Genomic DNA, 57,671 nt, shown 5'->3' with positions numbered 1-57,671 from the left:
ATGTGCTCTATCCAGACAGCATCTATTATGGCAACAATACCTCTACCGCCAATCTCCTGGCGCTCTCCTTCGGCATCGCTCCTCAGGAGTTGCGCAGCGAACTCATCAAGCAGGTAGTGAAGGGCATCTGCATCGATGCCAAGGAACATGTCAACTGCGGTGTCATCGGTATCTCCTGGCTCCTTCGCGGTTTGAGCGACAACGGCTTCCCTGATGTGGCTTATCTCCTGGCTACCCAGCGCACCTATCCGTCCTGGGGCTATATGGCAGAGAACGGAGCTACTACCATTTGGGAACTCTGGAATGGTGACAAGGCTGATCCGAAGATGAATTCGGGCAATCATGTGATGCTTCTGGGTGACTTGCTTACCTGGTGCTATCAGTATCTGGGAGGTATCCAGCAGAAGGGTGTCAACGTGCAGCAGGTGGCTGAGGCTGATGCCAGTGTAGCTTACAAGCACATCGTGTTGAAGCCGGAATTCAGTATTCAGAACTGCGAATCGGTAAAGACTGATTATGAGACTCCATACGGAGTAGTGAAGAGTCAGTGGAAGAAGACCTTGCAGCATGTGGACTGGGACATCACCGTGCCTTGCAACACCACAGCCGATGTCTATCTTCCTGATGGCAGGATGGAGACGGTGGGTAGTGGCGATTATCATTATTCGGTAGAAATCCCTACCCGCGATGCTGCCATCCTGAAGGATGAATTTCTTTATGATTACAGCGGGTTCCCATCGGCTCATGCCTCTACCATCACCCAGTTGAAGAATGGTGATCTGGTGGCTGCCTACTTCGGCGGTACCTTCGAGCGCAATCCGGATGTCTGCATCTGGGTAAGTCGGAAACCGAAGGGTGCCAAGGCTTGGGAGAAACCTATCCTGGCTGCCGATGGTGTTTATCGCCTGGGTACTCCTGAGGCTAAGAAGGTGGGTCTTTCGGGCATCGATGAGAAGACAACTCCGGCTGATAAGGGCCCTATCAAGGACGGATTGCGCCGTTTCGGTGTGCCTGCCGGCTACAAATATGATTTCCGCTCTAAGTCAGCCAATATCAAGTTGCCTGCCAATCTGAAGCGCAAGTCTTGCTGGAACCCTGTGCTCTATACGATGCCGGATGGCGAGATATGGCTGTTCTATAAGGTGGGTTCTACCGTTGGCGACTGGACGGGCTGTCTTGTGAAGTCGAAGGATGGCGGTAAGACCTGGAGTGATCCGGAGGCTTTGCCAGACGGTTTCCTCGGTCCTATCAAGAACAAGCCGGAAATGGTGAACGGCAGACTCATCTGCGGTTCCAGTACCGAGAACAAGGGTTGGCGATTCCATGTGGAGATTCTCGACTTGAAGACCAAAAAATGGAAGTATGTGGGTCCGGTAGATGCCGAACTGAAGCCTCGTACCGATGATGTGGATTCGGCTACGGTGGATATGGAGCATCCTATCTACAAGGAGGGTGAGAAGGCGAGATATATCTACAGCATCCAGCCATCTATCCTGAAGTTGAAGGACGGAAGATTGCAGGTCTTAATGCGTACTCATAATGCCAAACTTGCCACCAGTTTCAGTAGCGATGGTGGTGATACCTGGACTCCGGTTACCCTGCTCGACATCGAGAACAACCAGAGCGGTACGGATGCAGTCACCCTGAAGGATGGCAGACACGTGCTCATCTACAACAATTTCGAGACCTTGCCGGGAACCAAGAAGGGACCTCGCACGCCTTTGAGTCTTGCCATCAGCGAAGATGGTACTCATTGGCGTCATCTCCTCACCCTGGAGGACAGTCCTATCAACCAGTATTCCTATCCAGGCATCATCGAGGGAAAGGATGGCAAGTTGCATTGCATCTACACCTGGCGCCGCCAGAGAGTGGCGTATAAGGAAGTGGATTTGAAAAAGATAAAATAAGAAAAAAGTAAATAAAAAGGATAGAATATGTACGATGAACGTATCATACTCTATCCTTTTATTGTTTTAAGGCCTCCAACGAATGTTCTTTCATTGGTTACAAAAAGAAGGAAACTGCGTCTTTATTTATAAAACAAAGACTAAGACAATGATAAAAGTACAAAAGATTTTTGTGATGGCAGCCCTCGTGCTGATTCCATCTGTATCCTTTGCTCAGAAAGTGAATATCCTGACCGAAAAGACGGCTTCTAATCGGGAACAGTATGCTGCTGAATACTTGCAGAAGAAGCTCAACAGTCTGGGCTTCCCTACTGTGGTGAACGGCAAGAAGGGCGAATATCGCATTTCGCTCTCGCAAGCCAAGGATACTGCCGGACTGAAGAAGGAAGGTTTCTCATGGACCCGCAAGGGAAAGAAGATCCGGTTGCAGGGAAATGATGGCTCGGGTGTCATCTACGGCTGTAACGAAATCGCTGAATACGTGGCTCAACATGGCTCTCTCAATGTGCCGCTGAAGCAGGAGGATGCGCCTGAAATGGTGCTCCGTGGTGCTTGTGTAGGTTTGCAGAAAACCGTTTATCTGCCGGGTCATCAGGTTTACGAATACCCTTACACCCCGGAGAACTTCCCTTGGTTCTATGATAAGGAACAGTGGATTCAGTATCTCGATATGCTCGTAGATAACAAGATGAATTCGCTCTATCTCTGGAACGGTCACCCTTTTGCTTCGCTCGTCAAACTGAAGGATTATCCTTTCGCCCTTGAGGTGGATGAGGCTACCTTCAAGAAAAACGAAGAGATGTTCTCGTTCCTGACCAGGGAGGCTGACCGCCGTGGCATCTTCGTCATTCAGATGTTCTACAATATCATCCTCTCCAAGCCTTTTGCCGATCATTATGGCTTGAAGACGCAGGACCGTCACCGTCCTATCACTCCGCTCATCAGCGATTATACCCGCAAGTCGGTAGCTGCCTTCATCGAGAAATATCCGAATGTAGGCTTGCTCGTCTGTCTCGGTGAGGCGATGAATACCTACGAGGATGATGTGGAATGGATGACCAAGACCATCATCCCGGGTGTCAAGGACGGCTTGAAGGCTTTGGGCAGAACCGACGAACCGCCAGTTCTGCTCCGTGCCCACGATACCGACTGCAAGATGGTGATGGAGGCAGCGCTGCCGCTCTACAAGAACCTCTATACGATGCATAAGTATAATGGTGAGTCGTTGACCACTTATCAGCCTCGCGGTCCTTGGACCAAGATTCATACCGATTTGGCAGCCCTGGGTTCTACCCATATCAGCAACGTACATATCCTTGCCAATCTCGAACCATTCCGCTGGTCATCTCCTTCTTTCGTTCAGAAGGCGGTAACGGCGATGCACGATGTTCATCACGCCAATGCCCTGCATCTCTATCCGCAGGCTAGTTACTGGGATTGGCCTTATACGGCAGATAAATTGCCTGGCGGACAGCGGGAGAAGCAGTTGGATCGCGACTGGATGTGGTATAAGACATGGGGAAGATATGCCTGGAACTGCCGTCGCGATGTAGCTGCCGAGGGTAATTACTGGGATAAGGTGCTTGCCGATTACTATGCTTCTGATGCCGCTGTTGCTGACAGCATTCGCAAGGCATACGATGAGAGTGGCGAGATTGCGCCTAAGCTTCTCCGCCGTTTTGGGATTACAGAGGGCAACCGCCAGACGCTGCTCCTGGGCATGTTCATGAGTCAGCTGGTGAATCCATATAAGTACACCATCTATCCTGGTTTCTACGAGAGTTGCGGTCCTGAGGGCGAGAAACTTATCGAATATGTAGAAAAGGAGTGGAAGCATCAGCCTCATGTGGGTGAGTTGCCGCTCGATATAGTAGCTCAGACCGAGGCTCATGGCGACAAGGCTGTGGCTGCCATCGATGCCGTAGCGAGTCGTGTAACCGGCAATAAGGATGAGTTCCGCCGTCTTCAGAACGATATGCATTGCTACCGTGCCTTTGCCTATGCTTTCGGCTGGAAGGTGAAGGCGGCTCAGCATGTGCTCAACTATAAGTGGGGCAAGGATATCAAGGAACTGGATGCTGCCGTTCCGCTGCTAGAAAAGAGTTTGGAATATTACCGTCAGCTGGTAGATTTCACCAAGGATACCTATCTCTATGCCAATTCGATGCAGACCGCCCAGCGCCGCATTCCTATCGGAGGTGATGGCGGCAACATGAAGCATTGGAGCGAACTCTTACCAAAATATGAGCAGGAGTTGGCGAATCTGAAGAAGAATATCGCCATGCTCAAGGCTCAGGCTGCGGGTACCTACAAGATGAAGGCAGAGGATATCAAGCCTTTGAAGGATGCAACCCAACAGAAGGGTGCTTTCCAGATGGAGAATATCAATGGCGAGGCTAATTTCAAGATGGTGAAGATAGCCAAGGGTGCCAAGCTCTTCAACGATTTGGATAGTGTAGTGACCGATTTTGCTCCTGAGTTGGCAGGTATGAATGCTTATGTGATGAACAGCAGCAAGCAGCGTGGCGAGTCTACCTCGCTCACCTTCACCACCAAGAAGCCTGTGCAGCTCTTGATAGGTTATTTCCGTGATGACCAGATGAAATATGCCAAGGCTCCTAAGTTGGAGACCGATGCCACTGCCAACGATTACGGTCAGGCAGAGCCTCAACTCACCAGTGCCATCCGCATCGACGGCATGCCACAGGTGAACATCCACAAGTATGAGTTTGCCGCCGGCAAGCATACCCTGCTTTTGCCAAAGGGTTTCCTGCTTGTGCTCGGTGCTACGGGCGATAAGATTACCGCTCGTGATGCCGGTCTCTCAGGTGCCGATAAGGCGATTGATTGGCTGTTCTACTAAATAGAATGATATAATTGGAAGGATAGAGTATAGCACAAATCATGTGTTATGCTCTATCCTTTTTTATTAGGTGAGTCCACTCGAAAAAGTGGGTTCTATTTAAATCAAACGATAACCTTGGGCAGTTATATTCTGTCCTTGGCGTTAATTAACTCTGGAGAATAGTTAGTGTTCATTAGTTGATCAAACAACTTTAGCACGCTATGCGATCATCTTGAAACACTGGGCAATAGAGCAAGAAACATGTGTATATAACGTATAGAAATCTCAATGAAGGTGATTACAATATTTGGATTCTTTTCGTCTTTATGATAATCTTATTTGTTTGTAGTATACTAACATCACGACACAGATGATTGGGAACAGACTATTTATGAAGTTAGATTAAAATATAAAAACAAACCTAAAAGAATCAATTATGAAGAAATTGAAAAATCCTGACGCTATCTCAGGAATTACCTCTAAGGTAATGTTGGTTTCGACTATCTTGTTGACTCCAACAACTATGATGGCAAGTAAAATTCAAGGAGGAATTCAAACACCTCTTTCTGTAGTGCAGCAGTCAAACTCCATCAATGGTACTATTGTTGATGAGCTTGGCGAGCCGATGATTGGTGTAACCATCAAAAAGAAAGGTAGTGGTGTCGGTGCCATTACTGACCTGGATGGCAAGTTTTCTGTAAATGTACCTGTTGGTACAGTCTTGGAAATCAGTTACACAGGTTATAAAACTCTTACTATTTCTGCCAAGCAAAATATGGGAATCAAGATGGAGCCTGATGCTATAGGTCTTGAGGAGTTGGTTGTTGTAGGTTACGGTACACAGAAAAAACGTGACTTGACAGGTTCTGTAGTATCCGTTAAGAATGAAGATGTTGTAGCGGCTCCTACTTCCAACGTAATGGAGGCTTTGCAAGGTAAAATCGCAGGTCTTGATATTACAAAATCCAGTGGTCAGGTTGGTGGCGGAGTAAATATTTTGCTTCGCGGTTCTCGTTCTATCTATGGCGATAACAGTCCTTTGTTTATTATCGACGGACTGCCTGGAAGCTATGATGACATAAGCCCTAACGATATAGAGAGCATCGATGTATTGAAGGATGCTTCATCTACCGCTATCTATGGTTCAGCAGGTGCCAATGGTGTCATCATTATAACAACCAAGCGTGGAGCGAAGAGTTCTAAGACAAGGGTTAATTTTGACGCTTACTATGGTTGGAGTGGTTCTCCTGAGTACAAGAGTGGCATGACTGGTGATGAATGGGTTAATTATTATACAGAGGCGTATAAATATAAAAATGGCGTAGCTCCAGCGAGCGTTTCAGACCTCTTCGGTGGTAACCAGGATTATGTAGATGCTTATAATGCAGGAAAATGGATAGACTGGGTAGATCAGGCTATGGATAATAAAGCTACTACTCAAAAATATTCACTTTCCATCCAGGGTGGAACTGACAAGACAAATGTTTACGCTTCATTGGTGTATAACCGTGACCAGGGATTACTGTCTAATGAGAAACTCAACAAATATTCTGTACGTTTGAACATCGATCAAAAGGTATTTGACTGGTTTAAGGCTGGTGTGTCGACCAATCTCAACTATAGCATCCGTAACCGCGGCGACAACAAGACATTCACAGGAGCATTGAGGGCTTTTCCTCTTGGTGATGTCTTTGATGAATTTGGTGAGTATAACTCTGAGTATATCAATAACCAATACTCTCCTATGGGCGATTATATCAAGAATCAGTATGACAATAATAACCGTTATACTTATATCAATGCAATTGGTTATGCAGAGATTACTCCTTTCAAGGGTTTGTCTTACCGTACTCAACTTAACGGTTCGTTAGGTCATGGCCGCCAAGGTACTTATTGGGGCAATTTGTGTCATGCCAACAGACCTACATATGCAGGTTCGCCACACGCACAGATACAGAACTCAGACAGTTATAGTTATACATGGGAGAATATTCTTTCATACAACTTCAGCATTGCCAATGACCATAACATTGGTGTTACAGGTGTTACTTCTTGGCAGAAGAATTCTAATGAATATACCAATGCAGATGGTAGTGGCCAGGATTTGGACATATGGAAGTATTGGCGTTTGTTGGCAGCTAATAGCCAACGTGTAGAGTCAGGACTGACAACCACCCAAAAAATGTCATACGCCTTGCGATTTAATTATTCCTATAAAGGTAAGTACCTCTTCACTTTCTCAAATCGCTGGGACGGTGTGTCATTCTTCTCTCCAGGCAAGAAATGGGATTCATTCCCTGCTGGAGCATTAGCTTGGCGCGTGTCAGACGAAAGTTTCATGAAAAGCTCAGAAAAGTGGCTTGACAACTTGAAACTCAGAGTGGGTGCAGGTATTACAGGTAATTCTGGTGGCGTAGGTGCTTATTCAACACAAACAAATGCCTATAAATACACTTCTGCCGGCATCACTATAAATGGCAACATAGTGCCGTTCACTCAATATACTGGTACCTATGGTAGTCCTTCTTTGGGATGGGAAAAATCTTATAATTGGAACTTCGGTATAGATATGGCTGTACTCAAAGGACGTCTTGATGGCAGTTTGGATTTCTTCACCACTAAAACACGTGGTTTGCTCTTCAAGCGTACTATGCCTATAACAAGTGGCAGCACAGGTTGGGGCTCTCCTTTGGCTAGCTGGGAAAATATTGCCAAGACTAGCAACAAGGGTGTGGAGTTCACCATCAACAGCCGTAATATCGTTACCAAGGACTTCAAATGGAATACCACATTGACAGGAACTTGGAGCAAGGAAAAGATCGAGAGCTTACCTAATGGTGACTTGATTTCAGAGAATCTTTTCGTGGGTAAACCTATTCATGCTATATACGATTACAAGTATGCTGGTATCTGGGGTACTGATGCTTCACAGGAAGAACTTGATAAGTATGGCGTGAAACCTGGATGGGTAAAGGTTGAGACGATTGAGAAATTTGACGAAAATGGCAATGGTGACGGAGGTGTGCATAAGTACAGCCAGGATGACCGTCAGGTATTGGGACATGAGAATCCTAACTGGATTATTGGTCTTAACAATACTTTCGTCTATAAGGACTTCGACTTGACTATCTATGCAATGGGACGCTTCGGTCAGACTATCTATAGCAAAATGCTCGGTTCATATACAGCAAAGTCTGGAATTGGTACAAATCAAATTTCAGGTATAGACTATTGGACAGAAGAAAACCAAGGTGCTTATTATCCACGCCCTGGTAGTGGTGATGACCAAACGATTGGCAATACAGCCATCAATGTATATGATGGTTCTTTCATCAAGATAAAGAACATCACATTGGGTTATACGCTTCCAAAGAGCATCTCTAAGCATGCACTTATGGAGAAGTGCCGTTTCTATTTTACTGCCTATAATCCTTGGATTTTTGCTATGGACAGTAAGTTGAAAGGTACAGATCCTGAAATGGGTGGCTCGGATACTTTCCCAACTTACAAGCAGTTTGTTTTTGGTATAAATATCACATTCTAAACAATTAAGAAAAATGAAAAAGATGAATTTTAAGAATATATTGTTCTCTGCAGCCCTCGCTGCTGGTGCGATGTCTTTAGCTTCGTGCTCTTTGGAAGAAGAAAACCCTGGTGGTTTTACCATGGAGAACATGGCAGCGAACTCGGTTGAGTCATACCAGTCTTTGCTTAATCAGTGCTATTTTGGTATGGAACGTTTCTTGTATGGTACGGATGGTTTCATGGAATTGACAGAAGGTGATACAGATCTCTGGACTTACCAAGGAAATCAGAATACTTCCTATACTCAGTATTTTTGGTTCTTCGCAGGTGCAGCACCTAACACCACCTATACAAATGGTATCTGGAATTCTCTCTATGATGGTATTGGCAGTTGCAATATGGCTATCAGTTTGGCAAATAAAGCCCCTTTTAAAACTGAGGCTGAAAGAAATGTCAAAGTTGCAGAAGCTAGATTCTTGCGTGCTATCTATTATTTCAATGCTGTAGAGCAGTTTGGTGGGGTTACCATGATTACAGAACCGGCTAGCTCTATGAATTTTGCTCCTACCCGTACAGAACCTCTAACGATTTATAAGGAAATTATCATTCCTGACTTGGAGTTTGCTGTGGAATGGCTGGATAAAGGCAATGACGCAACTACTACACAGCCTACCAAAAAAGCTGCACTTGGAATGTTGGCAAAAGTTTGTCTGCAGACCAAAGAGTATGCTACGGATGAGTATATACCTGAGGCGCTTGATGCAGCTAAAAAGCTGATAACTGACTGTGAGTCGGGTGGCTCTACATATGGTGCTTACATGTATCCTACGTATGAGGAGGTTTTTGCTGAGGAAAATAATAAAGAAAATAAGGAGGCTCTATGGAAGCATCGCTGGTATGCTGGCAGCGATGGACATGGTTCTAGTAATGGTAACTTCAAATTGAATCGTAACGATGAGAAGTTCCTCTGTAATATCAATAAGTTTGGTGCTCGTGAAGACAATCAGACTAGTCGTCTAACATGGGAAGGCAGTCAGGCAGGTATCTTCATGCCAACTCAGTATTTGCTCAATCTATATGTACAGCAGGATGGAACACTAGACCCACGTTTCCACAAGTCTTTCACTACTCAGTGGAACGCAAATCGGAATTATGAGTGGGACGAAAGTTCAAAGAACAACTTTGGTAAGGAAGATGCCATTGTTGGCAAGAAGCTCAATACAGGCGACTTGGCCATCAAAATCGTGATGCCTCAGGATGCAGATTATGCAGCGGAAGTAAGTAAGAAAGCTACAGCCAACTACTTAATAGTAGATTATAAGGATGTATATGATGATGCAAATAAGAATGTGATAACCGAGCGTGGAGCAGGTGAAAACATGTTCCGCTACTTCTATCCATCTCTTAACAAGCATAATAGCAGCAACTATTATGTTGCTAATGCCAGCAAAAAACGTAATGGAAATTTGAATGCTACATTCATCATACGCATGGCTGAGATTTACCTCATTGCAGCAGAGGCTGATATCTATCTAAATGGCGGGGCTAACGCTATGGGCTATATTAATAAGGTTCGCCAACGTGCAGGGGCTACCCCTCTCACTGGTTCAGCTTCTGTTCGTACAGTATTGGATGAACGTGGTCGTGAGTTATGTGGTGAATACTGCCGCTTCTATGATTTGAAGCGCACAGGTATGTTCAAGGACAATTCATATCTACAGGCTACACATCCAGACTTGGCTAGGTATTTCAAACCAGAGTATGCTCTTCGTCCAATTTCAACAACCTTTACAAATGGTATTAATAATGGCGCTGAATACCAGAACCCTGGTTATTAATTTTTTTAGATTTAACTAATATATACTCGAGTAGGAGGTGAATGCTAATAATAGGTGTTTATCTCCTACTTTTTATGGTTAATAATTCTAAAACACATAAACTTTATGTAATTAGTTACAAAAACTATCTCCAAACGTCTTTGTATTTGTAAGATTTAAAATTAATTTGTACTAAAATAAAAATATGAAGATCGAAAGAAAGAGACTGGTACTCTTATCTCTTCTTATCTTTGGCGGCATCACAGCTTTTGCACAGAAAATCAGCCAGAACGTGATGCAGAAGATATACGACGAGGTAAAGACACCTTATAAATATGGTATGGTGGTTGCACCTGAGGACAACTACCACCAGATAGACTGTCCGATGGTGTATCGCGAAGGAAACAAGTGGTATATGACCTATGTGGTATACAACGGCAAGGAGGGAACGGATGGCAGAGGGTATGAAACATGGCTCGCTACCAGCGACGACCTGCTGCAATGGAAAACCCTCGGCAGACTGCTCTGCTATGCCGACAAGGGATGGGATATGAACCAGCGTGCTGGATACCCGGCGCTGATAGACTGGACCTGGAACGGATCTTATGAGATGGCAAAATACAAAGGTCGCCACTGGATGAGCTATTTCGGTGGAGAAGGTACGGGCTATGAGGCCATCCGCAAGCCGCTCAATATGGGTATGGCTTCTACCAAAGGCGATATCACCCAGGCACATCCTTGGGAAACATCCTCTTCGCCTGTTCTCTCTATCAACGACAAGAGTGCACAGTGGTGGGAGAAACTCACCCATTACAAAAGCACCGTCTACTGGGATAAGAACAAGACGCTGGGCAAACCTTTCGTCATGTTCTATAATGCCGGTGGCATCAACCCTGCCAACCAGCTGAAGGCAGAACGCATCGGTATCGCCCTCTCCAGCAACATGACTTCCTGGCGCCGTCTGCCTCTCCGCACAGCCAAGCGAAAAACAGGTAATCCGGTGTTCTTTCATGAGGCTCCGGGCATCATTACGGGAGATGCACAGATCGTGAAGTTCCCGCATTATTATGTCATGTTCTATTTCTCTGCCTATAATCCGGAGAGAAAATATAATGCCTACAATACCTTTGCCGTAAGCCGGGACCTGGTGAACTGGCAGGACTGGGAGGGAGCCGACCTGGTTTATCCTTCCAAACCTTATGATGATATGTTCGCCCATAAGAGTTATGTGCTGAAGCATCAGGGTGTGGTTTACCATTTCTATTGTGCCGTGAACCATGCCGGACAGCGAGGCATCGCTGTGGCTACCAGCGTGCCGATGGGACGTTCGCAGGTTTCTTTCCCGACACCTGAAAAGAAGGGAAAACGACAGATTGTGAGTCTGAATCAGGACTGGCAGGTAACCTTCGGCAAGACTTCGGAAGATAGTATCACGAAGAAGATGGGAACCTTCCGGGTGAATGTGCCCAACAATCTGGACGATTATTATGGCTACCGTCAGCTGAAGCACGGCAACTTGCATGGTACCGCCACTTACGAGAAGCATTTCTCCGTTCATAAACAGACCGGAAAACGCTACTTCCTGCAGTTGGAAGGAGTGGGAACCTTTGCTGCGGTCAAGGTGAACCGCAAGAGCTATCCGAAGGAATTGGTAGGCAGAACCTGCTTTACGCTCGATATCTCGGATGCACTCCGTGATGGCGATAACACATTGAATATCAAGGTAGAACATCCTGCCATGCAGACCAATAACCCTTGGCCTTGCGGTGGCTGTTCGTCAGAGTGGGGATTCTCGGAGGGCAGTCAGCCTTTCGGCATCTTCCGTCCGGTATCGCTCATCGAAACCGATGAGGTGAGGGTGGAGCCTTTCGGAGTACACGTCTGGAACAACGAAGCATGCGACAGCGTCTTCGTGGATACCGAGGTGAAGAACTATTCCGACCATGAGCAGACCATCGAGGTTATCAGCAAATTGGCGCTGAGCAGCGGCAAGACCGCTTTCCGACAGACAGGAAAGATAACCCTGAAGGCAGGCGAGACCCAGGTGGTCCGTCATCAGGCAAAGGTCAGCGATGCCCATCTGTGGAGCATCACGGATCCTTATCTCTATACCCTTTCCAGCATCATCAAGCGAGAGGGCAAGACCATCGATGATGTGGCTACACCTTTCGGCATCCGCTCCATCTCCTGGCCGGTACTCCGACAGAAACAGGCTGCGCTCCGTGGCGATTCAGCCCAGATGGATAAGAAAGACGGCAGATTCTATCTCAACGGCAGTCCGGTTTTCATCAACGGAACCTGCGATTACGAGCATCTCTTCGGTCAGAGTCATGCCTTCTCTCACGAGCAGATTGCCTCCCGTGTCAAGATGATGCGTCAGGCTGGTTTCAATGCCTTCCGTGAGGCTCATCAGCCACATAATCTCTATTACCAGCAGTTGCTGGATGAGCAGGGCATGCTGTTCTGGAGTCAGTTCTCGGCACATGTCTGGTATGATACATCCGCCTTCCGCAAGAACTTCAAGCGTCTGCTGCGCCGCTGGATCAAGGAGCGCCGCAATTCGCCTAGCGTCATACTCTGGGGCATTCAGAACGAGTGTGTGATGCCGAAGGATTTCACCGAGGAGTGTGCTGCCATCATCCGCGAGATGGACCCTACCGCTCAGACCATGCGCGCCATCACCACCTGTAATGGAGGAGAGGGAAGCGACTGGAATGTGATTCAGAACTGGAGCGGAACCTACGGCGGAACAGCCGATAAATATGATCAGGAATTGAAGCAGCCTAACCAGTTGCTGAATGGTGAATATGGTGCCTGGCGCACGCTCGGTTTCCGCAGTTCCGATGCAGAGAATCTGCATGCCGGTGATGCGAAGGCTCTGTCAAAAGCCTATACCGAAGATGCCTTTGTATCTCTTCTCAGCAAGAAGGCGATGCTGGCAGAGAGTGCCAAGGACAGCGTCTGCGGTCATTTCCAGTGGCTCTTCGTATCGCATGAGAATCCGGGCAGAGTGCAGCCGGATGAGGCTTACCGCCGCATCGATAAGGTGGGACCGTTCAATTACAAGGGACTTCTCACGCCTTGGGAACAGCCTACCGAAGGCTTCTACTGGTATCGCAACCATTATGCTAAGGTGCAGCCTGATACGCTTACGCCTACAGCTGCCGACCGCAACCGAGATCTTCTGAAACCAGCCGATGGTTATACCTATCTGTATAGAGTGAACTGTGGTGGTGATGCCGTTACTGACAGCTATGGCAGCGAATGGGAGCAGGATGATAGCGTCTATTCTCATTCCTGGGCAGGGCGTTTCGGCATGAATCCGTTTACGGCAAGTCAGGGACGTATCACCTCCCGCATTCATGGTCTGAAATCATCGTCTGCTTCTTCTGGAGTCTCTCAGCATACTGCGGCTTATGATGCACAGCTCTTCCAGTATTTCCGTTGGGGCCGTCATGCGCTGAACTATCAGTTTGCTGTTCCGGATGGAGAATATCGCGTAGAACTCTATTTTGCCGAGCCTTGGCTGGGCAAGCATGAGGGCGCCGGCATCGATTGTGAAGGCGAGCGCATCTTTGATGTAGCCATCAACGATTCCGTGGTAGTAGATGACCTCGACCTTTGGGCTGAGGCTGGCTTTGCGGGAGCCTGCAAGAAGGTGGTAGATATCAAGGTAAAGGGCGGTCTGCTGACCATTTCTTTCCCGGAAGTTAAGGTGGGAGAGGCTATCATCTCTGCCATCGCCATTGCTGCCAAGGGAGAGATAGGAGATGCTGAGAAGTGGGATACCGCCTTCAAGGGCAGCAAGCCTGCGAGCGGAATGAGCAAGACTTACTGGGCTGACCTGGATAAGGATGTGGTAGAGAAATATCCGAAGGAACTGTTGCCTCAGGACAACGAAGTGTTCCCGGCTGTGCGCTATAAGAGCAAGTCCTCAACCTGGACCATCAATCCCGGTGTGGCCCGCGAATACATGTTGCGTTTCCGCTATAAGAACACCACCGGTGAGCAGCAGGTTGGCAGGTTGAAGATTGTGGACAGCAAGGGCATCGTCCTGCTGGATAGAGACATGACCTTCCCTGAAACGCCGAACAAGTTCAAGACCATCGGTACCACTACCGATTCTCAGATCAATGCCGGTACCTATCAGATAATCCTCTCCGGTCTTCCGAACGTTTCGTTTGATTATCTGGAAGTGCAATAAAAGGAAATCTGCGCCATTTGCGAAATCTGCGTGACTTAAGAATCTCACGCAGAAGACGCAGATGGCGCAGTTTTGTTTTTCCTTACGTAAAAGTTTTTTTGAGATAAAAGTCTCAAAGTCTCATTATTTGGTGGAGATATCTTTGTAAGGCGTTGATATGTAGCGATATGTGAAAATGAGACTTCCTAATATCTTTACAAAAAAGTATCATAGAAGTATCATAAAATAGGGAGAAGTATCATGAAATCGGCAATGGGTTATTGTAAAAGACTAGAAAGAAGCGTCAACTATTTCAGTTTTTAGTATCAGTAGTAGCGTCAACTATCTCAGTCTTATAAAATTGATAGTGTCTACTTTTCTAGTTTATAAAGTAAAAAAGTGTCTACTGTGTTTTGGCAGCAAAGTTTAAATTAATTATCCCTTAATGCCAATCTTACAGAGTTTTTTGCCAAGATTGGCAAAAACTGTTCACTCCCAATATACAAAACGGGTTGGCACGTAACTTGCTTCTACATAGAGTGAAAGCCGAAGCCGGAAGGGCAAGGGGAACGATAAGAACCCTAAGTAATGACATTTGAGGGTTTCTTGAAATCCTTGAGCCTCGAAAGCCGAAGCAATCATTATTAAGAAGGATAAATAAAAAAAATGAGAAATCCCGACAGAGCCGGAAGGCGAAGAGAGGATGAGAAAAATAGAATTTGGAGGTTTTACATTATGTTGTTAGCTCGTAGAAATAACAGTGTTTCAAATTGGTTGAACAGTTGGTTTAATGACAACTTCTTTGATACAAGCTTGATGCCACACATGAACGCAACAGCTCCTGCAGTCAACGTCAAGGAAAGTGCTACAGCTTATACAATGGAGGTTGCAGCTCCTGGTTTGAAGAAAGATATGGTCAAGATGAACATCGACAAGGATGGCTATCTGAATGTATCCATCGAGAACAAGGATGAGAAGAAGGAGGAGAAGAAGGAAGAGCATTACTTACGTCGTGAGTTCTCTTACAGCAGCTACTCTCAGAGCTACGCTTTGCCAGAGGATGCTGATCAGGAGAAGATTTCCGCTGAGGTCAGTGATGGTGTCTTGAAGATTGAGATTCCTAAGACTGCCAAGGAGGAGAAGAAAGATGATGTTAAGCACATTGAGGTTAAGTAATATTTTTTTAAGTGCTATCAGCTTTCAAGATGACATTGATTACATCGGGAAAATAATTAAAACTGAGGGGCTAGTCCTGATAATAGGGGCCGGCCCTTTTTTGAATTTATGAATTTAATATAGGAAAGGATCTAGGATGATAAGAATATTTATTTCACTTGTTTTCTGTCTGATGTCAGCCTTTGCCTGTGCGCAGTCAAGCCAGTCAGATGATATGTATCAATGGGGAAAAAACAAGGCCAACGAGCAGTTGGTCAATGATCTTAAGTCACGTCAGAAAGCCCTCTGGAAAGATCAGCGTGACTTGCAAAACCGGATAGATAGTGTGTATTGGGATGAAGCATTGGATGCAATTAAGGATACTACCTTTACCTTTGAAGCTGACAAGGTAGTTTTCCCGTATGGGCAGATTGCCTATGTTAATTCCAACACCAATTTCGTCTCCGTCAATAAGGATGATGCTGTTGTGCAGGTTGCCTTCAATGTTCCCTTCTCCGGACCTAATGGCATTGGTGGAGTTACGGTTCAGGGAAACATAAGTGGATACAAGATTCAAACGGACAAGAAAGGGACTACACAAGTAAGTATGAGTGTTATCGGTATTGGTATTTCTGCCCAAATCTGGATTACCATGTATAAGGGAAGCCATGAAGCCAGTGTGGAGATTCTGCCTAACTTCAACTCTCGTAGGCTCACCCTCAATGGAGTCATACTACCTCTTCACAAGAGTACTGTATTTCAAGGGCGAACATTATAACAAAGAAGCCTGTCTTTATATGCTTTTTGCCCAGACTTGCCCAAGCCTTTGGGTATTTGTGCCCAACTATGTAGGGCATGGTTGCCCAAGGCTTTGGGCATGGATGCCCCTCGTTTTGGTCACTCGTACCAACGTACGTGGTCATCCGTACCCATGTACGTGGGTATGAGTAACCACGTACGTGGGCATAATTGATGCATTTCGTTCGATATTTCGCTTGTTTTGTATGCAGTTTCGCTTGTTTTGTATGATGCTTGCCTGTTTTTTATGATACTTCTCCCTATTTTATGATACTTCGATGAGACTTCTCTTGCTTTTTTCTGAAAAGTATCATTTTTATAAATAGTTAGATATCAAATATATAAACTGATATTTACCTGGGAAAATGAGACTTTGAGACTTTTTTCGTGAAAAAACATTCTTACGTGTGCGCGTGCGAGCGACGGTAAATCTAAAAAGTACTCTTTTTCAGTTACAAAAAATGGGGTGAGGCGTCTTTATTGTATGGACAAAAACGATAAACTGGTAAACTGTTTAAAAAATAAATAATATGATGAACAAACGGAAAATCATGATTATGATGGCTGGGATGGTTTTGCCAATCCTTGCACCTCAGGCTTCAGCCGCTGCAGAGCACCACGACTGGGAAGACCAGCATGTGCTTTCCATCAACCGGGAACCGGCACGGGCTGCATTCATGCCTTATCAGGCAAAGAAGGGAGATAGCCAGATGTCGCTCAACGGCGAATGGAAGTTCAGATGGACGAAGACGCCGGAGGAAAGAATCGTGGATTTCTATCGTACTGACTATAGCTGCAAGGACTGGAAATCGCTCGCGGTACCAGCCAACTGGGAGGTGAACGGATATGGTACACCTATCTATATATCAGCAGGTTATCCCTTTAAAATCAATCCTCCTTATGTGAAGATTGAACCTAAGAAGGACTGGACCACCTACGAGGAACGCAATCCTACCGGACAATATAAACGTACCTTCCAGCTGAAGGCAAACTCGCTGCTGTTCCGGCAGGACCGTCAGACCTTCCTGCGCTTCGAGGGCGTGATGAGCGCCTTCTATGTATGGGTGAACGGTGAGAAGGTGGGTTATTCGCAGGGTTCGATGGAGCCAAGCGAATTTAATGTGACTCCTTATCTGAAGGCTGGCAAGAACGAGATAGCCGTGGAGGTTTACAAGTATAGCGACGGCAGTTATCTGGAAGATCAGGACTTCTGGCGCTTCGGCGGCATCCACCGTGATGTGTGGCTCTATTCCACACCGAATGTCCGCATCCGTGATTTCGCCGTTCGCACCCTGCCGCAGCTCTCTTCCGCTACATCTTCTCCTTGTGATTTCACCCTGCAGATCAATCCGCAACTGGCGGTGGCAGCAGGCGAGAAGGGAGAAGGCTATCGGGTGATGGCGTGGCTGGAGGATGCTGAAGGTAAGGGCGTGATGCTGAAACTGTCGGGAGCTGACAGACCGGAGACTTCTCTGCAGGCTTCTGCCGACGAGATTCTCGACCTGAATCATAAGGCAGCCCTGATGAACGAATGGTATCCACAGAGAGGTGGAAGAAAATTCGAACGTATGGAGGGAGTAGTGGAAAAACCGCATGCCTGGACTGCCGAGACACCTTATTTATATACCCTGAAACTGGCACTTCTCGACAAGCAGGGAAGTGTGGTGGAACAGGTACAGCAGCGCATCGGATTCAGGTGGGTTTCGGTAGAAAACGGACAGCTGATGGTGAATGGAAAACCTATCAAGCTGCGTGGCGTGAACCGGCATGAGCATGATCCGAAACTGGCACGAGTGATGACCGAGGAGATGATGCAGCGCGATATCAGACTGATGAAGCAGGCGAACGTGAATGCCGTCAGAACCAGTCATTATCCGAATGTTTCACGCTGGTATGAGCTGTGCGACAGCGCCGGCATCTATGTGATGGACGAGGCAGATTGCGAGACCCATGGACTCCGTGGTACGCTCACCTCTACTCCCGACTGGAATGCTGCCTTTCTGGACAGAGCCGTGAGAATGGCAGAGAGAGACAAGAACCACCCGAGCATCATCTTCTGGAGCTTGGGCAACGAGAGCGGTTTCGGTGCTAATCATGCTGCCATGGCAGGCTGGCTTCATACCTTCGACCCGACGAGACTGGTACATTATGAAGGTGCTCAGACGCCTTATCAGCCAGCGAAGGGCCTGAGCGAGAAGGACTTTGATGAGACTGACCCGGACTGTGTGGATGTCTTGAGCCGTTTCTATCCCCGTGTGAAGGCAGAGTATCTGAATCCGGGAGTTCCCGAAGGATCTGACAAGGAGAGAGCGGAGAATGCCCGATGGGAGCATCTGCTGGATATTGCGATGAGAAAGAACGATAATCGTCCTGTGCTTACTAGCGAATATGCCCATTGTATGGGTAATGCGCTGGGTAATTTCAAGGAATATTGGGAGGAGATATACAGTCATCCCCGCATGGCTGGCGGCTTTATCTGGGACTGGGTTGACCAGGGCATCTATGCTCCGGGAACCAACCACGTGCTCTATGGCGGTGATTTCGGTGACAAACCTAATCTCAAAGCCTTCTGTCTGAACGGCGTGGTCTTCTCCGACCGCTCGGTATCGGCTAAGTATCAGGAGGTAAAGCATACTTATGCACCGGTGTGGATAACTCAGAAAGGGGATGAAATCTGGGTAAAGAATCATCATTCCCATCTCTCGCTGGAGGGCTTCAGCTGCAAATATCAGGTGACGAAAAATGGGGCTGTCGGTCAGGAGGGTGTGCTGAAAATGCCTTCAGTACAGCCGGGTGATAGTGCAAAGTTATGCAGCTTGCATGATTTCAAAGCGTATAAAAATACGGATTCCCGATTGAATATCTCAGTTATTTCCCAGCAGGGAGTAGAGGTAGGAAGGGAACAGATAGCCCTCAGCGATGACTTGTATGAAGCTGGCAGGAAACTGGCTGCTGATGCCATGAAGCGATACAAGTCTTCCCGCCGTTTGGCAACTTTGTCAACTGCCGAGTTGCTGGCACGCAATATTTCCGTGATTCCTCAGTTCTTCCGTGCGCCAACCGACAACGACAAGAGTTTCGGCAACTGGATTGCGAAGGATTGGAAGAAGACTCATCTCGACAGCACGCTCTCTGCTATCCCGCTGAAGGATGGGGAGTATGTATATCATTATGGTGAGGATGGGGCATCAGATAAGGCTGGTTCTTCGGCATCGGCTAAGTCTGGTGGCAATATCCGTCTCCGTTTAGAGGTAGCTCCTCAGCAGGACGGCTTCGTCGATGTGAAGGCTACCTATAGTTTTGAGGGCAATCTGCCTGAGCTTCCTCGTCTGGGCCTGATGCTGAAGTTGCCAAGAGTGGCTTACGACCAGGTGAAATGGTATGGCAGGGGCCCTTGGGAGAATTATCCTGACCGCAAGCAGTCTTGTCCGATAGGTTGGTATGAGAGCAGCGTGGAGGATCAGTTTACCCACTATCCCCGTCCGCAGGACAACGGCAACCACGAGGACTGTTCGTACATCGAACTGACCAACAAGAATGGTAAGAATGCTCTGCAGGTTATCGCTGCAGGCAATACGCCATTGAGTTTCTCTGCCTTGCCATACAGCGTGGCAGATCTCTATGCCGCCCGTCACGATTTCGAACTGAAACAGTCAGCTAATCCAAACTTCCGCTACACCTGTCTCAGTCTCGACTGTGCTGTCCTTGGCTTGGGTAACAGCAGTTGCGGACCTGGTGTATTGAAGAAATATGCCATTGACAAAACTCGCAGTTATACCCTGCATTTCAAGATGAGAATACTATGAGGCATCAGGTATTTGGGGATGCCGTTTTGAGGTAAATTAATAACTTGTCGGAAAAGGTGCGTAAAAGCTCTTTTCCGACAAGTTTAGTTTTATCATCTGCGAAAGTTGGTGATTTTTGATATGTTTTCGCAGCTTATCTCGAATTATTTGTTTTGCATTATGCAATTTGCATAATTTAATTTGCATAATTCGAGAAATCTTATTATCTTTGCCGCCATAACCAATGATTTAATTAGGTAAAGAGTATGGAGAATCCTTTTATTATCACAGGCAAGATTAAGCCAGAGTACTTCTGCGACAGAGAGGTGGAGGCAGAGAGAATCATCCGAAAGGTAACTTCGGGTGAAAATATTGTGTTGATGGCTGCACGGCGTGTGGGCAAAAGTAAGCTTATTGACTTTTGTCTCGACTCGCCGATGGTCAAGAATGATTTTATCGCCATTTCCATCGACATACTCCGTACTTCGAGCATCCAGGAGTTTGCCTTCGAACTAGGTAAGGCTGTTTTCGAACAGGCGGCTCATCGCAGTCAGAAGATGCTCAAGATGGTGGTCAACACATTGAAATCTATCAATGGGTGTTTTGGCTATGATCCCATCTCGAACACGCCGACCTTTAACCTTTCGCTAGGCGATATCTCCGATCCGCTCTATACCCTGGATGAGATATTTGCCTGTTTGGAGCATGCCGATAAGAAATGTATCGTGGCGATAGACGAGTTCCAGCAGATTGGCTATTATCCAGAGAAGAACATGGAGGCAATATTACGCACTTATGTGCAGAAATGCAGCAATGCCAACTTCATTTTCTCTGGTAGCGAGCGCCATCTCATTACGAAGATGTTCTCCGAAAAGGCGCATCCATTCTACAATAGTGCCGACATGATGAACTTGGAGGTGATACCATACGATAAGTATTTGGAATTTGCGAAAAGTTTGTTTGCCAGGTTCGGGAAGGACGTGGAGGAAGAGGCTGTGCGGGATGTCTATGATACGTTCGGAGGAAATACGTATTATATGCAGAAGGTGTTTCATGAAGCTTTCAACCAGACGGATGTAAAGGGCAAGGCTGACAAGGCAATGGCGGAAGCCATCATCCACATGATGATATTGGACAACGACCGCAAGTTTAGTGAAATCCTGTCGCGTCTCACGCTCCCTCAGAAGGAATTGCTTTATGCAATAGCCAAGGATGGCATTGCCAAGCAGATTACTTCCACGGTTTTTGTAAAACGGCATAATCTACGTTCTGCCAGCAGCGTTCAGTCTGCCATCAAGAAATTGTTGGAGTATCATCTGGTATCTACTTCGTTGGGTACGTACTATATTGATGACCAACTGATGAAGTTGTGGCTGAATTAGCTCTATAATCTGCGAAAGTTGATGTTTTTTGATATATTTTCGCAGCTTATCGGAGTATTTCCGATTTGCTAAATAGTTACAAAATCTGTGTTTATGAGTCTTTATTGATGAATAACAAAATGAATATAAACAAACGTAGAATAAACAATATGTATCTAAAACAAACATTCTTAGCAATAGCTTTGGGGGCGATGGCGATGACTGCTACCGCACAGACGGGTGTTGACACACAGCGACAGTATCTTTCAGGACATGGATGCGATGACATGGTGAACTGGGATTTCTACTGCACAGGTGGTAGAAATGCCGGCAAGTGGACCAAGATTGGTGTGCCTTCCTGCTGGGAACTGCAGGGATTCGGTACCTATCAGTATGGCATGCGATTCTACGGAAAGGCTACTCCGGAAGGTATTGCTGACGAAAAAGGAAAATATAAATATGAGTTTACGCTGCCACAGGAGTGGGAGGGCAAACAGATAGAACTCGTCTTCGAAGCCGTAATGACCGATGCCAAGGTGACCATCAACGGCAGAAAGGCGGGAAATGGCTTGCATCAGGGCGGTTTCTATCGCTTTACTTACGATGTGAGCGACCGCATCTTCTTCGGGAAACATAAGAACAGACTCGAAGTGGAGGTGAGCAAGGAGAGCAGCAACAGTCAGGTGAACATGGCGGAGCGCCGTGCTGACTACTGGAACTTCGGCGGCATCTTCCGTCCTGTATTCATCGTGGCAAAACCTGCGCAGAACATCGACCGTGTGGCGATTGATGCCAAGGGCGATGGTCATTTTATGGCAGACTGCTACCTGAACCGTGCCGTCAAGGGGGCGAAGGTGAAGACCGAGATTCTGGATGAGAAAGGAAAGGTGGTGGCATCGAACGTAGCTGATGCCAGAAACAGCGATGAGGCGCATGTCGACTTCCGGACGAAGGCACCTAAGCAATGGACTGCCGAGACCCCACATCTCTATACAGCCGTCTTCACACTCCAGGATGCAGCAGGCAAGACGCTCCACAGAGAACGTCAGAAGTTCGGCTTCCGTACCATCGAATACCGTGCCAGCGATGGCGTTTATATCAACGGTCAGAAAGTCATCTTCAAAGGTGTGAACCGTCACAGTTTCCGTCCGGAGACCGGTAGAACGCTGAGCAAGGCAAAGAATATAGAGGATGTGAAACTCATCAAGAGCATGAACATGAATGCCGTGAGATTGAGTCATTATCCTGCCGATCCGGAGTTTCTGGAGGCTTGCGATTCGCTCGGTCTCTATGTGGAATGTGAGTTGAGCGGCTGGCATTGGGCGCATCCTACCATCGTGGGCAAGCAGCTGGTGAAGGAGATGATTACCCGTGATGAGAACCATCCTAGCATCATCTTCTGGAGCAACGGAAACGAGGGTGGTTTCAACTATGAACTGGAACCAGACTTTGCGCTCTGGGACAAGCAGAAGCGTGTGGTTCTCTATCCTTGGGCTAACCGCAACGGCTTTGAAACCAAGCACTACCGTTCTTATGGCGAGACCCAGGAGTATATGCGACAGAAGGAAATCTTCATGCCTACCGAGTTCCTGCATGGTCTGTATGACGGCGGACATGGAGCAGGACTGAAGGATTACTGGGACATGATGATGGCGAACCCTCGCTGTGCCGGCGGATTCCTCTGGGACTTGATGGATCAGGGTGTGGTGCGTACCGATAAGAACAATTATGTAGACTGTATGGGTAACTTCGGAGCCGATGGTATCGTAGGCCCTCATGCCGAGAAGGAAGGTTCTTTCTATACGATTAAAGAGGTATGGTGCCCGGTACAGTTGACTTGGAATGATGTGGAGAAAGGTGAACTCACCTTATCTAATCAGTATAACTTCGTAAATCTGAAGGATTGCCGCTTCTCCTATCGTCTGTTGCAGATGCCAGCGATGGGCAGCACTCAGGTCAAGGTATTGAAGCAGGGCAATATCTCTTCTCCGGATGTAGCTCCGGGCAAGGAAGCCCAGGTGAAGATACCGATGATGGCGAATGCTGATGTGGTAGAAATCAAGGCTGTGAACCATGAAGGTGAGGAAATCATGACATGGAGCAGGGAAGTGAAGAGTGAAGAACGAAGAGTGATGAATTCTAGTGCTTCAAGTACTTCAAGTGCTTCATCTGCTGCTTATGCTGAACAGACTGATGCTGTAGAAGTGAAGGCGGGTGGAAGAACTTATCGCTTTGCCAAGAAAGATGGCAGACTGATGGGCGTTGAGGTTGGCGGCAAGGCTATCTCGCTGAGCAACGGACCTCGATTCATGGCTGCCAGAAGAAGTGACCGCAGCCTGGACCAGTTCTATAATCATGATGATAAGGAGGCTGAGAAGAAAAAGACACTCTATACCGAATTTGTTGACCAGGGTTCTTTCGCTGGTTTCGAATGGAAGGAAGCGGAGGCAAAGCTGGTGGCTACATATCAGCATGGATCACTCGATGAGGTAGACTGGCAGTTCCTTTCTGACGGTTCGGTGGCTGTAACCTGCCATTACAATTTCGGTGGCGTGGTAGATATGATGGGTATGGCTTTCGACTATCCGGAAACCAAGGTCCGCAGCAAGGCTTGGGTGGGCAACGGTCCTTACCGGGTTTGGCAGAACCGCGAACAGGGTCCGCAATACGGCTACTGGCAGAACGATTATAATGACCCGATTCCTGCCGAAAGCTGGGATTATCCTGAGTTTAAAGGCTACTTTGCCAACGTGAAGTGGATGCAGCTCAAGACCGATGAAGGAAAGATTGGCTTCTCTGGTCTGACTGCCGATGAGCACATGGGTGTTTATACCCCTCGTGATGGTAGAGACGGACTGCTCTATACCTTGCCACAAACCGGTCTGGCAGTCTTCAAGGTGATACCTTCAGTAAGAAACAAGGTGAACACTACCGACCTCAACGGACCTTCAGCCCAGCCAAAATGGCTGAACGGCAAAGGCAAGGCAGAGTTTACTTTGAACTTTGAGCTTTGAACTGTTAACTTTAAACTGTTAACTTTTAACTGTTATGAACTGTTATGAATAAGAAAAAACGATATACGGTGATGGCATTGTCGGCGCTTCTGGTAGCGTCGACAATGGCTCATAATGACGAGGCTAAGCCCTGGACCTTCTGGTACTGGATGTATGGCGCCGTTTCCAAGGCTGGTATTCATGCCGATCTGGTCGGTATGAAGAATGTTGGCTTGGGCGGTACCTATCTGATGCCGATCCGTGGTGTCAGCGAACGTCCGGAGTATCAGGGCGAGGCGGCACAGTTGTCACCTAAGTTCTGGGAGATGGTGGATTACTCTTTCCAGCAAGCCGACTCCCTGGGTCTTGACATGGGCATCCATATCTGCGATGGTTTCGCCCTGGCAGGCAATCCGTCTATCCTTCCTGCCGAATCGATGCAGAAGGTGGTATGGACCGATACCATTGTGGGTGGCGGTAAGAAGATAGAAGGCATGCAGATGTGGCAACCCGAAAGTTATAAGGACGGGAAGTTGCAGCCTGCCGGAAGCGAGGGCGGATATTATCAGGATATCGCTGCCTTTGCCATCCGATGCAAGGAGAAACCCCAACTCTTCAAACCAGAGAAGATAGAATATACCGAGGCTGTTTCTACCGCCAAGGGCTATTATCTGGCAGCGAAACCTGCCTCTATCACCTATTCGTTTCATAAACCTGTTACGGTGCGCAGCATGCGGGTGGTGCCTAACGGCAACAACATCCAGTCGCAGCGCCTCCTGGTGCAGGCATCTGATGACGGCATCAACTTCAGAGACATCAAGCAACTGGTGCCACCCCGTCAGGGTTGGCAGAACACGATGTGTGATTATACCTTCAGTTTGCCGACTACCACCGCCCGCTATTTCCGATTCTCATGGACTCCGGAAGGTACAGAGCCGGGAGCAGAAGACCTGGATGCTGCCAAATGGAAACCGCTGCTGAAATTGGAGAATATCCTCTTGAGCAACCAGCCGATGATTAACCAGTATGAGGGAAAATCGGGTGCCGTATGGCGTATCGAAACCGATGCGGCAGCTAAGAGCGAGACCGTGGCGATGACAGATGTGCTGCCATTGAAACTGGAAAATGGAATGGTGATGGGTGTTATGGTGAACGGCAACCTGATGAATAAGTTGCCTAAGGGCACCTGGCGACTGTTGCGAATGGGACATACTTCAACAGGACAGACCAATGCGACAGCCGGAACCGGTAAGGGACTCGAAGTGGATAAGTTCTCACCGGCAGCCGTCAGGAAACTTTTCAATTCCTGGTATGCATTGTTCCTGAACCGTCCGCACAGCGATGTGGTGAAGTATCTGCACATCGACTCCTGGGAGTGTGGCAGTCAGAACTGGGGCTATCAGTTTGCCGAGGAATTCAAGGCACGCCGCGGTTACGACCTCATCCCATACCTCCCGATTATGGCAGGTGTTCCGATGGAGTCGGCTTCCAGATACGAACAGGTGCTGAAGGATATCCGTCTCACCATCAATGACCTGGTAAACGAGAAGTTCTTCAAGACCTTTACTGATTTGGCTCATGAGCAGGATATAGAAGTATCTCACGAGAGTATCGCACCAACCTTCCCTGCCGATGGTCTGCAGCATTATCAGTATGCCGACAATCCGATGGGAGAATACTGGCTCAATTCGCCTACTCACGATAAACCCAACGATATGCTCGATGCCGTGAGCGGTGCACATATTTATAATAAGAACATCGTTCAGGCAGAGGGATTCACCGAGGTTCGTGGTGTATGGAACGAGACACCAGCCATGCTCAAGCCGATGCTTGACCGCAATCTGGCACTCGGTATGAACAAACTCTTCTTCCATGTAACTGCCCATAATCCTTGGATGGACCGCAAGCCGGGAATGACACTTGATGGTATCGGTCTCTTCTTCCAGCGCGACAATACCTGGTATCCTGAGGCACGTGGTTTTGTGGATTATATCACCCTGTGTCAGAATTATCTGCAGCAGGGCAGACCGGTGGTAGACATCGCCGTGTTTACAGGCGAAGAGATTCCGAGCCGTTCGCTAACTCCGGATAAACTCGTTCCGATGCTTCCTGGCGTATTTGGTGCTGAACGGGTGGCAAGTGAACAGAAACGTATGGCTAATGTAGGCATTCCGATGGAGGAATCGCCAGTGGGAGTAACCCATTCGGCGAATATCCTCGATCTGAAAGACTGGTGCAATGCCCTGCATGGCTACAAATATGATTCGATGAACAAGGATGCCTTGCTGAAATGGAATTTCGAATACAGTCCGAAGGGCAAATTGCCTGGAAATCAGGATTACCGCATTCTTGTGGTTCCGCAGCCGGCAAATACCCTGTCTGCCGAGGTAAAGGCGAAGATAGAGGAGTTGCGCGAGGAAGGCATCATCATCATCGACAAGCCTTATCAGGCAAAGGACTTCTCTCAGTATGGCATCGAACCGGATGTCGTTCTGCCCGAAAATATGGATTATGCCCACCGCTGTGTGTTGGAGGCAACAGGCAGGAAGGACATCTATTTCCTGACCAATCAGGAGGATAAGGAGCGACTGATTACGGCAACCTTCCGTACCAGGACTTCCAAAATCCGCCAGGTTGTGAAATTGAGTCTGCCTACTTATGGTTCCGCTTTCGTTATCCTCTCGAACAAGGAAGACATGCAGGTTATCAGTCAGACAGGTCATAAACTGGTTGAAGAAGAAGGTGTAGGTTTTACAGAAAACTATCCTTCTGTGCTGGCTGTAGCCGACAAATGGAAGGTTCATTTCGATGATATCCGCAAAGATACCACCGTAACGCTTCCTTTCGACTGGTCGAAGTCGGCAGATGAGAAGATGAAGTACTACAGCGGTCACGTTACCTTTACCTCTTCTTTTGAATGGGGCGATTCCATTCCGGTTTCAGATGAAGAGAAAATGGAAGTTCCAGCCGAGAAAAAGAAGACGGCTTCTTCTACTGACGGATTCATCAAAATCCAGTTGGGCAAAATTGGTGATGTGGCACGTGTGCTGGTCAACGGCAAGCAATATGGTTATGCCTGGACAGCTCCTTACGAGGTGTATGTTCCGAAGCGCGACCTGAAGAACGGCAGCAACGAAATACAGATTGTTGTAGCCAATACCTGGCACAATGCGCTGCAGGGTGCTGGCGAAGGAAAGGCTCCGTTTAAGGGAATCTGGACCAATGCCAAATATCGCACTAAGAGCAAGGCGCTCCTGCCTGCCGGATTACTTTCCACGATTAAAATCGTGTATTAGTTAATAGTTGATAGTTTATAGTTAATAGTTAATAGTTGATAGCAAAACTGCTCATTTAACATTCAACACTCAACATTCAACATTCAACACTCAACATTCAACACTTAACATTGAATAAAATGAAGAAACTGTTATGTTCGGCTCTGCTGCTTGCCATGACTCTGGCAGCACAGGCAGAAGTGAAACTGCCAAAGATCTTTGGCGACAATATGGTATTGCAACAGCAGACAGAATGCAACCTCTGGGGTACTGCTGATGCCAACAAAATAGTGAAGGTTCGTGCTTCCTGGAATGGCAAGACCTATAAGGCGCAAGCCGATGCTCAGGGAAAATGGGCTTTGCAGATAGAGACTCCCCAGGCAGGCGGTCCTTATGAACTGAGTCTGAGCGATGGTAAGGAACTCAAACTCCGCGATGTGCTGATAGGTGAGGTATGGATCTGTGCCGGTCAGAGTAATATGGAGATGCCGATGAAGGGTTTCAAGGCGCAGCCGGTAGAAGGTGCACCGGAGGAATTGATGCAATGTCACGACCGTCAGTTGCGCCTCTTTACCATCAAGCGCAATGCCCGTTTGCAACCCGTAGATTCTATATCGGGTTCCTGGAAGGAAGCCAACTCGGCGAGCGTAAGGGAGTTTAGTGCCACCGCTTATTATTATGGAAAAATGCTGCGCAAGGCTTTGGAGGTTCCGGTAGGTCTGGTGGTTACTTCCTGGGGCGGTAGTGCCTGCGAGGCATGGATGAACAAGGAATGGGTGAAGAGCGATTGGCTCAAGGCTTTTCCCAAGCTTCATACGCCATGGAACGAGGCTGACGTGAATAAGTATCAGCAGCGCTGTCCTTCCGCACTCTATAATGGTATGCTTCATCCTATCATCGGTTATACCATGAAGGGCGTTATCTGGTATCAGGGAGAGGATAACTGCAACCGGTATGCTACTTATGCCGACCAGATGCATACCCTGGTAAACGGTTGGCGTAAGGAATGGAAGCAGGGGGACTTTCCTTTCTATTATTGTCAGATTGCACCCTACGATTACAGTCTGATAAAATGGAAGAACAACAGTGCCCTGCTCCGTGAACAGCAGTTGGAGGCAGAGAAGCGCATCAGCAACTGCCGTATGGCGGTATTGATGGATGCCGGTCTGGAATATGGCATTCATCCCCGTAAGAAACAGCAGGCTGGCGAGCGTCTGGCTCTGCTTTCTCTTGCCAATACTTACGGTCAGAAGGGATTGCCTGATTTCGCTGTCTACAAGAGTGTAGAATTCAAGGGTGATACCGCTGTAGTCAGCTTCGATCGCAGCAAGGAGTGGGTTTACTTCAACAATGGTCCTAAGAGCGATAACTTCGAGATTGCCGGCGAAGACCAGATATTCCACAAGGCACAGGCTTGGATTTCCCGTAACAAGGTTTATGTAAAGAGCGAGGAAGTGAAGAAACCTGTGGCTGTGCGCTATGCGTTCAAAAACTGGGTTGTAGGCGATCTCTTCCACGATGGTCTGCCTGTCAGCTCTTTCCGTACGGACGACTGGGAAGTAAAGTGATAGTTAATAGTTTATAGTTAATAGTTGATAGATGAGATATTACATATTGATGGCTATGATGCTTTTGCTAGGCGCAGGCTCGGCAAAGGCATCGGCTTACGATGATACATCGGTGGCGGGGTTATTCCCTGTCAGCAACCAGGGGCGCGAGGTGTGGAATTTCAATCCCAACTGGCGATTCCATCTGGGTGATGTGCAGGGCGCAGAACGTGCCGACTATGATGATGCAAGCTGGGAGGTAGTTTCTACCCCTCATAGTGTGAAACTGGAACCTGCTGAGGCTTCGGGTTGCCGCAACTATCAGGGTATAGCCTGGTATCGCAAAAACTTTATCGTGCCGGGCAATCGCTCTGAAATCTATTTCGAGGCGATAATGGGCAAACAGAAGATTTATGTGAACGGCAAACTGGCTAAGGAGCACTTCGGCGGTTACCTGCCTGTTATCGTCAACCTGAAAGAGCAGGGATTGAAGAAGGGCGATAAATGTGTGGTGGCTGTGATGGCTGACAACTCTAATGACAAGAGTTATCCTCCAGGCAAACCGCAGTATACACTCGATTTTGCTTATCATGGTGGTATCTATCGCGATGTGTGGCTCATCAATAAGAAGGATGTTTCCATCACCAACGTGATTGAAGCCGACCGCCGTGATGCCGGCATCTTTGTTCATTTCTCGGATATTTCTGAGAAGCAGGCTAAGGTATTTGTGGATGTCGACTTGCAGAATGTGGGCGGAAAGGCACGCAAGGTGAAGGTGGAGCAGAGTCTGCTGGATGCTTCGGGCAAGGTGCTCAAGACCATTTCGCAGAATGTGCTCCTGGCTGCTGGCGATGCACATCAAACCGTCAAGCAGATGTTCCTGGTGAAGAATCCGCATCTCTGGTCGCCGGAGACACCTTATTTATATAGTGTGGTTACCCGTATCAAGGACGGTAAGCAGGTATTGGACGGTGGAAAGACCAAGTTGGGTATTCGCAGTTTCGAGTTTCGTGGCAAGGAAGGCTTCTGGCTCAACGGCAAGAAATACCGCCAGTTTGTTGGTGCCAATCGTCATCAGGATTTTGCCTATGTGGGCAATGCACTTCCCAACAGCCAGCAATGGCGAGATGTGCTCCGTCTGAAGAATGCAGGTTTCAACATTATCCGTACTGCCCACTATCCTCAGGATCCGTCGTTTATGGATGCCTGCGATGAACTCGGTATCTTCATCATCGTGGCTACTCCGGGTTGGCAGTATTGGAACAAGGACCCTCAGTTTGCAGAGCGCGTGTTCCAGAATACCCGTGAAATCATCCGCCGCGACCGTAATCATCCTTCGGTATTGATGTGGGAGCCTATCCTGAATGAGACCCGCTATCCTAAGGATTTCGCCCTGAAGTCGCTGCGGCTGACCAAGGATGAGTATCCTTATCCATACCGTCCTGTGGCTGTTGCCGACTGGAATTCGGCAGGTGTCAAGGAGAATTATGATGTGGTTTACGGATGGCCGGATATGGATATGAGCGACATCAGCCAGTGTGTCTTTACCCGAGAGTTTGGTGAGTATGTGGATGACTGGTATGCGCACAACAACCTGAACCGTGCCAGTCGCAGCTGGGGTGAGAAACCGATGCTGACGCAGGCTTATTCTCTGGCAAAAACTACCGAGGAGATTCATACACCGGGACAGTTTATCGGCGGTTGCCAGTGGCATCCTTTCGACCATCAGCGTGGTTATCATCCAGATCCTTACTGGGGCGGTATCTACGATGCATTCCGTCAGAAGAAGACTGCTTATTATATGTTTGAGTCACAGCGCAGCGACCAGCCTTTCGTGCATATCGCTCACGAGATGACCCAGTTCAGCGATGCCGATGTTACGGTATTCTCTAATTGTGACAGCGTTCGTCTTACCACCTATCAGGGTGCTCATACCTATACTTTGCCTGTTCTTCATCCTACGGCAGCCGCCTTCAATGCCCCTGTGGTATTCAAGAATGCCTGGGATTTCTGGGAGGCTCGCGAATACAGTTATAAGAAGAAATTGCCTCAGATGGTAGTGATGGTAGCCGAAGGTTTTAAGGACGGCAAGGTGGTTTGTACCGACCAGCGTATGCCTTCCCGCCGCAGCACCAAGCTCCGTCTTTATGTTGATGAGATGGGCAAACCGCTGGTGGCTGATGGCAGCGACTTTGTGGTTGTGGTAGCCGAAGTGACCGATGATAACGGTCATGTTCGCCGTCTGGCTAAAGAGAATATCCGCTTTACCCTGGAGGGTGAGGGCGAAATCATCGGCGATGCCAGCATCAATGCCAATCCGAGAGCCGTAGAATGGGGTAGTGCTCCTATCCTGGTGCGCAGCACGATGAAGCCGGGCAAGATTAAGATTCATGCCGAGGTTCTGTTCCCGGGTACTCATGCTCCTACTCCTGCCGACCTGGAGATAGAAAGCGTACCTTATCAGGGAACCATGATGATGGGTACAAAGTCTGCCAAGTCTGCCACTTCATCATCTGTTCAGAATGCTTCTTCTGCCACTTCTTCTTCTCATGAGTTTACACCTGAGCAGAAGGCAAAGATGCTGAAAGAGGTAGAAGATCAGCAGGCTGATTTCGGTATCAATAATTAATAATGCGTAACCGGAGTGTTCTATGCAGAAGATTCCGTACGTAATCGTTATCGTCTTGAAATCTTCAAAAAACAGAAAGTTTATTGGGGATTTCAAGACTTTTTTTGTACTTTTGCATACGTGAAACGATATTTTACCATACTTCTCTGTTCGCTTTATGCCTTGTTGGGTATGGCACAGAACAATATGCAGGTAGCTCATTATTCTACGAAGGAAGGGTTACCTCATGACATCGTATACTGTTCTCTGAAGTCGGAAGACTGTTTCCTGTGGTTTGGAACCTGGTTTGGATTGTCGCGTTTTGACGGTTCCCGTTTCTATAATTATTCTGATGCTTATACTCCCTCTTCCGATCAGCCACCCCGTAAGGTAGAATGGTTGGCAGAAGATGGCTTGGGCAATCTGTGGATCAAAACGCTCGACTGGAAACTCAGCGTCTTCTTCAAGCAGACCGAACGTTTCGAGGATGTCTATGATGAACTGAAACCTTATGCCCGTAACCTGCAGGTCATCAAGATTCAGGCTGAGGGGACCGGCAAGGTGCTCTTGTTGACCAAGGACAAGACTCTGCTTCTAGCCGAAACCTTAAAGGATGGAAGCATCCGAATCAAGACGCTGGTAGATGCCCGAAAACATATCAATACGTTCAATTATCAGTTGCGCCAGGATGTGGTACAGCTGAAGGCTTCGCGTGCCAACTATGTAGGAAAGGATTATCAAATCTATTCCGTTCCTGTTACTGCGAAAACCAGGAAGTGGACGCTCGGTATGTGGCAGCAGTATTTTGCCCGTAAATCAAAGGAACATTATATTTATCATACCCAGAACGGATGTGTGTGGCAGATGGATGAGTCGCATACCGCCCTGGTGTGCCGTAATCCGAAGACCGGATGGGAGCGCCGTTATCCGGTTTCGGGCGTAGGTAAGGTGGTGGAGCCTAAGTTCATCGCCACCTCTCATCATGGTTACTTCTATCTTTCCGGTGCTGGCGAAATTATCTATATTGATCCGCAGACGATGGAAGGCGTTAACCTGGCTTTCCTTCCTAAGTTCCAAGACCATAAGCCAGATAGCCACTTCTTGCACATGAACCTGGACAAGGACGGACTGTTGTGGCTCACTTCTGCTGATAATGGTATTTACCGTGTCAGTTTCACCCCCAACCAGTTCCGTGTCATCCCTTTGCCGGATGGTGATAAGAGTGGAGTGAAAGCCATCTGCCAGTTGAAGAATGGTGATGTGCTGGTGGGTGCCCGTAGCAAGAATGTTTATCTGTTGGATATGCAGGGCAGGGTGAAGCAGGTGTTCGATTATGCCCATCATCAAATCGGCAGCATTTATCATGCCATGTATGATGACAGGCAGAATCTCTGGCTCTCTACCAAGGGAGACGGATTGGTAAAACTGACTCCCGATGCATCCAAAATAATTGGTTACCGTATCGACCATTACCGTCATGATGCCCGGGATCCTTATTCCATCAGCGGCAACAATGTCTATATGACCTATCAGGATTCCCGCCATCGCGTCTGGGTGGCTACGCTGGATGGAGGACTCAATCTGCTGCAGGAACAGGGCGGAAAGGTGCGCTTCTATAATAAATATCATGGTATGAAAAACTATCCGGGTTACGGGCTCTACATGGATGCCCGCAACCTGGTAGAGGACAGCCATCAGAGAATGTGGGTAGGAACGATGGACGGACTGATGTCTTTCAAGATAGATTTCAAATCGGTCGGCGACCTGCGTTTTGAGACTTATCGCAATACCGAAATCAATACCCGTGCCAATAGTGATATCTATGGTCTTTACAAGGATAGCAACAAGCAGGTTTGGATGTGTACCTTTGGTGGAGGTCTGAGCCGTCTGGACGGTTTTGATGAAGTGACGCATCTTCCTATCCTTACCTCTCTGGGAGCCAAGGAAGGTCTGCATAATGATGTGATTATTTCGATTTTAGAGGATAAGATGGGCCGCCTTTGGCTGGTAAATGCCGATGGCTTGTCATGCTATGAATATAAGTCTGGCCGCATCCGCCATTTTGACAATTCCGACGGTTTCCCTGATGTCCAGTTGGAGGAATCTTCAGCGGCTCTGATCCAGAATGGGGAGATATGGCTGGGGTGCAAGGAAGGAATCCTTGCTTATCAGCCGGAGCGTATCCATACCACCCGACTGCAATATCCTATATATATAATAGGTGGAGAGGTGAACAACCGCGATATCCGCAGTTTCAACCAGCCAGCCATCTTGGAGAAGTCGATGGTTTATACAGATCATCTCACTCTGCGTCATTCCCTGTCGATGTTCACCTTGGAGTTTGCTGCTCTGAATTTCTGCAATCCGGAGCGCATCAGTTACCGTTACCGGCTGAAGGGTTACGACCATGACTGGCATTATGCCGGCAAGAACCGTCTGGCTTCCTATACCAATGTGCCGTCGGGAACCTATCAGTTTATCGTAGAGGTGATGGATGCCACCAATCCTGATTCTCACAGCACGAGAGAACTGACCATCACCATACTTCCACCTTGGTGGGCTACGTGGTGGGCTTATCTCATCTACATCATTCTGATATCCGTAGTCAGCTACTATGCTTTCCGCTATGCGAAGTATCAGATTCGGCTGAAGAACAATATCTACATCCAGAACCAGCTGGCAGAGTATAAGCGCAAGTTTAATGCCGAACAGCAGGATAAGCAGTTTGTCGACAAGGTGCACCGGTTTATGGAAGCCAACCTGACCAATGCAGATTTCGAGATAGATATGCTGGCACAGGAATTGGGAATGAGCCGTTCTGCCTTCTTCAAGAAGACGAAGGCTGTGATGGGCTGTTCGCCAAGCGATATGGTGAAGGATTTCAAACTGAGTCATGCCGTAGAACTGCTGAAGCATTCCGACCAGAGTATCACCGATGTAGCCTACAGTTGCGGCTTCACCGATGTAGGCTATTTCGGCAAGTGTTTCCGCAAGAAATATGGCATGTCGCCAAGAGAATATGTAGCACAGCAGCAGGAGAGTGGAATAAAAAAATAAAGTTTTTTATAAAAAATCTCAAAAAAGGTGATTACAGCGTGAACCAATGTGCGTCTTTTAGGCAGTTGAAACAAACAAAATTAAATGTTAACTAATCGATTTTTACCTAAAAGGCAAATGAAACAAGTGTCTTATCATAGTAGGTTTGTATTGGTTCTGTTATTTACGTTTTTGAACACTTTACCAATATGCTCACAGGCGGCAACTCCTAGGTACAGGATAGCTGCTTGCGATTGGATGATGCTGAAACGTCAGAAGCTGGGCGAGTTTAAACTGGCTCACGAATTAGGAGCTGATGGCGTTGAGGTTGACATGGGCGGATTGGGTAAACGCGTGTTATTTGATAACCAGCTTAGAGAACCACAACAGGCAGAAAAATTCCAGGCTGCAGCCCGTCAGTATGGCGTAGCTGTTCCTTCTATGGCGATGAGTGGCTTCTTCGCCCAGAGTTTCCTGACTCGTGATAATTATCAAGACCTTTTGAAAGATTGTTTCCAGACGATGAAACTCTTTGGCAGCAAGGTGGCTTTCCTTCCACTCGGAGGTAGCGGAAAAGACTGGCAGCAGGAAGGCTGTGCAGCATACCAGCAGATGGTTTCCCGCCTTCGCACAGCCGGCGAGATGGCTAAGCAGGAGGGTATCACCATTGGTATCAGAACGGGAATGGGAGCTAAGTTTGATAAGAAACTGCTGAAGAAAGTAGGCAGCAGTCAGATTAAGGTCTACTACAATTTCCAGGATGCAGCCGATCATCATCGTGATATCTGCAAGGAACTCAGGAAGTTAGGCGCCCAGCGTATCGTCCAGATACATGCTTCCAATACAGATAGCGTAAATCTTCAGGAAGACCCGGAGATTAATCTTCCGAAAATCAGGAAGACGCTTGACAAGATGAAATGGAGCGGCTGGCTGGTGGTAGAGCGGAGCCGTGATGTAAACAGAGTAAGAGACGTGAAATATAATTTCGGTAGAAACATCGCTTACTTAAAACAGGTATTTCAAGAGAGGTAACAGTTTCGGGGAATAACTGGCAAATTACTTTTTTATGATTAGTAAAGTATAAATCGTGTTAGAAAAGAAATAAATAAAATTATAGTTAAACCTAAAAAAGACAATTATGAAGAAAAATCATTTCATTGCGCGGAAAGGACTCTTCTCTCTGGCACTTGCTGCTGTAGGAGCGATGTTCTTGGGTTCGTGTGCCGTTGATGGTTTTGATGACAAAGAAAAGTTTGACAATGGTGTGTCCGGCGTCAAGCTGGAGTCTCCAGAACTAGCAGTAAAAACGGTAGCAGCATCGGATGGCTCTGACAAATTACAGGTGTCATGGCAGGTAGTCTATGGCGCAGGTGGTTATGAGTGTAAGGCTTATAAAGTTGATGATCCTACTAATCCAGAGGTAATCGTTGATACTATCATGGATGGTACTTCTTTCCAATTTAAGTTAGCTGAGGATACTAAATACAAGTTCTCAGTTCGTACTTTGGGAAATGAAAAGCAGAATAATACAGAGGCTGACCAAGCTACGGAGATGTCTTATAGCACATTGGTGCCAGCAATGACAATCCCTGCAGGGTCTGACATTGCTGAGTTTATCAAGGTAAACTTGCAGAACTCAGACAAGGAACAGGCTTTCGAATTGGAAGCTGGTGCTACGTATACTTGTAATGATGAAGTAGATTTCCAAGGAAACAAAATGACTCTCCGTGGAGATAAGCTCAACCATGCTTTGGTTACTATGGGTGAGAATGGTGTAATCCGTACTTCTGCTCAGTTGAAGGTGAAGTTCATCAATTTCGACTGTACAGCAATGAAAAACAAGTGGGGCGTTATAGAAATGTCTACAAATCCTCCTGTTTCTTGTTCTGCGGAATCGCAAAATATTGTTTATGGTAAAGGTGGAAATAGTAGTAAATTCGCTGATTGCTACGTTCTTCAAGATCCTATTATACTGTCAGAGTGTGCCTTCAAAAATGTACCTAGTTGCCTTTATGCCGTAGGTAATTGTACATGGGGAATTGCAGATTTTAGAATTTTGAATTGCGTGGTACAGTTGGATAATGATGGTAAAAAGAATTCTCAGGGTTCTTTAATTAGTGCTTATTCTGCCAATTATGTGGCACCTTCTGGTGGTACATGGTGGAGTGGTGGATGCATACAGAATCTTACGATTAAAAATAGTACAATCTATAATATAAAGAGCAATAGCAAAAACTATTTTATGCGTTTTAATAATAAAGATATTGATGCAATTTTCCCTACAGCTAGTGGCTCTGTGACAATGTTGGATAATACAATATGTAAGGTTTTTGATGGCAGGAATTGGGCGGATAGAACTCCAAATAATTCTAAGTACAAGATTACCTATGATAACAATGTGTTCTATGATTGTATGAAATTGGAGAAACTCTTCCAAAGTAACTGTTCTTTTACTTATCATCAAGAGCTTAATACTTGGGGTGGAACAAAGACTATTGGTGGAACAGATAAGGCTAAATGGGTTACAGAGGATGATCCAGGCTTTTCCTCAGAAACATTTAAGGAACTCGACTTCACACAGCCTAACTATGGTATCAATTTCAAGGCTACCGGTGCGATTTCAAGTACAATCGGTGATCCACGTTGGAAATAATTTAAACTATCTAATCTCGAAACAAGATGAAACGTAAATATATAAAGACATTGGCCTTTGGTATGGCACTTACCTGTGCTGTGCCTGCAATGGCTCAAAATAAAGTAGTGCAGGGTACTGTACTCGATGACCTCGGTGAACCTGTTATCGGTGCTACCGTAAAGGTTGCCGGTACCAAGACTGCTGTGATTACCGATATGGATGGTAACTATAAGTTGTCTGTTCCTAAGGGTGGCAAGGTTACCGTTTCTTATATTGGTTTTAAGGATGCTACTACCAATGGTGGTACTATCAAGCTGGTTGCTGACGACAAGACTCTTCAGGAGGTGGTAGTCGTAGGTTATGGTACCCAGAAGAAGGCTCACCTGACCGGTTCTGTAGCCAACATCCCAACAGATGAAATCCAGGACCTCGCTAATGGTGGCTTGGCTTCTTCTTTGGGCGGTTTGGTTAACGGTTTGAGCGTAAGTGGTGGTGAGAGCCGTCCTGGTGAGAATGCCCGTATCATGATCCGTGATACCAACTCATTGGGCGAAGTAGGTTCTACAGCCCAGCAGCCTCTCTTCGTTATCGATGGTTATATCTATCCTAACGATGTAAAGGTAGGTAACACTTACCAGAACCTCGGTGCTGAGGCTTTCAACAACCTGGATGCCTCTGAGGTAGAGAGTATCTCTGTTTTGAAGGATGCTTCTGCTGCCGTTTATGGTGCCCGTGCTGCCAATGGTGTTATCCTCGTAACTACCAAGAAGGGTAAGATGGGTGCGCCTCGCATTTCTTATAGCGGTTCTTTCGGTTTTACCGATGAGGTTTCTCGCCCTAAGATGCTGAATGCTTACCAGTATGGTCGTTTGTATAATGCAGTTGTTGCTGCCGACCCAACCAATACTTCTCTCAACAAGACTACTGCCCTTTTCCAGGCAGATGAGTTGGAGGCAATGAAGAGTCTTAACTACGACTTGCTCGACAAGTATTGGGAAACAGGTATGACACAGAAGCACAGCGTGAACGTAAGCGGTGCTACCGATAAGGTGAACTACTTTGCAGGTATCTCTTACTTCGATCAAGATGGTAACCTCGGTAAACTCAACTATAACCGTTGGAACTACCGTGCCGGTGTGGATGTTAAGGTAAGCAAGTGGTTGGGTGCTAACCTGACTGTAAGCGGTGACTATGCTACAAAGGAAAAGCCATTGGTAAAGGTTGGTGGATCTGGCGATGAGAAGGACTACAACCTCCTCTTGACCCGTCCTACTTACATGCCTGAATCAGTAAATGGTTATGATATCCTGGCTTATGGTCCTAGCAATACACAGAAGAACCAGAACCAGCAGTATAACTTTGCTACTTTGCAGAACAATGGCGACTACCGCAAGAACATGAATTCAAACCTGAATATCAGCGGAAGCCTTAATTATGATTTCGGTTGGAGCAAGATTCTGAAGGGATTGAAGTTGCGCTTCTCTTATTCCAAGAGTATCAATACCGATAAGGGTAATGAGTATGGTTCAACCTTCACCCTCTATCAGATGTTGACACGTTATGGTAGCGGTAACCACCTTTATACTCCTACCAGCGGCGATACTGCAGATTTCGATTACCTGGCAGCGTCTAACTTCAATGGTGTGACAACCGCCAATGGTGACTATCTGGCTCGTACCATGGTTCGTACCGATAACTATCAGATGAACTTTACAGCCCAGTATCAGCGCGATTTCGGTCAGCATCATCTGGGTGGTCTGTTCTCTATAGAGAAATCTGAGGCTGAGAGTGAGTACTTGCAGGGACAGCGTTTGACCCCATATCCTTTCACTACAGGTCAGTATAACTCTGCAACAGGTGAGATGACTACTATGTTTACCCGTAGTGAGAGCGGTACCCTTTCATATATCGGCCGTATCAACTATGCCTACGCCAACAAGTATCTCTTTGAGGCTCTGGTTCGTTCTGATGCATCAACCAAGTTCGCTCCAAAGAACTACTGGGGAACATTCCCTGCATTCTCTGCAGGTTGGGTAATCTCTGAAGAGAGTTGGTTCCGTAACAAGGTGAAGGGTGTTGACTTCCTAAAGCTCCGTGCTTCTTGGGGTATGACCGGTCGAGACAATACTGCGGCATGGCAGTGGATGCAAGTTTATGCACAGGATGCTAACCGTGGTACCGTATTCGAGACCGGTAAGGATTCAGGCAACCGTATCACCATCAACAAGAACAATTCTGCCGTAAATTCAGATGTTCATTGGGATAAGGACTACAAGACTAACATAGGTATCGATGCACAGTTCCTCAACAACCGCTTGGCTGTAACCTTCGATTACTATTATGAGAAGAACCGCGAGATGCTGATGAACATCAAGCAGACCGTTCCTTCTACCGTAGGTACTCAGAGTGCTGCATCCAACATCGGTGAGATGGATTCATGGGGTGGTGAGCTTTCTGTAACATGGAAGGATAAGATTGGTAAGGACTTCAAGTATCGTATAGGTATCAATACAGGCTGGTCTGATAACAAGGTGCTGAATATGGACTGGGTTACAGACTATCTCTACCGCCAGATTACTCCTGGTCACCGTACAGACGTAGGTCTCTGGGGTATGCAATGCATCGGTATGTTCCGTAGTTTCCAGGATATTGAGGAATACTTCACGAAGTACAACATCTCTACTTATATGGGTCTGACCAAAGACCAGGTTCGTCCTGGTATGTTGATGTATAAGGATGTTCGTGGTGCTTACGATTCTGAGACCGGTACTTATGCAGGTCCTGATGGCATCGTAGATGTTGACAACGACCAGGTAGAGTTAGGTCACCGCAGCAGCAACCTCTATGGCTTGACCCTGAATTTGGGTGCAGACTGGAAGGGACTTTCTCTGACAGCTCAGATTGGTGCTAGCTGGGGTGGTTATACCACACTTCCTGGTGCAGCATTGAAGCCAACTGGTAATCTGGAGTATTGCAACATGCCTTCATTCTGGAATCCAGACAACATGTTTGCTTACCAGGATGTATATGATGGCTCAGGTAATCTCGTAGTAAAGGAGAACCGTGAAGCTTACTATCCTAACCTGAAGTATACAGATGTGAATGCTGTTGCGTCTAGTTTCTGGAGAGTAAGTACAGCACGTGTGGCTCTGAACCGCATGACCTTGGCTTATACTTTGCCAAAGAGCTGGTTGGGTAGTATCGGCATCAACAGCTGCCGTATCAATATTACCGGTCAGAACCTCATCAACTTCTACAATCCATATCCAGACAACTTCATGAATCCTATGTCAGGATCATACGGAAGCTATCCTAACCTCCGTAAGTGGACAGTGGGCGTGAACCTCTCATTCTAATGAGATACTTAAATAATTCTTAAAAAGAAAAGAACAATGAAAACGACAATAAAATTATTCAGTCTTGGTTTGGTTTCAGCCTTGGCTTTCAGCTCTTGTAGTGACAGTTTCCTGGAGGAAAAGAAGAACTATGACAATGTAAATAAAGACATCTACAACTATTATGAAGGATGTAATGGTCGTGTAAACGATATCTACAGTTGGTGTTTGCCAACAACCAACGATTTGACCTGGAAGTATCCTTCTATGGGTAATGCGGATGAGGCAGGTAAGTCTACTGAGGAATACAGTGGTCTCAGCTCTTTTGTAGATCCACAGATTGAGTTGAGCTCTACCAGTACCACAAATTCGGTTCCTGATTTCTTCATGGGCGACCAGTCTAATATCCAGGCATCTGTATATGGTAGAATCCGTAACGTCAATGATGTCATCCAGGGTATCAGCGGCAGCACTCTTTCTGAGGAACAGAAGAATGAATTGCTCGGTCAGGTATATTTCTTCCGTGCATGGTGCTATTACAACTTGTTCAAGTGGTATGGCGGTGTGCCTCTGGTTAAGGAAACACAGGATCCTTTAGAAAGTTCTTTTACTCCTCGTGCTACGTCTAAGGAGACTTACGAGTTTATTCTCGATGACTTGAACAAGGCTGCAGATATGTTGGCTGCCAAGACAGAGAATGGTGCTGGCTGGTCGGAGAAAGGCCGTGTTACTTCTGGTACTGCGTTGGCTTTGAAGGGTCGTTTGATGCTTTTGTGGTGTAGCCCTCTCTTCAACCGTACCAACGATGAAAACCGTTGGAAGACAGCTTATGAAACCATGAAGTCTGATTTGGAGCGTATCAACAAGTGTGGTTATCACTTGTATACTGACGCTGACAATAAGAATGGTTCTACCTTTGCCAAGATGTTTACCGATGGCGGTAATAATCCAGAGGCAGTGTTCGTTACCTTATACAATAATGTAACAGGTGATGGTCTTGATAATCAGAAGAACAACAATTGGGAGCGTCAGATTCGTCCAGCTAATACAGGTGGTAGCGGTAAGAATGCTTCTCAGATGCTGATCAATATGTTCCCAATGTCAGATGGTAAGCTTCCTGAGAGTTGTGATACTTATACCAAGTTGGCTCGTTCTGAGAAGACTTTGGATAGCGAGACTCCATTCTTGAATCGTGACAAGCGTTTCTATCGTACCTTCGCTTTCCCTGGCTTCCGTTGGGCTTACAGTGGTAATGCGTCAGAGCGCGATGCGAACAACCCTTCTGATGGTTCCAACTATGTACTTTGGAACTATGTATGGTACACCAGTATGAATGATGCCGGCAACCCTGAAAGTGGTGATTCTTATGGTGCTGACAACCTGTTGAAGAGCCGTCAGGGTGTATATGTACGCAAGAAGAGTGATGATTTGGATGTCAATTCTACTCCTCTTTATAAGTACGTAGCTCTTGACACCAAGGGTGCTGCTCCATTCTATTCTGCAGCTCCATTGATTGAACTCCGTTATGCTGAGGTTCTCCTGAACCTTGCTGAGGTTGCAGCTGGTGCTGGTCATCTGGATGAGGCTGTAGGATATGTTAAGCAGATTCGTGAGCGTGCTGGTTATTCAGCTACTAATTCTGAGGATGATGGTATCACACCTGCAGCTTATACAGATCAGGCTACCTGTATCTCTCAGATTCTCTATGAGCGCCAGATTGAGTTTGCTTACGAGGGTAAGCGTTTCGATGACCTCCGTCGTTGGATGCTCTTCGATGGTGGTACTGGCAAGGTTGAAGGTGCTCCTTCTACATGGACATTGACCGGTTGGGGTGGTAACACCTGCACATGGCTTGGTTTCAAGGCTTTGAACGGTCAGCGTCGTGAGAATATCCAGTATCGTGTTGCTGATAAGTATGGCGTAGGTGGTACTACCTTTAATTCAGACCCATTGTTGAAGGCTGGTACAGAGCGTCCTGCGGGTGTTGATCTCCGTGAGGATGATTTGAATACTCAGCTCGAGAACTTGTCTACATGGTATAAGGACAATTTGAAGATGAAGGTACAGAAGGGTGATGCTTACGATTCTAACAAGAATCTCCTCTACATGAACTTCCGTCCTAAGTATTACTTCTTAGGCTTCACTTCTGGTGCATCTATCGCCAACAAGGCTTTGCCTCAGACCATCGGTTGGGGTGATTACAACAATGGTGGTGCCAATGGTACCTTCGACCCATTGGCTGAGTAATGTCAAGAGAGGAATGACGATATAGTCATAACATAATATATTAAGGTTGCGGGGTGTGTTCTCTTTATAGTGAATGCACCCCGTTTTCTATTTTACACCTCACACCTCATAAAAACTCTCGAATCCCCTTTTTATTTACTGGAGTTTAGGAGTGTGAGGTAGGAAATGGGGACTGGTATTCCAAAAAACGGATAATTAAGTTTCTATTTCTGATGTTTTCAGTAGCTGTCTATGTAAAACAGCCCACTAGCGGCAAAGGCACTAGTGGGCTGTTTTATACGGACAGTTTAACTATTTTGTACGTAGATAAATCAAATCAAAATACATTAGTCGTGTTCTCATGGGCTCTACAGGAGAAGTTGGCTCTTGCCCCTTGTTGTGTAAAAACACCCATTCTTCTTTATCTGACGAAAAAAGAAACTTGAAACCATTTCGTTGGTAATAATCAAATACTTTCGGATGATTGACAGCATCTACTATGACATATCGACAACCCGTTTTATTCAATGGGTCGATAAACCATGACTTGATGAAGTCTAATAACTCATCTCCAATATGTTGGCCACTAAACAATTCGCTTACAGCCAATTGCCCAACCAATACAGCCGGATATTGTGGTCTTCGCTTAGCATTTGGTATCTTTCGATTTAGTTTGTTCCTAAGAACAGATGGAAGAGAATCTACTTTTACGCTTGAATTAGCTACTGTGAATGCACAGACGATTTCAGATGTATCAGGTTTGACAAAACAATATGATTTTCCTAACAACTGATATGTATAATCAGCATAGTCATGGGTGAAGAACTCTGTTATATCCTCATCCTTACAGATAAAGCCTTTACATTGCTGTAAGACATCCTCAGTCAATTCTATAAAATCACATTGTTCCAGCATGTTAACTATACAATTTTGAACGTTTCAATATAGCACGAGCCTTGGCTACTTGTTTTGAGAAGTCAATGGTGCCACGTTTTTCCAATGCCTCATCAGCCGCTTCAACGAAACGGACTGCTGCCTCACCATGAAGGACAGGTATTGTCTTGAATTCTATTGCCATAATCTTCTTGTTTTTAATGTTATATACTTCTTCAATCTGCAAAGATATGCTTTTATTTTCATATCACCAAGCATTTTGCCAATTTTTTGATATGTTTTGACCATTTTTCTATTAGAACCAACTCTCTATATATATTTCTAACTCTTCATCAACTTATACTTTCCTGCTAATCCCACCTTTTTTTCTACTTTGACTTCACATAAAAATGGAAATTTGTGGGTGCAAAAGTCTGGCTCTTGCGTCTTATGGATAAACAACTATAAAAACAAACGTAAAAGTATTAATTTAAACTAGTCAAGATTATGAAGAATTTTTTTACTTTGATTTCTATGGCACTTGTTGCCATGAGTATTAACGCTCAGACAGAGAGCTGGTATGTTAACAATGAGGATGGTACATTGAAGGCCGACTATGTAGCTAATGAGGATGCCAGTAAGATGTCTGTTGTAAAGTTCTCAACTACCAATGTGGAGGGTACTCATACCTCTGGTCCTGTTGCCGGCTATAATGACGGTGCACTCGAAAATGGCAAGTTGTCTCCTAAGGTTGATAATACCTGGAATGGCATCAAAAAGCAGGCATTGAGCAAGGATGGCTCTGTTGCACCTTTCTACTATGTTCAGGGTAAGGGTAATCCTGTAAACTTGGATAAGGTTGAGTTTGAAGAGATTGTGACTGATGGTAATCCAACAGGTAACTACCGTGCCAAATGGGATGCTTCTTACTATGCTCCAGATGGAACTGCAGGTCTGCCTAAGAACGGTACATACATTACTCTGACCCCAAAGGTGGCTGGTACTTTGAAGGTTGGCATTTGGACTAATAAGGGTAACCGTGATGTATATGTTGCAAAGGGTAGTGATGCCAAAGCTTTAGCATTTGGTTCTGACGTGAAAATCAGTGGCTATGTACAGGCAACCAATAATGATGTAGCAGAGGATAGCCCTCTTTATGGTTATATGCTGTATCAGGAAGAAATTGCTACCAAGGGTACCGAGGGTAGTGATGCTTATGTGATTGCTGCCGGTAACCGTCCTGTTTGGGTATATTTGACCTTCTCTGCAACTGCAGGCGAAACTTACTATATATTTAATAAGAATACTCAGATTGGTTTCAGTGGCTTTGAGTTCACACCTGATGAAACCAATGGCATCGTCAACATCAATGCTTCAACTTCTGCCAAGAAGTCTGTTCGCTACAATATGGCTGGTCAGCAGGTGAACACTTCTTACAAGGGTCTCGTTATCGAGAATGGCAAGAAGTTCGTTCAGAAGTAATCTGACGTGATTCGGTTAGAATTTTAAGATAAAAGAAACGATAATAAAAGGGAGCGCATCACTAATGGTTGCGCTCCCTTTTTTGCACCTCTCAGGATGCAGAGTTATATGAAATATGCACTATCTAAGGTGCAGATTGCCTTATTGTATGCAAGTTTTCTTCGAACTGATCACCTTGCCATCCTTCAATGCCTTGATGATATAAACACCTGAAGGGAGAGAATCGAGATTCTTGCCTTCTCTCACCTTGATACCTGCTGCATTGTATACTTCGTAGCTGTCGGCTGCGGTTGAGGTCTGAATGTTTTGAATGCCTGTAGCAGAACCGTCTGTCAGATAGAAATGGAAGGTGCGGGTGTAGGTGCTGATATTGTCATCATCGCTTACCTTGACAGTATAATCAATGAGTGCCTTGCCACAATCTTCGTTGGCGGTGAAGATATATTCACCCTCGTTGGCACCCGTATCCTGACTCATCTTGCTCATCGCATCACCCTTAGCCTCGCATTCAAACTGAGGATTGTTGGTGTAGCCGGCAAAGTATTTCTTCATGTCGATGGTTACGCTTTCGCCCTGCTTGAGGGTGAAGTGAGGCTCGGCAAGCCAGTTGAGATATTCTTCGAGATTGGTGTAGCCGTCTCCGTTTTCATCGGCATTACCGTCGCTTACGCCTTTCACTTCTTCCCACCAGTCTGGCATTCCGTCCTGGTCGGTATCCCAGTTGGCATCGCGCTTGGCTTCTGTGATGTTCAAGCCCTTGAAACCTTCGCATCCCTTATCTTCCTCGCTGTCGATAAGTCCCTTCTTGCCACTCTGACTGCCTACTGTCGTGGTAGTTCCGGCTAACGTCTCGTTCACCATTCGGGTGTCGTGATTATCCAGGAAAGGCTGGTTGGCTCCCACATCGCAGAGCACATTCTTGTAGGCTGCCTTGGCACTCTCGATGGCTGCCAGAGACTCGAAGAATGGCTTCGAAACGAATGGCTCCCAGTTTACTACCTGACCATGTGATGTTTCGTAAACATAGGTATCTTTGAGTTTATCTTCTGTCAGGGCTCCATTGCCTGCAGCCTGACGGATATTACCATGAACGTATGCACTCTGTGTGCCGCTTCCGGTGCCCTCAAGCTGAAGACGGAACAGTTTCTTCTGGGTGGTAGCTGGTCCCATCTTATAATAGTTGTTCACGAAGTTCACCTCGTGACTGCCACCATCTGTAGCACGACCGCCCCAGTTGTAAACCACATTATTAAATACATCGTGGTGACCGTCGTAAGCACCTACACCATCCAGTCCGCCGCTCAAACTCCAGTTTCTTCCTTCGCAATGAGCCAGCAGGTTGTGGTGATAAGAACCTACCTTGAGTGTTGCCGACATTTCGCCGCCGCCGATGGTTGCTGCATATCCGTGGGCTGTACCCGCACCATAGTTAGGATGACCTGCCACATTGAGCGCTTCGGAAATTAGGGTGCGCTGAAGGGTAAGACTCTTGGCGTTGCGGCTGGAGAATGCCTCATCGATGGTCCAGGAGATAGAGCAATGGTCCATGATGGCATTGTCGTTTCCAGCCATTCCCATACCGTCGAGTCCGTTTACCTTATCTTCATTGCTGATGGTTCCGCCGTTGGTCTCCTTATGTCCCAGACGCATACGGAGGAAACGGGTGATGCCTTCGCTTGCCATACCGAAAGGACAGCCGCGGAGCATGATACCGTTGCCTGGAGCCGTTTGTCCGGCGATGGTAACGTATTCGTCGCTGCAGGTGAGTCGTTTTTTCAGGTCGATGACGCCCGCCACATCAAAGACGATGGTGCGCGGACCGGTAGCTTTCTTGATGCCGTAACGGAAAGAACCCTCTATCGGATTCTCATCATCGCCGTTATCTTCGAGCGTGGTTACGTGATAAACGCTTCCGCCTCTACCGCCCGTAGCATACTTACCATATCCTTCGGCACCCGGGAAGGCGAGATGACGGGGACGGAAACTCCATACATCGCCTTCGTATACATTACCGGCAGCATCTTCCTCGTCGATTCGCCAGTAATAGGTGTTGAGGTTGGATGCTTTGTTGAGTGTATATTTTGCATCGGTAGTTGTAGCTACTTCTGTAAGATTGTTGGCATCTGTACCTATTAATATATGGTGCTTGACGGCTTTTTCTGCCGAAGTCCAGGAGATAGTGAGCGATCCGTTATCGGCATCGGCATGATAATCTCTGTTCTCCGGATAAGGATCTGTGGCTGCTGTCTGTGGATTCGGACGATCGAAGATGAGGGCGTTGACGGTGAGCGAGGTGGTATAATTGCCGCTCTTGTCATCGCTGGCACTCGGTGTGGTAACGTAAGAGACAACGACATCCTTGCCCTCTTCTGCTACAAAAGTTACGTACGACATGCCGCAGGCTGATGGAGTCATGGCTCTGTTGGTCTGTGCGATGCCTTCCTGCTGCTTGGTGCCGTTGACGTATACGTCGAGCTTCGGAGCATTGAAACCATCGTTGTTGTTATGATAAGCCATCAGCGAGTGTTTGCCGACGCTCAGTCCCTTGAGGGTGATGTTGAGACGGACGGCACCTTCGGTTATCTGTGGGGTGTTACCGTCTTCGTAACCATAGATGGCAAAACCGTCGGCGATGAGTTTGGAACTGCTGAGTCCGTTCTTGAACCAGCATGATTTCAGTCTTCTACCTGCATAAGAGGCATTATTAGCCAGCGTGATGGTGATGGGATTTCCGTCAGCATCTTCTACTTCCTTCGATTCTGTTTCGCAGGTGTTTACTGCCCATGCGGTGTACTCAGGTTCATTGACCTGTGACTCGGAACGACCTGTCAGATTGAAGTCGATTCTCTGTGCCGATGCAGTCAGTGCTGAGACTAAAGCCATCGAGAATAATACTTGTCTTTTCATGTTTCACCTTAAGTTTGAAAGTTGTTTATTTCGTTTTTATTGATTCTTCGGGATTAGATCTTGTTTTGTGTATCATCTTTTGTGTTCCCACATCGCTATTGGGTAATAGCGATGTGGAAAGTACGTTGCAGGGAAGCCACCTGGTCTTTGTCGGTTGCCTTCACCTTGATGTTGATGAGGCAGTCGGCAGCCTTTTTGTTGAGGCTGATGGTGAGGATTCCCTTCTTGTTGAGTTTCATCTTGCCTTCCTCTGGCTGGATGCTACTCTCCAGGGTGAAGACTGGCTGCTGGTTGTAACCGGCGAAATACTGCTTCAGGTCGATAGTCAGCTTATTGCCTGCTGAGGTGATGAAATGAGGCTCGGTAAGCCAGTTGAGATAGCGTTCCAGCTGGGTATATTCGCCATCGGTCAGCTCGTTGTTGTCGGCAACTGACGGATTGGTACCAGCCAACTTCTCCCACCAGTCAGGCATTCCGTCCTGATCGGTATCCCAGTTGTCTGGGCGATGGTCGGTGAGTGCTTCAAACTCCTTCCATGCATCGTTGCCGGCATCGAGGTTATCATCTATCAGTCCCTTCTTGCCGGTCTTGGAGCCAACATATTTATAGGTTCCGTTCAAGGTTTCTTCTACCATGCGCTGGTCGTGCTGGTCGATGCAAGGCTGGTTGGCTCCCACATCGCTCAATACGTTCTTGAAGGCAGCGCGGGCACTTTCTACCTTGGCATAGGATGGGAAGAATGGTTTGTCATTAAATACCTTCCAGTTGACAATCTGTCCGTGAGAAATGGTATATTTGTAAGTTTCGCCTTCCTTGTCGCTGACCAGTTCTCCATGCTTTCCTGCCACAGCTCCTGCATTCTGTTTCATATCGCCCACATAGTTCTGGCGGATATTATCGTGAATGTAGTAAGCCTGACTTCCCTGGGCGACACCTTCCAACTGGGCATTGAGGATATATTTCATGCTGGTGGCTGGTCCCATCTTGTAATAGTTGCCTACGAAGTTTACCTCGTGGGCTCCTCCATCACAGGCACGGTTGCCCCAGTTGTATACTACATTATTAAAGAGGTCGAGCTTTCCGGCATAATATCCGGCTCCGTCCAGTCCGCCACCCATACTCCAGTTTCTTCCTTCGTTGTTGGCAAGCAGGTTGTGGTGGAACGAGCCTACATTACCACCGATGGTTGCGGCATAACCATGTTTGGCGTTGACATAATTCTGATGACCAGCCTGGTTGAGTGCTTCGGAGATGAGGTTGTGCTGGAAAGAGATATTCTTGCCGTTGCGGCTTGAGAAAGCCTCGTCGATGGTCCAGCCTACCGAACAATGGTCGATGATGGTATTGTCGCAGCCTGCAGCACCCAGTCCGTCGAGGGTAACAGTCTTGCCGTTTTTATCGAGATATTTTCCCAGTCGGAGACGGATGAAGCGGAAGATGCCTTCTGATCCGAAACCGAAAGGATGTTCACGGAGAAGGATTCCCTTGCCGGGTGCAGTCTGTCCGGCTACCGTGATGAATGGGTCGGAACAAACCAGACGGTCTTTCAGGTCGATGATGCCGGCAACATCGAAGACGATGGTGCGAGGTCCCTTAACCTTTGTGATTCCGTATCGGAGAGAGCCAGGCTGTGGATTCTCCGGGTTATCTTCTAAAGAGGTAACATGATAAACCGAACCACCACGGCCGCCGATGGCAAATCTTCCATATCCCTCAGCACCCGGGAAGGCGAGACGGCGTGGACGGAAGTTCCATACTTCGCCCTCTGAAACCTTGCCGTTGGCATCTACCTCGTCAACACGCCAGTAATAATCGTTGGCGCTGCTGAGGTGGGTGACCTCATAAGAGGCATCGCTTGTGGTGGCTACCTTTTTCAACTGGTCGGCACGCAGTCCCATATAAATAAGGTGTTGCTTGGCGCCTTCTCCGGCTTGCCAGCGCAGAACAACCTTGCCTTCTTCTGCATCAACATGAAGATCGTTATCGGCAGGATAAGGGTTGAGAGCGGTGGCTTTCGGGTTCGCTTTATCGAATACCAAACCATTGATGGTGAGCGTGTTGTTTGCGTTATCCACACCTTGCAACTGATAATGGATAACTACAGGCTGGTCGTCGGTTACATCAAATTCGATGTATGACTGTCCGCTCTGCGATGCCTTCATCTCTCTTACGGTCTGCTTGATGTCCTGTGCAAGAATCTCCTGCATCATGCTCTTCTGCTGGATACGCTTCTTGCCTTTCTTAACGGTAGTTATCTGTTCCTTCTCTCTGGAAACCTGGATGGAAGGAATATTGCCGGTAAGTCCGTCTACGATATTGTGGTAGGCAAGGAGAGAGTGATGACCTGGTTTCAGACCTCGGATGGTGATGCGGAGCTGGGCATTATCGCCTTTTGACGGATATACTACGATACCATCGCTGGTGAGTCGGTCGCCCTGCTGTATGCCCTGCTTAAACCAGTTGGATTTGATAATCTGGTCTTTTACGGGAGTATCGAGTGTAATCTCCAGTTCGCCCAAAGTAAACTGGTATGTATTGCCCTGTTTCACACCAACAGGAGTGAAATTGAGGGCTGTAACTTCGGCAGCCTTTCTGCTGGCTATGTTGAAGTCAACTTGCTGCGCCTGGCTTGAAAGCGCCATCAGCAAAGCGGCAACTAAAGGGAAGCATCTTCTGTTCATCATTTTTCAATTTTATGTTTTTTGTTTTATGTTTCAATAAAATAATTGATAAGTAACTTTCGTTTATATATATATATTATAGGTGTAAGACGTTCCTGTAGACGAAATGTCGCCACCTGTTCCCGAAAAAATGCTCATGTTCATTGAGGACAAAAGCCGGCGAGAGGCGTCTTTAAGATATAATGAACAAACAATATTAAAACAATGCAAAGAAGTAAGAAGATTTTCGCTGCGATGGCATTGACCATCTTGCCAGCAGCAACTTTCGCTCAGTATCCTACTATCACAAAGGAGGCTCAGGCGAAGATTGATTCTATGCAAGCTGCATGGACTGCTCATTCTGATTCAGCTTGGGCTGTGGCTTTCCCTATTGTAAAACAAGAGGCAATGGCAGGTCGCCCTTATGTGCCATGGGCTTCACGCCCATACGATTTGCGCCAGGCTAAGATTCCTGCATTCCCTGGTGCTGAGGGTGGCGGTATGTTTACCTTCGGTGGTCGTGGCGGTAAGGTCTTGACTGTGACCAATCTCAATGATGCTGGTCCTGGTTCTTTCCGTTGGGCTTGCGAACAGGGTGGTGCCCGTATCATCGTCTTCAACGTATCGGGAAATATTGTATTGAAGACTCCAATCATCGTCCGTGCTCCTTATATCACCATCGCCGGACAGACAGCTCCAGGTGAGGGCGTGATGATTTCGGGTGAATCTTTCCAGGTTGATACCCATGATGTCATCGTTCGCCACATGCGTTTCCGCCGTGGTAATACCCATGTATGGTATCGTGAGGATTCTTTCGGCGGTAATCCGGTAGGTAACATCATGATTGACCACTGCTCTTGCGAGTTTGGTCTGGATGAGAACATCTCTTTCTACCGCCATATGTTCGACTTGCACGATGGTAAGCCAAAGCGCAAGGTGCCAACGGTGAATGTAACCATCCAGAATACCATCTCTGCCAAGGCACTCGATACTTGGAACCATGCCTTTGGTAGTACAATCGGTGGAGAGAATTCTACCTTCATGCGCAACCTTTGGGCTGATAATACGGGTCGTAACCCTTCTATCGGATGGGGTGGTGTGTTCAACTTTGTAAACAACATCATTTACAACTGGGTACATCGTACAGCAGATGGTGGTGAGTTCTCAACCATGAGCAACTTCATCAACAACTATTATAAGCCAGGACCTCTTACTCCGAAGGGTGCCATCAGCTACCGTATCGTGAAGAGCGAAAGCCGAAGCAACAAGCTTTTCCCTTGGGCTCAGTATGGTCGTATTTATGCTGAAGGAAATATCGTAGAAGGCAACGAGGCTGTAACCAAGGACAACTGGAACGGCGGTATTCAGATTGCCGATAAGGATCTTCCAAATGGAATTCCAGCAGATGTAAAGGCGCTGATGCGTTCTAACGAACCATTCGCCATGCCACACATGACCATTATTCCTAAGGACCAGACTTTTGATAAGGTGCTTGAGAGTGTGGGTGCAACCATTCCTTCCCGCGACATCGTGGATCAGCGCATCGTAGAAGAGGTTCGTACCGGTCAGGCTTACTATGTAAAGAAACTGCCTAAGAAGAATCCATACGGCGACTTCTGGGGATTGGCTGACAAGTCGAAGGCTGAAGATGGCAGCTTCAAGTACCGCCGTCTGGACCAGGATTCCTATAAACTGGGTATCATCACAGATATCTGTCAGGTTGGCGGATTCCCTAAATATAAGAAGGTAAAGCCATACGTAGATACAGATGGCGACGGTATGCCTGATGAGTGGGAGATTGCCAACGGTCTGAACCCTAACGACCCTAGCGATGCCAACAAGGATTGCACTGGTGACGGATATACCAATATCGAGAAGTATATTAATGGTATCAGCACCAAGAAAAAGGTGGATTGGACTGATATGAAGAACAACCACGATACTTTGGCTGAGAAGGGAAAACTTCTGTAAAACAGGAATGAATGCCCGGAGTTGTTTCTCTGGATTCATTTCTTAATGCATGACATGAATATGAAAAAACTTTTGAGAAATAAGTTGTTAGGCGCGGCCTGTCTGCTCTTGCTTCCTCTGGGAGCAGGAGCACAGGTACAGCTCGACAGCGTGGGGCGTGATGCCAAGTATGTGAACAACATCATCGTCCGTTCGCAGAAAATCGTGGATGCGCTGCAGCTGACTGATAAAAGCAGCAAGCAGAATGTGCTCCATATCATCTGTAACCGTTATTTCCTGCTGAACGATATCTATGAGAAGTTCGGCAAGAATAAGGCTGAGCGTGATGCGGAACTCTATAAGCACCACTTCGAATTTGCTGCCAATCTGGAAAACTATCTCTCAGAGAAGCAGGTAGAGCAGGTGAAGGATGGTATGACCTTCGGTGTCGTTCCGAAAACCTATCAGGCACATCTGGAGATGATTCCTTCACTGAAAGAAAACGAGAAACTCCAAATTCTCAATTGGTTGAAAGAAGCTCGCGAGTTTGCCATTGATGCCGAAAATTCCAAGGCTAAACATGGCTGGTTCGGAAAGTATAAAGGACGCATCAATAACTGGCTTGCCAAACAGGGCTACGACCTGAAGGCGGAGCGCGAGGGTTGGTATAAGCGTATTGAGGCTGCCAAGAAGAAATAAACAGTTTCCGGTAAGGTTTTATAAAACTCTGATGAAACAAGAGGTATGAAAAGATTATTTTCTATATGGATATTTACGTTAGTAGGGGTTGTGCAAATCTTTGCGCAACCCTTCGCGTTTGATTTTAGCTACGTGGGCTACCAGCAGAGCGAAAAGGAAATTCCGGATGCGGACGTTGTGGTTTTCGTGAAGTGGAAAGAAGGCGACCAGAGCGCTCGCATACAGAAAGCCATCGACTTTGTTTCTGCCCGCAAAATGGATAAGAAGACGGGACTACGAGGGGCTGTCTTGCTCGACAAGGGTGTATTCGAACTCTCTCAGCCGCTTCGCATCCAGACGTCGGGCGTAGTGCTGAGAGGTACTGACCGCAACCAGACGGTGCTATATAAAAAAGGTGTAGACCGTGGGGCGGTGGTGTATCTGGAAAGCGAAAAGCAGATGCAGACGCTAGGCGAACCCATGAAACTTTCTGCTCCCTGGAAGTTGGGAGAGCGGAAGGTGGCACTGCCTGCCGGCTGCAAGATGGGCGATGAGATACTGATAGTACGTCCTTCTACCCAGGAGTGGATACAAAAGCTGGGTTGTGCTGACTTCGGCGCAGGCAAGGACCTGGGCTATTGGGGCTGGCATCCGGGAGAAATCGATGTGCGCTGGACCCGTAGTGTGGTTTCTGACGGAAAGGGAGGATTACTGTTGGATGCTCCTTTATCCATGTCGCTCGGTCAGGATGATGCAGAATGCTACGTTCAGCGCATCGCCGGTAATGACTGGCGCTTGAAGAATGTAGGTGTGGAAAATCTCACGATAGATTCTGAATATGATACCACCAATCCGAAGGATGAGAATCATGCCTGGGAGGGTGTATATATTAATAAGGTGAAAGACGGTTGGGTAAGAATGGTGAATTTCCGCCATCTTGCTGGTTCGGCAGTAGTAACCCAGCGTGATGCTTCCCGTATCACGGTTGAGGATTGCATTTCTCAGGCTCCTGTCTCCGAAATCGGTGGCTACCGTCGCCGCACCTTCCTCTGTATGGGCGAACAATGTCTGTTCCAGCGTTGTTATTCAGAACAGGGCATGCACGATTTTGTGGCTGGTCTCTGTGCTGCTGGTCCTAATGCCTTCGTACAATGTGATGGTTATAAATCGCTGGGGTATAGTGGAGCAGTAGGACCTTGGTGTACAGGATTGCTCTTTGATAATGTGAATATCGACGGCAACGACATCAAGTTCTGTAATCTTGGTCTCGAAGGTTACGGCATCGGATGGAATACTGCCAACAGTCTGGCTTACCAATGTACGGCAGCCGGAATCTTTGCCGACAGTATTCCTGATGGCAGCAACAACCATGTGTTTGCCTGTTGGGCGCAGTTTAACGGTTCTGGCGATTTCCAGCAATGTAACAATCATGCCAAACCATGGAGCCGCTTTGCCTCTCTTCTGGAGAAGCGCCTGGGTAGGGATGTCTCTGCCCAATGCCGCGTATTGGAAAGAGAACGCAACAATGTGAGCAACAATCCTACTTACGATGTGGCGCAGAAGATGGTTGAGGAGGCTCGCAAACCTCGCATCACCATGCAGATGTGGATAGCTGACAGTGCTCAGTTTGCCGCTTCTGTTTCTGCGGACAAGGCTATGGCTGTGGATAAAATCAAAGAACGTTCTAAGAAAAAGGTGGATCTTGCCCATGCCGGGAAGCCTGTCTTCGCGATAAAAGAGGGTAAGATTATGGTGGCTGATACCCTGTTGAAGGGGGCCAGAATGAATACTCCTTGGTGGAACGGACGTGTACGTTATTCGGCTTTCCCTAAGATTGCCGATGCCGTGACCCGTTTTGTGCCGGGAATGGAGGGACAGGGCACTACCACCCGTGTGGATAGTGTGGTGGCTCACCTTCGTGATAAGCATGTGGTGCTCTTCAATCAGAACTACGGCTTGTGGTATGATCGTCGCCGTGACGACCACGAACGTGTGCGCCGCCGTGATGGTGATGTCTGGGCTCCGTTCTATGAACAGCCTTTTGCCAGAAGCGGACAGGGCACGGCTTGGGACGGACTGAGTAAGTATGACCTTACAAAGTTGAATCCGTGGTACATCAGCCGCATGAAGGAATTGGCAGAGAAGGGAGCCTGGAATGGTTTGCTGGTTATCAACCAGCACTATTTCCAGCATAATATCCTGGAGGCAGGTGCCCATTGGGTAGATTGTCCATGGCGTCCGGTGAACAATATCAATGGTACGGTGTTCCCAGAACCTGTTCCTTTTGCCGGTGATAAGCGTGTATGGATGGCGGAATACTTCTATAATATAGATAATCCGGTGATGCGCCAGCTGCATAAGCAGTATATCATGAAGATGCTGGATGCCTTTGCTGATGAGCCGAACGTGATTCAGTCGATTGGTGAGGAGTATACGGGCCCTTATCATTTTACGAAGTTCTGGTTGCAGACCGTTGCTGAATGGGAGGCTAAGACGGGCAAGCATGTCTGGGTGGCTTTGTCGTGCAACAAGGATGTGCAGGATGCTATCCTACAGGATCCGGAGTTGAGAAAGGTGGTTGACATCATCCATATCGAACAGTGGTATTATACCCAGAAGGGACTTTATGCTCCTGAAGGTGGCAAGAATCTGGCACCTCGTCAGTACCAGCGTCGCCTTCGTCCTGGCAAGGTTACCTATGATGATGTTTTCAAGAGTGTGAGCGAGTATCGCCAGACTTATCCTGAGAAGGCTGTCATTTACAGTGGGGCTTCGGCACCTGAGAATGGCAAGGCGGTGATGGATGCCGGCGGTTCCTGTCCGAATGTGAAGTTACATGTAAAATGTAATAAAAGTAGAGAAGATGGAAAGAATGATGATAACTGAATCTGTAAGAAATCTTTTATTGGATTCCGACTTTCTGGAGTCGGTATTCGGTTCGCCTGTTGTAGAACCGGATGCCAACTCCGGGAGGCCGGCATCTTCTCGAAAGTTTGAGAAAATGTATCTTCCTGCCGAAATAGAGCAGGCAAAATATGTTCTTCTTCATCTTGACGAGATTTCGGGCTTGTTGTCTGAAACGGACATAGAAGAACTGAAAAATCGCATAAAATACCATTTAAACCCTTAAAATGGGAGGAAAAATACACTGAATACCAATTTTTCCCATTCATTTACCTGATTTTTCCTTAGAGTTTGCCACTTTTAGGCTACTTTTGCACCATCAACAAACAAAAGTACACCTAAGATGAAAACAAACTACAATAGCATCCGGGAAAGAGAGGAAGCAGCACAGACGTTGCTCGCTGCCTATCGCCAAGGCGACCAGAACGCTTTCATGTCTTTATATGATATGTACGCGGAAATGTTGCTCAATTATGGCCTGTGTATTACATCAGACAAAGAACTTGTAAAAGATTGTGTACAAGATGTGTTTATCAAACTCATCTCTAAAAGCCAGAATTTACAAGTTACTAAGGTAACCTCTTACCTGCTCATTTCTCTCCGCAACAGATTGCTGGATGAGTTTCGCCGCAAGAACTATATGACAGAAACTGCGGTGGAGGATATCCGTATCTCTACAACTGTAGAAGATGTGGAAAACTCTTATATCCTTGATGAAAGCTCGCTCAATAATGTTCGTAAGGTACAGATCCTGATGAATGAGCTGACACCACGCCAGCGCCAGGTATTCACCTTATATTATATAGAGCAGCGCAAATATGAGGACATCTGCGACATCATGCAGATGAACTATCATAGTGTACGCAACCTGGTACATCGTGGCATGTTGAAGTTGCGTGCAGCCGTAGCAGTATAAACTCTTCTGAAGGAGGAAGGAGTTTGAGAGATGTTATTGGTAGACCCGAAATAGACATTTGCACTTTAGGTTAGTGATTATTTAAAATAGGTTTATTATAGTTATAAAAAAAAAGCAGGGGACTCCGTGAGGAATCTCCTGCTTGTTTTTGTTTGACTAGCATGTGTGTTGTCTAATGGGTGCAAGTCCCTAACGAGCCCTAGTAGTGGGAATCGTCTAGCCAGAGAGACAAGGGTGTCCGTGGTGACGCGGAATCTGAAAGAAGTCAGC

The 57,671-nt window shown here is 47.0% G+C and carries 28 protein-coding genes (1 of these 28 running past the window's edge); 24 read left to right on the top strand and 4 right to left on the bottom strand.

Annotated elements, in window-relative coordinates; translation table 11 throughout:
• The 18 genes from ACWJAO_RS01255 to ACWJAO_RS01170 form a co-directional block, all read left to right on the top strand.
• A protein-coding gene (locus tag ACWJAO_RS01255; RefSeq protein WP_449138976.1) for a family 78 glycoside hydrolase catalytic domain crosses the window boundary here: on the top strand, positions 1–1,907 show its 3' portion. It extends 2,080 nt beyond the left edge of the window; 1,907 of the gene's 3,987 nt are visible here — the last part of the coding sequence; the start codon falls outside the window, past its left edge; the stop codon is at positions 1,905–1,907.
• Positions 1,908–2,082: 175 nt separating this feature from the next.
• On the top strand, positions 2,083–4,770 hold the full coding sequence (locus ACWJAO_RS01250; protein WP_449139013.1) for an alpha-d-galacturonidase: 2,688 nt from the start codon (positions 2,083–2,085) through the stop codon (positions 4,768–4,770).
• A 505-nt stretch (positions 4,771–5,275) separates the two neighbouring features.
• Positions 5,276–8,296, top strand: a complete 3,021-nt coding sequence (locus ACWJAO_RS01245; RefSeq protein ID WP_449139012.1) for a SusC/RagA family TonB-linked outer membrane protein — start codon at positions 5,276–5,278, stop codon at positions 8,294–8,296.
• Positions 8,297–8,309: 13 nt separating this feature from the next.
• On the top strand, positions 8,310–10,115 hold the full coding sequence (locus ACWJAO_RS01240) for a RagB/SusD family nutrient uptake outer membrane protein (protein ID WP_449138975.1): 1,806 nt from the start codon (positions 8,310–8,312) through the stop codon (positions 10,113–10,115).
• Between the two features lie 184 nt (positions 10,116–10,299).
• A complete protein-coding gene (locus tag ACWJAO_RS01235; protein WP_449138974.1) occupies positions 10,300–14,298 on the top strand; it encodes a malectin domain-containing carbohydrate-binding protein in 3,999 nt (1,332 codons plus the stop codon).
• 714 nt (positions 14,299–15,012) lie between these two features.
• On the top strand, positions 15,013–15,453 hold the full coding sequence (locus tag ACWJAO_RS01230) for an Hsp20/alpha crystallin family protein (protein ID WP_089544344.1): 441 nt from the start codon (positions 15,013–15,015) through the stop codon (positions 15,451–15,453).
• A 250-nt stretch (positions 15,454–15,703) separates the two neighbouring features.
• On the top strand, positions 15,704–16,210 hold the full coding sequence (locus tag ACWJAO_RS01225; RefSeq protein ID WP_449138973.1) for a DUF4251 domain-containing protein: 507 nt from the start codon (positions 15,704–15,706) through the stop codon (positions 16,208–16,210).
• Between the two features lie 550 nt (positions 16,211–16,760).
• Positions 16,761–20,036: a glycoside hydrolase family 2 TIM barrel-domain containing protein gene (locus tag ACWJAO_RS01220; protein ID WP_449138972.1), complete on the top strand. Its 3,276-nt coding sequence runs from the start codon at positions 16,761–16,763 to the stop codon at positions 20,034–20,036.
• Positions 20,037–20,281: 245 nt separating this feature from the next.
• The gene (locus ACWJAO_RS01215; protein WP_449138971.1) at positions 20,282–21,397 is read left to right on the top strand and encodes an AAA family ATPase; all 1,116 of its coding nucleotides are present in this window, start codon (positions 20,282–20,284) and stop codon (positions 21,395–21,397) included.
• Between the two features lie 149 nt (positions 21,398–21,546).
• A complete protein-coding gene (locus tag ACWJAO_RS01210) occupies positions 21,547–24,390 on the top strand; it encodes a glycoside hydrolase family 2 TIM barrel-domain containing protein (RefSeq protein ID WP_449138970.1) in 2,844 nt (947 codons plus the stop codon).
• A 44-nt stretch (positions 24,391–24,434) separates the two neighbouring features.
• Positions 24,435–27,665 carry a glycosyl hydrolase gene (locus tag ACWJAO_RS01205; protein WP_449138969.1) on the top strand — a complete coding sequence of 1,077 codons (3,231 nt, stop codon included), beginning with the start codon at positions 24,435–24,437 and terminating at the stop codon, positions 27,663–27,665.
• Positions 27,666–27,784: 119 nt separating this feature from the next.
• The gene (locus ACWJAO_RS01200) at positions 27,785–29,212 is read left to right on the top strand and encodes a sialate O-acetylesterase (RefSeq protein WP_449138968.1); all 1,428 of its coding nucleotides are present in this window, start codon (positions 27,785–27,787) and stop codon (positions 29,210–29,212) included.
• 31 nt (positions 29,213–29,243) lie between these two features.
• Complete coding sequence (locus ACWJAO_RS01195; protein ID WP_449138967.1) at positions 29,244–31,820, top strand: glycoside hydrolase family 2 TIM barrel-domain containing protein; 2,577 nt, start codon at positions 29,244–29,246, stop codon at positions 31,818–31,820.
• Positions 31,821–31,991: 171 nt separating this feature from the next.
• On the top strand, positions 31,992–34,856 hold the full coding sequence (locus ACWJAO_RS01190; protein WP_449138966.1) for a helix-turn-helix domain-containing protein: 2,865 nt from the start codon (positions 31,992–31,994) through the stop codon (positions 34,854–34,856).
• Positions 34,857–34,973: 117 nt separating this feature from the next.
• Positions 34,974–35,867, top strand: coding sequence for a sugar phosphate isomerase/epimerase family protein (locus ACWJAO_RS01185; RefSeq protein WP_449138965.1), 894 nt, complete (start codon positions 34,974–34,976; stop codon positions 35,865–35,867).
• Positions 35,868–35,973: 106 nt separating this feature from the next.
• Complete coding sequence (locus ACWJAO_RS01180) at positions 35,974–37,488, top strand: DUF4992 family lipoprotein (protein WP_449138964.1); 1,515 nt, start codon at positions 35,974–35,976, stop codon at positions 37,486–37,488.
• Positions 37,489–37,514: 26 nt separating this feature from the next.
• Positions 37,515–40,826: a SusC/RagA family TonB-linked outer membrane protein gene (locus tag ACWJAO_RS01175; RefSeq protein ID WP_449138963.1), complete on the top strand. Its 3,312-nt coding sequence runs from the start codon at positions 37,515–37,517 to the stop codon at positions 40,824–40,826.
• Positions 40,827–40,862: 36 nt separating this feature from the next.
• Entirely contained in the window at positions 40,863–43,052 is a 2,190-nt protein-coding gene (locus tag ACWJAO_RS01170; RefSeq protein ID WP_449138962.1) for a RagB/SusD family nutrient uptake outer membrane protein, read from the top strand.
• Between the two features lie 291 nt (positions 43,053–43,343).
• Here ACWJAO_RS01170 and ACWJAO_RS01165 read toward each other — a convergent pair whose 3' ends face one another.
• Both ACWJAO_RS01165 and ACWJAO_RS01160 read right to left on the bottom strand, forming a co-directional pair.
• Positions 43,344–43,946 carry a GNAT family N-acetyltransferase gene (locus ACWJAO_RS01165; protein ID WP_449138961.1) on the bottom strand — a complete coding sequence of 201 codons (603 nt, stop codon included), beginning with the start codon at positions 43,944–43,946 and terminating at the stop codon, positions 43,344–43,346.
• A gap of 1 nt (position 43,947) precedes the next feature.
• Positions 43,948–44,109 carry a hypothetical protein gene (locus ACWJAO_RS01160; RefSeq protein ID WP_449138960.1) on the bottom strand — a complete coding sequence of 54 codons (162 nt, stop codon included), beginning with the start codon at positions 44,107–44,109 and terminating at the stop codon, positions 43,948–43,950.
• A 302-nt stretch (positions 44,110–44,411) separates the two neighbouring features.
• Here ACWJAO_RS01160 and ACWJAO_RS01155 point away from each other — a divergent pair, with 302 nt between their 5' ends.
• The gene (locus tag ACWJAO_RS01155; protein ID WP_449138959.1) at positions 44,412–45,386 is read left to right on the top strand and encodes a hypothetical protein; all 975 of its coding nucleotides are present in this window, start codon (positions 44,412–44,414) and stop codon (positions 45,384–45,386) included.
• A gap of 141 nt (positions 45,387–45,527) precedes the next feature.
• On the opposite strand, the gene ACWJAO_RS01150 is transcribed toward ACWJAO_RS01155, so the two are convergent.
• Both ACWJAO_RS01150 and ACWJAO_RS01145 read right to left on the bottom strand, forming a co-directional pair.
• Positions 45,528–48,293 (bottom strand): hypothetical protein, encoded by a 2,766-nt coding sequence (locus ACWJAO_RS01150; protein ID WP_449138958.1) that lies wholly within the window; start codon positions 48,291–48,293, stop codon positions 45,528–45,530.
• Positions 48,294–48,388: 95 nt separating this feature from the next.
• On the bottom strand, positions 48,389–50,977 hold the full coding sequence (locus tag ACWJAO_RS01145; RefSeq protein WP_449138957.1) for a hypothetical protein: 2,589 nt from the start codon (positions 50,975–50,977) through the stop codon (positions 48,389–48,391).
• 201 nt (positions 50,978–51,178) lie between these two features.
• On the opposite strand from ACWJAO_RS01145, the gene ACWJAO_RS01140 reads away from it, so the two are divergent.
• The 5 genes from ACWJAO_RS01140 (at position 51,179) to ACWJAO_RS01120 (ending at position 57,401) form a co-directional block, all read left to right on the top strand.
• Complete coding sequence (locus ACWJAO_RS01140; protein ID WP_449138956.1) at positions 51,179–52,924, top strand: polysaccharide lyase; 1,746 nt, start codon at positions 51,179–51,181, stop codon at positions 52,922–52,924.
• Positions 52,925–52,984: 60 nt separating this feature from the next.
• The gene (locus ACWJAO_RS01135) at positions 52,985–53,602 is read left to right on the top strand and encodes a DUF3826 domain-containing protein (protein WP_449138955.1); all 618 of its coding nucleotides are present in this window, start codon (positions 52,985–52,987) and stop codon (positions 53,600–53,602) included.
• 45 nt (positions 53,603–53,647) lie between these two features.
• A complete protein-coding gene (locus tag ACWJAO_RS01130) occupies positions 53,648–56,467 on the top strand; it encodes a DUF6298 domain-containing protein (RefSeq protein WP_449138954.1) in 2,820 nt (939 codons plus the stop codon).
• Positions 56,454–56,711: a hypothetical protein gene (locus ACWJAO_RS01125; protein ID WP_294850287.1), complete on the top strand. Its 258-nt coding sequence runs from the start codon at positions 56,454–56,456 to the stop codon at positions 56,709–56,711. The genes ACWJAO_RS01130 and ACWJAO_RS01125 overlap by 14 nt, the downstream gene beginning before the upstream one ends.
• Positions 56,712–56,828: 117 nt before the next feature.
• Positions 56,829–57,401 (top strand): RNA polymerase sigma factor, encoded by a 573-nt coding sequence (locus ACWJAO_RS01120; RefSeq protein WP_449138953.1) that lies wholly within the window; start codon positions 56,829–56,831, stop codon positions 57,399–57,401.
• The last annotated feature ends 270 nt before the right edge of the window (positions 57,402–57,671 follow it).

The organism is Segatella sp. (assembly GCF_977051555.1).
The sequence above is the reverse complement of the archived record's forward strand: the minus strand, read 5'-3'. Positions and strand labels throughout refer to the sequence as shown.

Bases quoted from the DNA above. Each gene is read 5' to 3' on its own strand.
- ACWJAO_RS01165 (WP_449138961.1), bottom strand. From the start codon at position 43,946: ATGCTGGAACAATGTGATTTTATAGAATTGACTGAGGATGTCTTACAG.
- ACWJAO_RS01160 (WP_449138960.1), bottom strand. From the start codon at position 44,109: ATGGCAATAGAATTCAAGACAATACCTGTCCTTCATGGTGAGGCAGCA.
- ACWJAO_RS01120 (WP_449138953.1), top strand. From the start codon at position 56,829: ATGAAAACAAACTACAATAGCATCCGGGAAAGAGAGGAAGCAGCACAG.
- ACWJAO_RS01180 (WP_449138964.1), top strand. From the start codon at position 35,974: ATGAAGAAAAATCATTTCATTGCGCGGAAAGGACTCTTCTCTCTGGCA.
- ACWJAO_RS01145 (WP_449138957.1), bottom strand. From the start codon at position 50,977: ATGATGAACAGAAGATGCTTCCCTTTAGTTGCCGCTTTGCTGATGGCG.
- ACWJAO_RS01190 (WP_449138966.1), top strand. From the start codon at position 31,992: ATGGCACAGAACAATATGCAGGTAGCTCATTATTCTACGAAGGAAGGG.
- ACWJAO_RS01140 (WP_449138956.1), top strand. From the start codon at position 51,179: ATGCAAAGAAGTAAGAAGATTTTCGCTGCGATGGCATTGACCATCTTG.
- ACWJAO_RS01200 (WP_449138968.1), top strand. From the start codon at position 27,785: ATGAAGAAACTGTTATGTTCGGCTCTGCTGCTTGCCATGACTCTGGCA.
- ACWJAO_RS01245 (WP_449139012.1), top strand. From the start codon at position 5,276: ATGATGGCAAGTAAAATTCAAGGAGGAATTCAAACACCTCTTTCTGTA.
- ACWJAO_RS01210 (WP_449138970.1), top strand. From the start codon at position 21,547: ATGTATCTAAAACAAACATTCTTAGCAATAGCTTTGGGGGCGATGGCG.
- ACWJAO_RS01125 (WP_294850287.1), top strand. From the start codon at position 56,454: ATGATGATAACTGAATCTGTAAGAAATCTTTTATTGGATTCCGACTTT.
- ACWJAO_RS01250 (WP_449139013.1), top strand. From the start codon at position 2,083: ATGGCAGCCCTCGTGCTGATTCCATCTGTATCCTTTGCTCAGAAAGTG.
- ACWJAO_RS01150 (WP_449138958.1), bottom strand. From the start codon at position 48,293: ATGAAAAGACAAGTATTATTCTCGATGGCTTTAGTCTCAGCACTGACT.
- ACWJAO_RS01195 (WP_449138967.1), top strand. From the start codon at position 29,244: ATGAGATATTACATATTGATGGCTATGATGCTTTTGCTAGGCGCAGGC.
- ACWJAO_RS01155 (WP_449138959.1), top strand. From the start codon at position 44,412: ATGAAGAATTTTTTTACTTTGATTTCTATGGCACTTGTTGCCATGAGT.
- ACWJAO_RS01235 (WP_449138974.1), top strand. From the start codon at position 10,300: ATGAAGATCGAAAGAAAGAGACTGGTACTCTTATCTCTTCTTATCTTT.
- ACWJAO_RS01240 (WP_449138975.1), top strand. From the start codon at position 8,310: ATGAAAAAGATGAATTTTAAGAATATATTGTTCTCTGCAGCCCTCGCT.
- ACWJAO_RS01230 (WP_089544344.1), top strand. From the start codon at position 15,013: ATGTTGTTAGCTCGTAGAAATAACAGTGTTTCAAATTGGTTGAACAGT.
- ACWJAO_RS01185 (WP_449138965.1), top strand. From the start codon at position 34,974: ATGAAACAAGTGTCTTATCATAGTAGGTTTGTATTGGTTCTGTTATTT.
- ACWJAO_RS01215 (WP_449138971.1), top strand. From the start codon at position 20,282: ATGGAGAATCCTTTTATTATCACAGGCAAGATTAAGCCAGAGTACTTC.
- ACWJAO_RS01220 (WP_449138972.1), top strand. From the start codon at position 16,761: ATGATGAACAAACGGAAAATCATGATTATGATGGCTGGGATGGTTTTG.
- ACWJAO_RS01175 (WP_449138963.1), top strand. From the start codon at position 37,515: ATGAAACGTAAATATATAAAGACATTGGCCTTTGGTATGGCACTTACC.
- ACWJAO_RS01135 (WP_449138955.1), top strand. From the start codon at position 52,985: ATGAAAAAACTTTTGAGAAATAAGTTGTTAGGCGCGGCCTGTCTGCTC.
- ACWJAO_RS01205 (WP_449138969.1), top strand. From the start codon at position 24,435: ATGAATAAGAAAAAACGATATACGGTGATGGCATTGTCGGCGCTTCTG.
- ACWJAO_RS01170 (WP_449138962.1), top strand. From the start codon at position 40,863: ATGAAAACGACAATAAAATTATTCAGTCTTGGTTTGGTTTCAGCCTTG.
- ACWJAO_RS01130 (WP_449138954.1), top strand. From the start codon at position 53,648: ATGAAAAGATTATTTTCTATATGGATATTTACGTTAGTAGGGGTTGTG.